The organism is Paenibacillus sp. J5 (assembly GCF_054955055.1).
In genome coordinates, this window is sequence record NZ_JBUEDD010000001.1 from 461374 (window position 1) to 519044 (window position 57671).

The 57671-nt window shown below is 49.3% G+C and carries 38 protein-coding genes and 3 pseudogenes (2 of these 41 only partly in view); 6 read left to right on the forward strand and 35 right to left on the reverse strand.

Translation table 11 applies throughout. From position 1 onward, the window contains the following. The 7 genes from ACY1JZ_RS01830 to sbnA all read right to left on the reverse strand — a co-directional run. Positions 1-646 carry the 5' portion of a FecCD family ABC transporter permease gene (locus ACY1JZ_RS01830; protein WP_462627815.1) on the reverse strand. It extends 359 nt beyond the left edge of the window, so the window shows 646 of its 1005 coding nt (coding positions 1-646); it begins with the start codon at positions 644-646; its stop codon lies off the left edge, out of view. A gap of 144 nt (positions 647-790) precedes the next feature. Further along, positions 791-1798 (reverse strand): ABC transporter substrate-binding protein, encoded by a 1008-nt coding sequence (locus ACY1JZ_RS01835; protein ID WP_462627816.1) that lies wholly within the window; start codon positions 1796-1798, stop codon positions 791-793. Between the two features lie 182 nt (positions 1799-1980). After that, on the reverse strand, positions 1981-3975 hold the full coding sequence (locus ACY1JZ_RS01840) for an IucA/IucC family protein (protein WP_462627817.1): 1995 nt from the start codon (positions 3973-3975) through the stop codon (positions 1981-1983). Next, entirely contained in the window at positions 3972-5807 is a 1836-nt protein-coding gene (locus ACY1JZ_RS01845; RefSeq protein WP_462627818.1) for an IucA/IucC family protein, read from the reverse strand. The genes ACY1JZ_RS01840 and ACY1JZ_RS01845 overlap by 4 nt, the downstream gene beginning before the upstream one ends. 60 nt (positions 5808-5867) lie before the next feature. Next, the gene (locus ACY1JZ_RS01850) at positions 5868-7106 is read right to left on the reverse strand and encodes a type III PLP-dependent enzyme (protein ID WP_462627819.1); all 1239 of its coding nucleotides are present in this window, start codon (positions 7104-7106) and stop codon (positions 5868-5870) included. Then, positions 7097-8116, reverse strand: a complete 1020-nt coding sequence (gene sbnB, locus ACY1JZ_RS01855) for a 2,3-diaminopropionate biosynthesis protein SbnB (RefSeq protein WP_462627820.1) — start codon at positions 8114-8116, stop codon at positions 7097-7099. The genes ACY1JZ_RS01850 and sbnB overlap by 10 nt, the downstream gene beginning before the upstream one ends. Positions 8117-8140: 24 nt before the next feature. Continuing rightward, positions 8141-9154, reverse strand: a complete 1014-nt coding sequence (sbnA, locus tag ACY1JZ_RS01860) for a 2,3-diaminopropionate biosynthesis protein SbnA (RefSeq protein WP_462627821.1) — start codon at positions 9152-9154, stop codon at positions 8141-8143. Between the two features lie 233 nt (positions 9155-9387). Here sbnA and ACY1JZ_RS01865 point away from each other — a divergent pair, with 233 nt between their 5' ends. Both ACY1JZ_RS01865 and ACY1JZ_RS01870 read left to right on the forward strand, forming a co-directional pair. Beyond that, positions 9388-10641: an MFS transporter gene (locus ACY1JZ_RS01865; protein ID WP_462627822.1), complete on the forward strand. Its 1254-nt coding sequence runs from the start codon at positions 9388-9390 to the stop codon at positions 10639-10641. Between the two features lie 21 nt (positions 10642-10662). Next, positions 10663-12525 carry an IucA/IucC family protein gene (locus tag ACY1JZ_RS01870; protein WP_462627823.1) on the forward strand — a complete coding sequence of 621 codons (1863 nt, stop codon included), beginning with the start codon at positions 10663-10665 and terminating at the stop codon, positions 12523-12525. A 199-nt stretch (positions 12526-12724) separates the two neighbouring features. Here the strand turns inward: ACY1JZ_RS01870 and ACY1JZ_RS01875 are convergent, their stop codons facing one another. Next, entirely contained in the window at positions 12725-13225 is a 501-nt protein-coding gene (locus ACY1JZ_RS01875) for a hypothetical protein (RefSeq protein WP_462627824.1), read from the reverse strand. A gap of 75 nt (positions 13226-13300) precedes the next feature. After that, positions 13301-13870 (reverse strand): DUF4879 domain-containing protein, encoded by a 570-nt coding sequence (locus ACY1JZ_RS01880; RefSeq protein ID WP_462627825.1) that lies wholly within the window; start codon positions 13868-13870, stop codon positions 13301-13303. Positions 13871-14398: 528 nt separating this feature from the next. Between ACY1JZ_RS01880 and ACY1JZ_RS01885 the strand changes: the two genes are divergently transcribed. Continuing rightward, positions 14399-14581: a carbon storage regulator gene (locus tag ACY1JZ_RS01885; protein ID WP_462627826.1), complete on the forward strand. Its 183-nt coding sequence runs from the start codon at positions 14399-14401 to the stop codon at positions 14579-14581. A gap of 3 nt (positions 14582-14584) precedes the next feature. Here the strand turns inward: ACY1JZ_RS01885 and ACY1JZ_RS01890 are convergent, their stop codons facing one another. After that, entirely contained in the window at positions 14585-15427 is an 843-nt protein-coding gene (locus ACY1JZ_RS01890; protein ID WP_462627827.1) for a helix-turn-helix domain-containing protein, read from the reverse strand. Between the two features lie 112 nt (positions 15428-15539). Here ACY1JZ_RS01890 and ACY1JZ_RS01895 point away from each other — a divergent pair, with 112 nt between their 5' ends. After that, entirely contained in the window at positions 15540-16568 is a 1029-nt protein-coding gene (locus ACY1JZ_RS01895; RefSeq protein WP_462627828.1) for a C45 family autoproteolytic acyltransferase/hydrolase, read from the forward strand. 29 nt (positions 16569-16597) lie between these two features. Here ACY1JZ_RS01895 and ACY1JZ_RS01900 read toward each other — a convergent pair whose 3' ends face one another. From ACY1JZ_RS01900 to ACY1JZ_RS01930, 7 genes are all read right to left on the reverse strand, one after another. Beyond that, a complete protein-coding gene (locus ACY1JZ_RS01900) occupies positions 16598-17368 on the reverse strand; it encodes a prolipoprotein diacylglyceryl transferase (RefSeq protein WP_462627829.1) in 771 nt (256 codons plus the stop codon). 49 nt (positions 17369-17417) lie between these two features. Continuing rightward, positions 17418-18320, reverse strand: a complete 903-nt coding sequence (locus ACY1JZ_RS01905; RefSeq protein ID WP_462627830.1) for a sensor histidine kinase — start codon at positions 18318-18320, stop codon at positions 17418-17420. Between the two features lie 20 nt (positions 18321-18340). Then, on the reverse strand, positions 18341-19084 hold the full coding sequence (locus ACY1JZ_RS01910) for an ABC transporter permease (protein WP_462627831.1): 744 nt from the start codon (positions 19082-19084) through the stop codon (positions 18341-18343). Next, positions 19077-20003 (reverse strand): ABC transporter ATP-binding protein, encoded by a 927-nt coding sequence (locus tag ACY1JZ_RS01915; RefSeq protein WP_462627832.1) that lies wholly within the window; start codon positions 20001-20003, stop codon positions 19077-19079. The genes ACY1JZ_RS01910 and ACY1JZ_RS01915 overlap by 8 nt, the downstream gene beginning before the upstream one ends. Before the next feature lie 89 nt (positions 20004-20092). Next, a complete protein-coding gene (locus ACY1JZ_RS01920; protein ID WP_462627833.1) occupies positions 20093-20779 on the reverse strand; it encodes a response regulator transcription factor in 687 nt (228 codons plus the stop codon). A gap of 131 nt (positions 20780-20910) precedes the next feature. After that, entirely contained in the window at positions 20911-21615 is a 705-nt protein-coding gene (locus ACY1JZ_RS01925) for a response regulator transcription factor (RefSeq protein ID WP_462627834.1), read from the reverse strand. A 7-nt stretch (positions 21616-21622) separates the two neighbouring features. After that, positions 21623-23770: a sensor histidine kinase gene (locus ACY1JZ_RS01930; protein WP_462627835.1), complete on the reverse strand. Its 2148-nt coding sequence runs from the start codon at positions 23768-23770 to the stop codon at positions 21623-21625. A 210-nt stretch (positions 23771-23980) separates the two neighbouring features. Between ACY1JZ_RS01930 and ACY1JZ_RS01935 the strand changes: the two are divergent. Both ACY1JZ_RS01935 and ACY1JZ_RS01940 read left to right on the forward strand, forming a co-directional pair. Then, a pseudogene (locus ACY1JZ_RS01935) lies at positions 23981-25447 on the forward strand (preprotein translocase subunit SecA); the annotation flags it as partial. Between the two features lie 258 nt (positions 25448-25705). Then, entirely contained in the window at positions 25706-27778 is a 2073-nt protein-coding gene (locus tag ACY1JZ_RS01940) for a sensor histidine kinase (protein WP_462627836.1), read from the forward strand. Here ACY1JZ_RS01940 and ACY1JZ_RS01945 read toward each other — a convergent pair. The 18 genes and pseudogenes from ACY1JZ_RS01945 to ACY1JZ_RS02030 all read right to left on the reverse strand — a co-directional run. After that, positions 27775-28452: a response regulator transcription factor gene (locus ACY1JZ_RS01945; RefSeq protein ID WP_270168483.1), complete on the reverse strand. Its 678-nt coding sequence runs from the start codon at positions 28450-28452 to the stop codon at positions 27775-27777. The two genes, ACY1JZ_RS01940 and ACY1JZ_RS01945, sit on opposite strands and share 4 nt — an antisense overlap. Positions 28453-28582: 130 nt before the next feature. Further along, complete coding sequence (locus ACY1JZ_RS01950) at positions 28583-31474, reverse strand: S-layer homology domain-containing protein (RefSeq protein ID WP_462627837.1); 2892 nt, start codon at positions 31472-31474, stop codon at positions 28583-28585. Further along, entirely contained in the window at positions 31467-34724 is a 3258-nt protein-coding gene (locus ACY1JZ_RS01955; protein ID WP_462627838.1) for a dockerin type I domain-containing protein, read from the reverse strand. The genes ACY1JZ_RS01950 and ACY1JZ_RS01955 overlap by 8 nt, the downstream gene beginning before the upstream one ends. 250 nt (positions 34725-34974) lie before the next feature. After that, on the reverse strand, positions 34975-35556 hold the full coding sequence (locus ACY1JZ_RS01960; protein ID WP_462627960.1) for a GNAT family N-acetyltransferase: 582 nt from the start codon (positions 35554-35556) through the stop codon (positions 34975-34977). 219 nt (positions 35557-35775) lie between these two features. Further along, positions 35776-36525: pseudogene (locus tag ACY1JZ_RS01965) on the reverse strand (aminoglycoside phosphotransferase family protein); the annotation flags it as partial. Further along, positions 36483-37409 carry an AraC family transcriptional regulator gene (locus ACY1JZ_RS01970; RefSeq protein WP_270168477.1) on the reverse strand — a complete coding sequence of 309 codons (927 nt, stop codon included), beginning with the start codon at positions 37407-37409 and terminating at the stop codon, positions 36483-36485. The pseudogene ACY1JZ_RS01965 and the gene ACY1JZ_RS01970, both read right to left, overlap by 43 nt. Beyond that, positions 37406-38284 carry an ADP-ribosylglycohydrolase family protein gene (locus tag ACY1JZ_RS01975; RefSeq protein WP_462627839.1) on the reverse strand — a complete coding sequence of 293 codons (879 nt, stop codon included), beginning with the start codon at positions 38282-38284 and terminating at the stop codon, positions 37406-37408. The genes ACY1JZ_RS01970 and ACY1JZ_RS01975 overlap by 4 nt, the downstream gene beginning before the upstream one ends. 401 nt (positions 38285-38685) lie before the next feature. Then, positions 38686-38931, reverse strand: a pseudogene (locus tag ACY1JZ_RS01980) (DJ-1/PfpI family protein); the annotation flags it as partial. A 109-nt stretch (positions 38932-39040) separates the two neighbouring features. Beyond that, positions 39041-40003 (reverse strand): helix-turn-helix transcriptional regulator, encoded by a 963-nt coding sequence (locus tag ACY1JZ_RS01985; protein ID WP_462627840.1) that lies wholly within the window; start codon positions 40001-40003, stop codon positions 39041-39043. 161 nt (positions 40004-40164) lie between these two features. Continuing rightward, positions 40165-40545, reverse strand: a complete 381-nt coding sequence (locus tag ACY1JZ_RS01990) for a helix-turn-helix domain-containing protein (RefSeq protein WP_462627841.1) — start codon at positions 40543-40545, stop codon at positions 40165-40167. Between the two features lie 6 nt (positions 40546-40551). Further along, on the reverse strand, positions 40552-40953 hold the full coding sequence (tnpA, locus tag ACY1JZ_RS01995; protein WP_462627842.1) for an IS200/IS605 family transposase: 402 nt from the start codon (positions 40951-40953) through the stop codon (positions 40552-40554). Between the two features lie 279 nt (positions 40954-41232). Continuing rightward, on the reverse strand, positions 41233-43638 hold the full coding sequence (locus ACY1JZ_RS02000; protein WP_462627843.1) for an alpha-amylase family glycosyl hydrolase: 2406 nt from the start codon (positions 43636-43638) through the stop codon (positions 41233-41235). Between the two features lie 109 nt (positions 43639-43747). Then, a complete protein-coding gene (locus tag ACY1JZ_RS02005) occupies positions 43748-49576 on the reverse strand; it encodes an S-layer homology domain-containing protein (RefSeq protein WP_462627844.1) in 5829 nt (1942 codons plus the stop codon). A 52-nt stretch (positions 49577-49628) separates the two neighbouring features. Continuing rightward, positions 49629-52016, reverse strand: coding sequence for an alpha-L-rhamnosidase-related protein (locus ACY1JZ_RS02010; protein ID WP_462627845.1), 2388 nt, complete (start codon positions 52014-52016; stop codon positions 49629-49631). 64 nt (positions 52017-52080) lie between these two features. Next, positions 52081-53787 (reverse strand): extracellular solute-binding protein, encoded by a 1707-nt coding sequence (locus tag ACY1JZ_RS02015; RefSeq protein ID WP_462627846.1) that lies wholly within the window; start codon positions 53785-53787, stop codon positions 52081-52083. A gap of 102 nt (positions 53788-53889) precedes the next feature. After that, a complete protein-coding gene (locus tag ACY1JZ_RS02020; protein ID WP_462627847.1) occupies positions 53890-55518 on the reverse strand; it encodes a response regulator transcription factor in 1629 nt (542 codons plus the stop codon). A gap of 4 nt (positions 55519-55522) precedes the next feature. Next, entirely contained in the window at positions 55523-57214 is a 1692-nt protein-coding gene (locus ACY1JZ_RS02025) for a sensor histidine kinase (RefSeq protein ID WP_270168457.1), read from the reverse strand. 81 nt (positions 57215-57295) lie between these two features. After that, on the reverse strand, positions 57296-57671 hold the end of the coding sequence (locus tag ACY1JZ_RS02030) for an MGH1-like glycoside hydrolase domain-containing protein (protein ID WP_270168455.1). It continues 920 nt past the right edge of the window; 376 of the gene's 1296 nt are visible here — the last part of the coding sequence; its start codon lies off the right edge, out of view — the gene reads right to left on this strand; it ends in the stop codon at positions 57296-57298.

Sequence of the window (57671 nt, forward strand, 5' to 3'; positions counted from 1 at the left end):
GGCTACTCAGAATAAAGGCCGCGATTAAACCGGTCATCACATAAGGCAGAACATGAAGCAGCAGCTCCATATCCCTGCCCGTCAATGCGCCTGCAAGCCAGAAGCGCATCGTGTCCAGCGATTGCTCATTCATAATCAGTATTCCCTGCGTCAATGAAGCAAAGAGCAGATTCAACGTAGCCCCGGCAAGCACCAGTCTGACCGGTGACATGGCGGGTCTTCCTGCGGAGCTGAGCACAAACACAAGAACGCCTGCCGCGGCGGCCCCCAGCAGCGAGGACCAGGCGAACAGCTTCAGGGAAGTGGTGCCCAGATAGTAGGATGCCAGCACAGCGGTCAGTGCTGCGCCATAATTAATGCCGAACACCTCTGGTCCTGCCAGGGCATTGCGGCTGATCGCCTGCATCATGCACCCGGCCACGGCAAGCGCACTGCCCACGATAACGGCGATGATCGCTCTTGGCAGCCTTACACTGCGGATAATGAGATGATCGCGCGAGCCATCGAACGAGAAGAATGCATCCATGACCGAACCCCAAGGAAGCTGAACAATACCAAACCTGATACTGCTCAGAAATGCCAGGAGCATCAACCCGCACAGTACGACCAGACCGGCCGCTTGAAATCTCGTGGCCCTCTTCGTCACTTGCCTGCCACCTCCTGTTGAGATAAAGCTGATCATCAGCCATAACGCAGAAAAACGGATCGTCACATCGACGATCCAATCTGCGGATAAGCTATGCGCCCTCTTCCATTTTACACCATATGACCTTCAGCGGTCTTGATCGGTTTATGAAGGATGGACGACGTATAGATCCAGATCATCCAGCACCTTGTTCACGGCCTGAATGCCAAGTCCACTAAGCCAGTACTCCCAATCAACCGGATAGACGGCTTTATTCTGTACTCCCTTCAGCGTTGCCCACAGAGGACTTTTCTCCAGCTTGGCAAAAGCGTCCGGCTCACGGTTAAACCAGAAGATGATGTCCCCGTCCAGCTCGGCAATCTGCTCCTCCGTGACATCCTTGGAGAAACCATCGGCCTGCTGTTCGGCTGGACGTACAATGCCCGCATCCTTCATGATCGTACCCGCAAACGTTCCCGTCAGATAGAGCTGGATTTTGTCCTGACGCGGACGAACCAGCGATACCTCCTTGCCGCTCTGAGCCGCCAGAGCCGACTTCATGTCCGCAGCACGCTGTTCATAAGCGGCCAGCAGCTTCGTTCCCTCTTCCTGTCGGTTGATTGCATCGGCATGAAGCTGCAGGTTTTCCTTCCAGGTGACGCCCAGCGTCTCCACGAATACAGTGGGAGCGATCTGCTTCAACTGCTCATATATGGCATCGTGGGCGTCCTTGTTGCCAATAATCAGATCCGGCTTCAGGGCATCGATGCTCTCCAGATTCGGTTCATTGACAGAGCCGACATTATCAATCCCCTCCGCTCCTTGCAGATAACCCGGGTACGGGTCGCCTGGCGCGAGAATCGATGATGCGCCCACAGGCTTCACGCCCATTGCCAATAGGTTGTCCAGAGCTCCAATGTCCAGAACTACAATTCTGGATGGCTGAGCGGGAACCTCTACCTTACCATAAGCGTCCGTGATCATCCGGGTATCTTCCTTTTTCTCCACCTGTGCCTCTTGCTTGGTGTTTGCAGCTCCCGCATCTCCGGTCGTCGTAGCTCCTGTGCCTGCACCGCCGGAATTTCCGCAGCCCGCGAGCGCCAGCACGAGCACCGTCATTAGTACCCACAGCGCATAGGGTATTCTTCCTTGCTTCTGTCTCTCTGCCTGCATGACTGTACAACCTCCACTTTCCCCTGTTTGACTTATAAATAATACTGATAATCATTATTATTTATGCTAACCTATATTTTCTAGCTTTGTCCATGCATAAATTTTCATATCTCATATACTTTTTCGAAGGTCGCCTCCATTACCTATTGCGATAACGTCAGCAGTCACTAGGCCAAACGCTCTTATCGATGTCCTGCGGCTACACGTGCAAGCGGATTGGGAACCTGCTGGATTCTCAGCTCATCATCCGGATACATTCTCCGCTTCGTCAACTGCTCGATGCCAATCTCCGATTCGAACAGGGAGAACTGGCTATAGCGCTCCTGATGCTGAGGGAATCGCTGCTGATAGCGCTCAATAATCTCACGAACGTGTTGCCAGAAATCCAGCTCCGCAATTCCATAATGCGCCTGCATAAACAAAGCCAGCTCCCCCAGATTAATAAAGAAAAAAGCATCATGCATGAAATCGCGAACCTCTGTCGGTTCACTTGCTACCACAAATGAATTGCGGTTCACTCTGCGGTGGTACTCCGGCACATCCACCAGCTCCGGGCAACGTTCCGGTTCAGCCAGCAGCTCGCTCATGAATCGGATGCCGTCATGGAAATCCTTCAGCGCGATGCGTTCCGGCCTGCCCTCCCGGTGAATGAGCAGCATATTCTGTGCATGAGACTCCAGGGCAATGCCATGGGCGAACAGCCAATGGATGAGCGGCAGCACCGATGTTTCCAGTAGCTGAGAGAGCCATCGCTCCGCTCCATAGGTATGAACCCATGGCGCAATAACCGGATGCCCTGACGGATCCAGCGTAGTCAGCGTGTTGAACGGAATAACCGACTCGCCCGGCTCCAGCAGAGGGAATACACTCTCTCGCCAGATGCAGGACAAGGCGCCGTAGACTTGCGGCCTAAGCGGCTCGGGCAGCTCGCTGTTGTCATACGCCGCGCCGGCGATCTCTCCGAGCATAATGACGCGCAGCTCGTCCCTCAAGTAAACGTCCCGCGTGACGATGCCTTTCAGCCAGTCCGTAATGATCGGGGCATTCTGTACCGTATGCGGGGCAATCACCCTGCTCGTGGACGTATTGACGATACTCAGCGAGAGCTTCAACGAAGGAAGCTCCGGTCGTGAACGATTGGCCAGGGTGCGAATCGACTGTTGAGCGGTATAGATGTGATCGGAGACGCCCAGAGGAATCAGGCTGCCGTTCCTCAGCTCCTCCGCCAGCGTAGCGGTCACGATGGTTCGCCACTGCCAGGGATGAACGGGCAGTAGCACATACGCCGCCGCATCGACGCCAGCAGCTTCAAGGGTATGGACGAGGCGTGTGGCCAGCTCCTCCCCCCATTGCGCCCCATGCCCGCTCTCTCCTGCAATAGAGCCTTCGTATTGGAACGAATGGCGGATACGTACCTTGTCCTTATGGACGGCTATCCATAACGGCCGGATCGCTTCCCCGAATTCCGGTCCATACTCCAGTTGATCCTCCACGCGAAAGCCTATTCGGGATTTGTAGCTCGGATGATAGGGATGCCCCTCGATGGTGGCCTGCTCCCAATCCTCATCCTCCATAAGCTCCGACGTCTGCCGGGAGGCCCGGGCATACCGGGCCAGCGTATCATTGATCAGCGTCTGCTCCAGCTCCCGGGCAAAATGCAGCAGCTTCCCCTCGTCCGCCCCGATTCCCTGACATACCTCCAGCAGGAACAGCGAGAGCGAGGTCGCCTCCTGCTCCTCTTCATCCGCAGAGGTCTGCCCAGCGCCTGCCGCTTCCTCGCCGGGTCTCTTGCCTGCTCTTCGCATCACCGGCTCCTCGTTCAACCGCAGACGTCCAAAGGTCAGATGCCGGCTTCCCTTGCAGATGTAGACAACCCTCTCGCCCGCCGAGCCCTGCCCAGGGATGCGCCATTGAACAGGTCGTCCATGTATCTCATCCGATGAAGCTCCCACTCCCGCTCCCGCTTCCACTTCCACTTCCGCTTCGATTACCCCTTCGTACAGCAGGGACGCCACCAGTTGCCTGAAGATGCGTCTACGCGCGTGCACGTAATGATCTGAAGTTAGCGCCGCGGTGTACAGCATTCGCTGCTGCTCCTGCTGCTGCACTTCAGCCGCCAATTGCCCGCTGTCGGATGCACATGGCTGTGAATGCCGCCACGATGCCGCTGTATTCATATCCTCACTCCTCGTAATTCATCCTGCTGCACCCTCCGGTAGGCGTGCAACGGATTGCTCACCCGATGCACACAATCCGCGGCCACCTCATGAAGACGCCGCCGGGTCAACTGCTCCACCTCGATGACGGGTGCAAATACATCAAACCGTTCATAGCTCGCCCGCTGCTCCGGGAAGCGTTCCTGATAATTCAAGATGACCTCAGCCAGCATACGCCACCATGCCTGCTCGCTCAGGCCGAAGTGCTTCTCCATGAACCATGCGAGCTCCGTCAAATGGATGAACAGCAGCGCATCCAGCAGAAAATCCCTGACTTCTGTCGGGTCTTGCTTCTCAATAAACGAGTTCCGGTTGACTCCCTGATGATTGGCCGGAGGATACTCGATGTCGGGATAGCCCAGCGGATGCGGAATCGCGGGACAGTACCGGACGCCATCGTGGAAATCCTTGAGCGCAATTCGCGTAGGCCAGCCCTCCTTCATGACGAGAATCATATTCTGTGCATGCGATTCCAGCCCGACGCCATGAACATAGAGCAGATGCAGCAGCGGGACGGCTGTCACATGCAGCAGTTGCCGAGCCCAATTCTCCAAGCCGTACCTTTGTACCCACGCTGCAATGACGGGCTGCTCCTGACGGTTTAGCTGGCATAAGGCGTTAAATGGCCAAGCTGTGTCATCCTCAGCCAATCTCGGATGGAGGCTCTCCCGCCATATGGCGCCAAGCGATCCATATAATTGGGTTTCCAGCATATCAGGCAGCTTCTGGTGATGATACGATATGCCCGCCATCTCCTTCAGCACGATCAGACCAAGCTCCCCGCCAAGCAAGGTATCCTCCTCCACGATCCGCCCCAGCCAATCCGAGATGCGCGCCGCGTTTTGAATCGTATGCTGCGCCAGGATCCTTCCCGAGGAGGTATTCACGATATTCATCGGCAGCTTGACATACGGCTTGTGCGGGTGACTCACATTCGTCAGGGTGCGGATGGACTGCTGGGGACGATAGGTGTCCCCTGCCTGCCCAAGATAGACGATCTCGCCTGACACCATCTGATCCAGACAGGCTACGGACACGACACGCTCCCATTGCCACGGATGCACCGGAACGAAGGCATAGCCTTCCGGCTTGACGTGGGGGGCGAGCTCGCGAAGTACCGACTCCAGCCTGTCCATCTCCTGCCTCAGCTCCACCTGCAAAAACTCCGCATAGGCAGGCAGAGAGTCAGAGAGCGACAAGACTACCGCATCGCGGCGAATAGCCAGCCAGACCAGCTTGAATTCGGGGCCGAACTCCGGTCCATACGCCAGATTGTCCTCCAGTGTGAAGCCTATTCTCGATTTGTAGCAAGGATGATACGGATGTCCCTCTATCAGAGCCGTTTCCCACTCGTCATAATCCCGGTTCCCAGGATCAGGACGTTCCCGGGCCCACCTGGCGGATTGGGTGTCCTTCAGCAGCGTCTGCTGAAGCTCCTCCGCAAACCGTAGGAGCAACGTGGTGGAAGCGCCGATCAATGCGGCAATCTCCATTAGAAAGCAGGGGATGGAGTCTGCCTCCTTGCGCCCCTCCCCACTGATTCGCATCACAGGCTGATGCGTCAACCGAATCCGGCCGAAGCTTTCCTTGCGAACAGCCCGGAAAACATACTGTACCTGCCCCCCCTCTTCTGTGCTGCCTTGCAGCGCGTATTCTGCTTCTGCCTGTAGCGCCACGTTAGGCTCCTTAATGATTCCTTCGTACAGCAAGGATTCGATCAACTGCCTGAAAATGCGCCGCCGTACCTGAACCCATTCCTCTGATCTGGTCAGCCGTGCTGCTCCCCCGTTCATACGACACCTCCCTAAATGATGTTCACACATTCGCACCCTGAATGCAGGCGCGTTGGCACGTTACGGCAAGTACACATGCTTGGGATGCGGGTGACTCAAAAAGTCATGATGCGAGATCGCCCAGCCATACGCTCCTGCGTACTGAAATACTAGAATGTCTCCCACTCGAACCTCGTCATCGCCAGAAGCGCCCCCGCTTGCCAGGACGTCCTTAGGCGTACACAGTTGACCGACAACGGTATAGGCTTCCCCCTTCACCCCGGGTCTGTCATAGGCACACGGCCAGTCCTCCATCTGAACGACCTCGAACGGATGACTATGATTCCACGAAACAGGCAGTCTGAAATGATGCGTGCCGCCGCGCACAATCACATAAGCTTGACCATGGTTCACCTTAACATCCAGCACCTCTGTCGCATAATAACCGCTGGACGCCGTCAGATAGCGACCGCATTCCAACAGCAGGGTCGTCTCCGGCAGCAGCTCCCTGCTGAGCACCGCAGCCAATCCATTACTAAAGACAGGCCAGTCGAACTGTTGCTCCAGGTCTGCATAGTTCACCCCGATTCCGCCGCCAGCATTCAAGTACCGCAAGGGAAAGGAATAACGCTGTGCCCACTCCCGGGCAATCCGGCAGTAATATTCCACAAGCTTCACATGCTGCCCCGCGTCCAGATTGTTGGAGAGCGAGTGGAAATGGAAGCCTTCTATCTGAATATGAGGCAGCCGCGCGGCCTGCTCCATCACCTGTGGGAGCGAGGCTTCCTCTATCCCGAATTGGGTTGGACGCCCTCCCATCGCCAGGGTGGCCTGGGGCAGAGGGCCCTTCAGATTGACGCGCAGCAGTACGGACACGACCGTTCCCTTCCCGGCAGCAATCTCATTGAGCTTGTTCAGCTCATGAAGACTTTCCACATGAATGAGCTTCACCCTGTGCTCTATGGCGCCCCGCAGCTCCGCCTCGGTCTTGCCAGGCCCGCCAAAGAGAATCGGAATATCGGTCGACACCCGGCGCACCTTGGCTATTTCACCAAGCGAAGCCACCTCAAAACCATTCACCACCGGGGCGAGTGCCTTCAGCACCTCCTCCTCCGAATTGGCCTTAATGGCATAAAATAACTTGCTTGCGGGCGGCATGGACTGTACACGCTGCCGAACATGCTCCACGAGCGCGTTCATATCGCGGATGTAAGCACAGACCGGATCGGCCTCCTGCCGCTTCAGCTCGCGAACATAAGCCGTGATTTGCTCAAGCTTCAGAGAGGGACTCGCTTGCTTCAGCTCAGATTCTATAGCCATAGCCGCGTGCCCTTCCCTTGCGCGACTGCTCTGTTATACATCTCGGCTGCGCTGGAGATGTCCTCAATCGCCATGCCCATCGGATTCAGCACGATGATTTCGTCCTCATGCTCCCGACCTGGCCTCGCGCCAATCACAATCTCTCCCAGCTCTGCATGGAGCTGCTCGCGGGAGAATTGACCCTCCAGCACCAGTTGGTTAATAATCTTCTTCTCCCGGTTCGATTGCTCCCAGTCATCCACTACAACCTTGTCCGCCCGAATAAACACATCCTTGTGCAGGTCCATAATCGAGATATTGCTCACAAACGTCCCCTTGGACAACCAGGCATACGGAATATGCGGCGCCGATGCCACCGTTGCCGTCACGAGCACCTCCGCCTGACGAACAGCCTGCTCGGCAGACTCGGATACGTGAAGCTCGACCTCGTCGAACAAGGAATGGAGCTCGTCGGCAAGCGCGCGCGCCGCCCCTGTATTCAGGTCGAACAAATGGATGGTCTGAATGGAGTCGAACTGCTCCAGCAGCGAGATGAGCTGCATCCTGGCAATCACTCCGCAGCCAATGACACTGACAGAGCGGAAGCCCTCCTTCGCCAGGTACCGTGCGCCGATGACAGTCACAGCTGCCGTTCGCATGCCGCTAATGATGCTGCCCTCCATGACGGCGATCGGATAATTGCTCTGCGGGTCATTCAATATAATAAGCGCGCTCGCCCGTTCCTTTTGACGCTGATGCGGATTATCATGCTTGCTGCCAATCCACTTCAGTCCGCTGATCGCCACATCCCCGCCCACATAAGCCGGCATCGCTATGATTCGGTCGGCGATATGCCCCGTCGCTTCATTCACTCGGAGATACGGCTTGAGTGGTTGAACAATGTCTCCTCGGGCATGAAGCTCCAGCGCCCGGCTAACCGCTCTGACATAGGGCTCGGATTGGAGTCCTTGCAGATCGATAATATCCTGCTTGCTTAGATACAACAGACTGTGCTCCTCAGCGGTATTCATGGTTCTTAATCTCTCCCCTATCTGTTAATTTGCAATCGTAATTTCTTCCTGGCTTGGCGGCAATTGATTGACCCACTCTTCGTTATATACGCTGTCCAGGTAACGCTCCCCACGATCCGGGAGAATAGTCACCACCTTGGCTGAAGGCGGCAGCGTAGGCACCAGCTTCTCCAATGCAGCTACCAGCGAGCCCGATGAACCGCCCGCGAAGATCCCTTCCCGCTCCAGCAGCTTGCGGCATCCGAGCACCGACTCCCGATCGTCGATATGAATGACCTGGTCGATTTCGGCTGGGTTGAACAGCTCCGGTACCCGATTAGCCCCGATGCCCGGCAGCTCCCGCTGCCTGGATTTCGTGCCGAAAATGACGGAGCCGACTGCATCCACCGCCACGATTCTCGCTCGCGGATTGGCTTCCTTCACCCTCCGGGCTATGCCGAGAATGCTGCCTGTCGTACTGACCGCACACACCAGAACATCGATCTGGCCATTCATTTGTTCGACGATCTCCTGGCCTGCCCCGTGATAATGAGCCTGCCAGTTCAGCGGATTGGCATACTGATTGATCCAGTAGCCCGCCGGGTCGGCGCTTGCCAGCTCCTGGACCCGGCGAATGCGGGATTGCAGATAACTCCCGTGCTCATCCGCTTCAGTTACCATATCTACATGGGCCCCGAGATACGTGATCAGCCTCAGATTCGTTGATGTAATTTTGGGATCGACTACACAGGTGAACTTCAGCCCATACCTCTTGGCTGCAAGCGCGAGGCCGATCCCCAGATTCCCTGAGGTGCTCTCAATCAGATGGGTATGGGGCTTGATTGTTCCATCTCGCAAGCCCTGCTCGATAATATATCTTGCCGGCCGATCCTTCATACTGCCGCCGGGATTCATCATCTCCAGCTTGGCATAGACAGCCGCTCCCTTTGCTCCAAACAACGAATTCAATCGAACCAATGGGGTCTGACCGATACAGTCAAGGATGGAATTGGCAATTTTGAGCGATGGATGATTCCATTGAAGGGCACTTCGTTCCATAATTTCACACCAGCCTTCTGGGTAAATTTTTCACCTGAACCTATTCTGTGATAATGATAATCATTGTTAATATGATGCAGCCCCTATTATGGGTACCCTTTTTTTTCCTGTCAACCGCTAAAAACTTTTGAGAAATTTTGCATGTTTTTGTTGTTGACAATGAGAATCATTATTGATAAGATTTTTTGGAAATTGACTTCTATTTTCCAGATCAAGGTTGGTGAAGCCATCACATGATGTCTCAGACAGCCTGGAACCAGAGCATTCGCATCCTGTCGGGCGGACGTTTTTTATCCAGCGCAGGGCTGACCGGGATCAGCCCTTTTATCCCGTATTACATGGAACAGATGAACGTGGGAACTTCCGCGGAGGTACTGATGTGGACAGGCCTGTCCGTTTCCGCTCCAGCACTGTCCTATGCCCTTCTCACCCCCTTCTGGGGCAAAATCGGCGATCGGTGGAGCCGCAAATGGATGGTCATTCGTGCCTTGGTTGGGCTATCTCTCAGCATGCTTCTGATGGGAGCCGCCCAGACTCCCTTCCAGTTCTTCTTGTTCCGTCTCTGCCAGGGCGCCTTCGGAGGCATATCCGATGCAAGCAGTGCCTTTGTTGGCTCCCATGCGCCGGCACGTCAGCAGGGACGAGCCCTTGGCCAGCTTGAGCGGGCATCGGCTGCCGGGCTGCTGGTAGGCCCGTTGCTGGGAAGCATCTGCGTCCAGACCTGGGGAAGCCGACCTTTGCTATTTATTACCGCGTCCCTGACGATGGGGTTTGCCTTGCTGGCATCCTTTGCACTGGGGGGTGAAGCAACAAAGAAGGTCGCGCCCGTTACCCGGAAGACGGCTGCGAGGCAGACAACGAGCGGGCGAGGCGGTGTGCTCGAAGCCTTCCGCTCGCTTCTCTCGCACGCGCTCACCAGACGGCTGGTCATGGCAGGCATCCTGTTCAAGCTGGTTGATTTTGCAACGTTCACCATGTTTACGCCGTTTATCCGTGAGCTCAACTCTGCTTCCACCGCAGCGCTCGTAGCTGGTTTTCTGCTGGCGATGTCCTCCTTCGGGGAGTTGGTGGGAGCCTCCTGGTGGGGGAAGCGCAATGACCGCCATGCTTCCGAACGCAATCTCAGGCTGGCTGGCCTGCTCTGTGGACTGTGCCTGCTCGCGCACTTGCTTCCGCTTGGCATCGTCTGGCTGGCAGCTATACGTTTTCTGCAAGGATTTTTTTACAGCGCCCTCCTGCAAACCGTCATGCTGAATGTGCTTCAATCCTCGACAGAGCAGGATCGCGGCGTCCGCATCGGCGCCACCAACAGCCTGCTCATGGTCGGTCAACTGACTGGGCCTTCGCTGGGCGTATGGATCGGGGGCCTCTGGAGCATCCCGGCTGTATTTCTTATTATGGGTCTGGTCATGCTTGTCGCCGCCCTGACTGTCCCCCGGGGCTCCGTTCGCGATAGACAGGAGGCCATACGGCTGCCGCTTCAATAAATGGTGAAAGGATGAGTAATGATGAGTAATGAACAAGTGATCGCCACACGATCGGAGCCGCAACGCCAGGAAGGCGCTCCTGCCCTGCTGGCACGTAGGGAGATGCTGAGCCGGATGCTGAACGCCTATCTTCGCGAGACAGGACAGCATAGCCCCGCTGTCAGCCTTCCCCAGCTTCCTGACATTACCCTGGCGATCGATCTCCCTGCGACAGGCCAGAAGCTCTATGGCTCCCTGCTTCACTGCTCCGCAGCCGGGCATCATGTATATGGCGACAAGCTGTACACGTCGGACATCTGGCATCAGCAGCCTAGTGAGTGGCATCCACTCTCCTTCGAGCAGGCAGCCTCCCTGCTGCTGGAGGAGATTTCATCTGCGGAACTGCAGTCTGCAAGTCAGGCGGACAAGAGGGCGGAGCTAGAGCAGATGGTGTATAACAGTCTGACGCATATGACGTCCTACCTTGAGCATGCCATACAGGCTGGGCCGCCTCTGGCTATGAGCTTCAGGTATGCGGAGCAGGCGTTGCTGTGCGGGCATCCGTTTCATCCTACACCCAAAAGCCTCGAAGGCTTCAGCGCCGCAGACTCCCGGGCTTATTCGCCAGAATATGGAGTCGGCTTCAGGCTCCGTTGCTTCGCTGCTGCTCCTGAGCTGGTTATGGAGGATTGGCTGGATGGGACAGACGGCGATGCAGCGGCGCCCTGGGTTCCAGCCGAGATGGCGGAAGCCGCCCATCGCATGCTGACAGCGGAGCGCAAGCATTACCTGCTGCTTCCCTGTCATCCGTGGCAGGCCGCCTATCTGCTCGGTCTGGATGCCGTCCAGCTCTTGCTTCAACAAGAACGGCTGATCGATCTGGGAAGCATCGGCCCATATGTATACCCGACTTCCTCCGTGAGGACGGTGTGGAATCCTAGGGAGGGGTGCTTCTATAAGCTTTCCCTGCACATCCGCATCACCAACTTCATTCGTGAGAACACCGAGGAGCAGTTGCTCCGCACACTGGATGCCTCCAGGATCGTCGCCGCCGTCCAGGATATGGGAACGACCCATTCATTTCAGATCCTGCTGGAGAAGGGGTATCGGACACTGCAAGCTCCAGGTGCGAACCCGGCTACTCAGGCTCAGCTTATCTCCGGATTTTCCATGATTGTACGCGAGGCGCCCGAAGCATGTAGCTCCACTGGGGGCGCGCCTTATGTCGTAGCTTCATTAATGGAGGTGCTTCCCGGCGAGGCCGAGCCGCTGCTGTTCCGGGCGGTTCGCGAGAGCTTGCAGGGGCGCTCAGACAAGGAAGATGGGGATGGGCAGATGGATTGGCTGGCATGGTTCCGTCAGTATGTGGAGCTATCTATGGTTCCGATCCTGCAATGGTATGCGGCATTCGGGATTAGCCTGGAGGCCCATGTACAGAACGCCATGCTGTCTCTGCTCGATGGCATGCCGGCTGTATTCTTCGTTCGCGATCTGGAGGGCATCAGCGTGGATCGCTCTCTGGCAGAGGAGCAGGGATGGGTGGGCAGCATCGTTCAGGACGACAGCCCTGTCCTGTATGCAGAGGAGCAGGCGCGCCACCGATTGAAATATTATTTCTTCGTCAATCATCTGAGTCATGTGGTGCAGCGGCTAGCCTATTATACCTCCCGATCCGAGCAGCCCTTCTGGGGCATCCTACGGGAGACACTGATAAGGCTTCGTGAGGAGACCCTGCTCAAGCCCCGTGAGCAGACCCGCAAGGCGGATCGTCTCCTATCGATAGTTAGCGATCTGTTAGATACGCCCACCCTGCCGGCCAAGGCCAATCTGCTCAGTCGATTTCATCAACGCGGAGAGACGCCATTATATGTCGATATTCCTAATCCGATCCGTATGACGAATTAAACCGGCAAGTGTTGCGGCCAACAGCATCGAAGGACGGGCCCCTACCTAATGTACCCGTCCTTGCTGTTCCCGGTGCACTATGCTGCTCCAGCTTGGCGGCTGCTCCCGCTCTCCAATGTTTTTCCGCGGAACAAGCGTAGACGGCTAGAAAAGGCGCGGGGTGTATACCCCGCGCCTGATCCTGCTCCAATCGTGTCCGTCAATCCAGATGCGCTAAAAAGGACGCTAAAAAATGCTTCTCTGATTCCAACTGGGCAGAGCCCTTAGCGCCTGTTAATGGATTATTGGCGCGTTCCAAGGCCGCACGGATTAGAGTCCTGGCAGATTCTTTGTCTGCAAACACATTGTCCATGCGCATACGAGCCTCCTTAGCCCCATAACGAAGCATCAGGCTGTATTCCATCTCCATGTATCTCGCCAACAAGGAGGAGCCTACAATTTTGCCATCCGCATCGGTTAAGGGATTGAACCCGCTGCTTTTTTCCTCTGTTGCATTCCATGCATCCCGGACTTCCTGCGATGCATTCCTCAAGGCTGCCTGAGCCAATGTATTCGCACCATGGTTAGTAGCCGAAGGAGCTGACCTATCAAATTTAGGTACGGTCGAATTGGTATCCGAAGCAGATGAGCCTCTGGCCTTCATCCCCGTATGCCTTAGGTTAAAGCCAGAACCAGAATAGCCAATTCCTCCAATATTCATGTTACATCCTTTCTATGCATAGCGTGCATCATCGTAGAATGTGTTGCAATGTTCCTCGCATAAGGCACCTAGTAGTTAACGAACATTAATCCAGGCGGTCCACTGTGTTGGAATATTAATAGAGTAGACCGTACCAACAAATTGCCCTCCTGTGCTCGGGGCTTCATAAAGCCAGGAATGAGCCCAGGCATCTATCGTGCGATCACCATCCAGATCAATGCCCTCTGTCCAGTTGTTCGTCATTGCACTGCCAGCGAGTGTACCGAAGTGAGAGCTATCATAGCCGATCTGGAACGTAATACACTGAATCCAATTCCCTCCGTGATCATAGGTAGTGGAGAGCGGGTTGTTATTGAAGCCGTAGATCTCTTGTCCGCCATTAGGAGAGACGACTGCGTATACATTAATATGAGAAACCTTAGGGGCAGGTGCCCGTAGAATAGACTCCCCCGTAGTATTAGCCTTCTGCGATTCAAATTCAGCCTTAGCCGCCTCCACAGCTTCAAGGAACGCCTTGGAATGAATAACTTCTTCCTTAGTCAACGGAGTAGCTTGCGTCGCACCACCTTCTGCGAAGACAGCCACATGAAACGAAAGAGCTAGAACAAGAACAAGGGCAAAACTAGCCAATTTTTTCATAGCCATTCCTTCCACCTTTCTTGTTATGGGTATCCGATTACCAAGAACATGCGTTACGACAACATAAATCCGCCTGCAACTTAAAGTCAATTCCCCTCCTCTCCGTAGATGATGGTTCTTCCTCTCTTGCAGCAATAAGGAGGGAGAACGCGACAGGCTAGAAGGCTCTATGAAGTAGAAAGTCTATGTAAATTGAATGCCTGCTAATGGAGATTAGAACCTGTGCACAAGCTCGCGCGGGGGATAGCCACCACTATTGATGCAATAGCAGTTCCCCCTCGGCTACTCGCATTGAAAACTTGCGAACATGCTACAGCATAAAAATGCTCTGGAATAGATTTATAATTTATTCCATTTATATAAATATATAGTAAACTAGCTTATCAGTAGAAGTCAAGTTCTTCGTGAACCCCATGATTCTCGAATGCCAACTTAAAGTTTTCTTTGAGTTTCAATTATAAGCGAATCTACCATGATAATATACAAGGAAGAAGAACGATGAACAATCACAGCCGCTAAAAAGGAGAGATTCTGATGCTGGTCGTTGGAAGAAAACCCGGACAATACGTAGTAATCAACGAAAAAATCATCATCAAGGTAATTAAAAGTGAGGGGGGACACTTACGCTTGGCTATTGAAGCCCCAGAGGATATCTCTATTGTTCGCGGAGAAGTGCTTAGCGGCAGGACTCGCCGTAACCCATCTTACGGCGAATGATCTTTACCCCTCATAGAGCGGAATATAAATTTTTATATCGGCCTGCTTAGCCTCCTCTGCTCGCCCGCTATAGTACTCAAAATCAAAACCGCCAGCCAGCGTAACCTTGTGCTTAACCAGCCAGGTTCCGTAAATATAGCGGTACGTAAGGGGCAATGCTTCTACGTCCCCTTTGTGCCAGAACACCTGGAATTTCCCAGACCTGATTCGTAGTGTTACTTGATCGTCTGCAGCCCTGATCACGTCCTGTTCTACCGCGGCTGTATAGGTAAAGGAAGCGTCCCCCTCCATGACGAAAGGATATTGAATGATTCCATATCTTGAAGCGCTCGAATCCAGGCATACCTGATCTAATCGATTCCAGCATTCATAGATGTTACTCACCGAGCTATCCGTTGATTGGTAACCGCGAATTTCCAATCCGTTCAGTTGAACCTGTTCTATATTTTCAGGTTCCAGATGTTGAAGATGGATCAGATAATCTTCCCTTAGCTTCTCCTTAAACAGATTGGGCGGTACAAACGAAGATTTCTGCTTCCAGTGGTGCGGATTAACGGAAAACCGTGCTTTGAATGCCCTACTGAAGGCCTCATGCGACTCGAACCCGAACTGATAGGAAACATCCACTACTCGAAGCTGTCCTTCGCGCAGGAGCTTCCCTGCCTCCGTCAATTTGCGGGCAATCACATATTGGCCGACCGTCTGAGCCGTCACCTGATGGAACAGTCTTTGAAAATGGTAGCTGGAGTATCCAACATGTTTTGCAATATCTGCAACTCTTACTTTATGAGTAAGATGGTTCTCGATATACTGCACGGCTGACATGATCGCATCTATATACTCCATAGTGATTCCTCCATCTGACATGCCTGATTCCTATATCATAGCATTATTTATCAAGAAAATAGATTACTCTCCTTATATGATGAAGACATCATGATAAAGGGGAGTGTTGAAGATGTACCACCCGCGCCTGCAAGGCAGTCACTATGAGATGGGAAATCATTATGGAAATCTACTGTATAAGAATGGAGTCCGGTTCGACGGGCTCCTCGCGCTTGACGAGAACCAGCTTCGATCTGGACTTGAGTCGGAGGCAATCTGTGCGTCCGTCTACCCTGAAATAACCGAGGAAATTCGCGGAATGGCTGACGGCTTGCGGATATCCTATGACACCTTTGCTGCTTTTTTGCTTCAGCTCGGGTCCTTTGGAGAGGCCTATGGATGTACTTGCTTCTGCTTCCAGGCGGGAGAAGATATCATCTTTGCCCGTAATCATGACATGTTCACACAGTTTAAAAGTACCACTGAGAGCTGCTTGTACCGACCAGCATCCGGGTATACATTCGTTGGTCAAGGCGATGCCCTCATTGGGAAGGAAGACGGGTTGAACGAACACGGGCTTGCTGTCGGAATGACCTTCGTCGCATCTGGAAAGACCCAGCCGGGATTAAACTTCCTTATGGTTGTACGTTATTTGTTAGAGAAAGCCCGAAACGTTCAAGAAGGTATTCACCTGCTGCAGGAGCTGCCGTTAAGCACGGCGCAAAACATCATTCTTGCCGATCGAAGTGGAGCTATGGCGGTGGTAGAATGTTGTGCTCAAGGCATCGTAGTTCGCAAACCCGAACCTGGCCAGCCGTTTATTGTCGCTACAAATCAATTTATAGATTCTCGTATGACGGCACTGGATGAACGTCCTGAACCAGACTGGTACGCAACCCAAACGCGACATCATACTGTTCAACATGCACTCGCAGAGCGGTTGGCACAAGCTCAAGATCCATTGCAATTTGCGCAGGATATTCTGTCAGGCAGATGCGGATTTGTTTGTCAGTATAACAAGGCGCTTCAATTTGATACCCTCTGGTCTTTGGTCGTCCAACCGAACGACCTGACTATTCTCCGGGCGGAAGGCAACCCGAAGAAAGCAAGGTTTCATGAAGATACACGATTACACTGGGCTTTACGCCACAGGAATATCTAAGACCGATAAATCCCGGCGGCAATTTCTGTTTATACATTTTTGCCGGTCAACCGGTTCTGGTATCTGGAGAGGAAAACAAGGAGACTGGTCGCTAGAACAACCATCAGTGCGATGAATTGTGAGGTCGAAAGCACTCCGACTTGGCCTCGAATAATATCCCCTCTATAAAACTCAATAACAAATCTGCCCAGACTGTAAAGGATGAGATAGGCGGCGGCAACGAGTCCGTCTTTATTCACTCTTTTGGCCAAAAGAATCAAAACAAGGCAAAGACCAAAGCTAAACACACTCTCCATGATTTGTGTAGGTACTAGTGGGACATCATTCGGAGCAATCTCGGAGTGGTGAAATGTAATACCAAACCAGCCGTGTGCTTCTTCGCCATAACAGCAGCCTGCGAGCAGACAGCCAATTCTTCCAAACCCTTGCGCTAACGCAAGAGAGGGGACAAATAGGTCCAGGTGCTTCAGGAAATTTATTTTCTTCATCCTGCAATAAATTAAACCAGCCCCGATTCCGCCGATAATTCCGCCGTAAACAACAAACCCGTTAGAAAGGTTCAGAAGGCTACCCGGATTACTCATAATATGTTGGATATCGGTCATCCAATACAATAGCTTTGCCCCAGCAAACCCACCTACCAGGCCCCAAGCGGTCAGAGAGAAAACATGAGACATTTCGAACTGGCGTTTGGTGGCTCGGTAATCAACGAGCCGGTAAGCAAATAGAATACCAAGCGCGATCATTAATCCATACCCATAAATGACTACTGACCCGATCTTGAACAGCTCATTATACATAGTTTATTCCCCCTTGAATCGATTTCATTATCGACTGTGACTTTTGGCATCATAGTTCCCGTTCCCCCCACTCCAAATAAACGGTAAACAGAGGTTCATGATATTCTGCACGGACGTCATAGCCCATTTGCTGCATCAATCCCTTCACGACCGCCAGCCCCAATCCGGTGTTGCGCTTCGTCCGCGCCCGATTTGCGGTGAAGCTTCGTTGAAACAAATGCGGGAGATCTTCCTTCAACAAGGTTGATGTTTCATTGGAAATCATCGTCACAAGCTTTCCATCCTTTACTCCCTGAAACAAATGTAAGAAACGTTGTCCGTGATTCAGAACATTTTGCAGTACATTCAAATAAATGCGCATCACACTGTCCTCGTCCGCGATCACAAAGCAATTCTCATCCGCAAGCTCAAGAACAACCTCGAAGCCTGCTGCAGATATTTCATAATAATGATCAGCCAATGCTCGCTTCAACAGAACCTGCAGATCAATTTTTTGTGGCACTAAGAGATAATCTCCAGCTTCAATTAGGGATAATTCATAAAAACTGCTAATGAGTGAACGCAAGGCTTTTGTACGCTTCTCGACAACAAGCAAATATTCCTCAGCTTGTTCAGTAGAAATAGGTTTCTCTTGCAATAGCTCGATATAACCGAGTATTGAAGTCAGTGGAGTACGCAAATCATGTGAGATGTTGGCAATCTGCTTGCGAATTTGTACCTCCTTCCTCTCATGGAGGATTCGTTCAGCCTGTTGAACAGATATCATATGGTTCACTTCGACCAATAGCGCTTCTAACTGCTTGTCAGGCGAATGAAGGTGAATGCGTCGGTTAGTATGTCGATCCTTTAGAACTTGTTTGATTTGATCCGTCGCCAATTTCACGGATCTGCGGAGTAGCCAATAGAGCGTAGCAAAAAGGATCGTCGCACTCGCCAGCACAAACGTTACCATTTTATCACGCCCCCTGAGTCTTATTTGAACTCTTTCACCATTACCCGCCTGGTGCTGACCAGCAAAGCAAGGAGTACATAAGATGCTCCAATGATCCAGCAGAGCAGCAGTCCATTGGGCTTCATCCAAAATAAATCATTTGCCGCAGCATAAGGAAACAACGGTAATGTCTCCACAACCTCTTTTAAAGCGGGTATCCTATTCACAAACATGAAATACAGTTCAGGCAGGACAATCATAATAACAACATAGGACACCAGATGAAGCAACGACTTTTCCGTCAAAAAACAAAGACAATGTGAAACCGTCAAAGCGGCGAGTAGCAGCGGCAATACACCAAAGATTGAATGTGTAAAATCCAGGAAATAAGACACTCCGGTATTGGGCAATATTAGAAATACACTCGCTGTAAGTGAACTATACGTTATCGTCCAAGAAACGATGAATAATAACAGCTCTATGATCCATTTTCCATAGAAAAAAGTGCTGCGGGATATGCCATAGGCAACCGTATTCTTGAATGTTCCATCTGTAAATTCATCAGATACCAGCAAACTGACCAAAATTGGAACAATAAAAAAAGGCAAACTCCACATACTCAAAGCAGCCTTAAAGGTAACCTCCGTATTCGCATATAACTCGCCTCCCGTAGATGCTGTCAATAATGTTATGAAGAGCGGCCCGAGTATGCAGAGTGCCAGAAAGACAAAAACCGCCTTTTTGCGAACAAGTCGGTAGAGCTCGCTTCTCAAATAATTAGGCATCCTTTGTCCCTCCCACTAAGGATATAAAATAATCCTCGAGATTCGTTCCTCGCGTTTCCATTTTAGAGAGCCGAATATTGTTCTCCACCAGTATTCGATTGAATTCACCCGACATTTCTAATAAATTATAAATATGGATAGACTTATCCGGTTGAATGCTGTAGTGAATGTGTGGGAAATGTCTTTCCAGTAGAGCTGCTGCCGCGGCTTCACGATCTACGACTAGCCTGAGATATTGTTCGCAGCTTTCCTCAAGTTGCCGGGCTGTCACCGTTTTGATCAATTTCCCGTGATCGATAAATACAAACACAGATGCCAGACTCTGAAGCTCAGACAACACATGACCGGAAATAAGCATTGTAATATTTTTCTCGCGGTTTAAGGTCAACAACAATTCTCGAATTTCCACAATACCAAGCGGGTCAAGGCCGTTAATCGGTTCATCTAAGACAAGAAAATCAGGGTGATTCATTAGCGCAAGCGCAAGTCCCAACCGTTGCTTCATCCCTAAGGAAAAATCCTTGAACTTTTTGCCGCCAGTATTGGCCAAACCCACATCTTTCAAAGCTTCATACACACTTTCTTTACCGGGAATTCCACGTTGTATCCTGTAGTACTCCAGATTTTGCTTAGCTGTCATATCACGGTAGAAGCAAGGTGTCTCCACGACTGCGCCCATCCGCTTTCTTCCCTGTTGCAGTCCATCAGGAGTTGACATCGAAAACAGTTGCAGTTCCCCACTTGTAGGGAGACATTGACCTGTAATTAGCTTCAACAGTGTTGTTTTACCGGCACCGTTTTTGCCTACCAGCCCAAGAATCTCTCCCTTGGCTATAGACAAAGTAGTGGGATAAAGAGCAGTAAAGGTCCCGTACTTTTTCATCAATGATTTTGCGGCCATAATGTCGTTCTTTTGCATAATGATGTTCACCTCGTACTTCCACTCTACCTAATCAACCAGCCAAAAATCCTTAACAAAGCATAAATAAACATAAAGAATTCGTAAAGTCAGATCAATTTAAACCCAATCCCCCACACCGTTTCGATATAGGTTTGATTCGGATTATATTTAGAGAGCTTACTTCTCAGGTTGCTCATATGAACGTTAATCGTATTATCTTCGATCGCATACTTGTCATGCCACACAGCTTGATACAGATCCTCTCTGGTAAACACTTTACCGGGGGATCGTACCAACATAGCCAACAATTCAAATTCTTTGGAAGTGAGCGATACGGGCTTACCCGCTACTTGTACTGTTCTTGAATACATATCCATAATAATGTCCTGATGAACCAATCGTTCAGACGTTTCCTCAGAAGTAATGAACTTTTTATAGCGCCGCAGTTGCGCCTCAACCCGTGCCAGGATCTCTTCTTTATCAAAAGGTTTCGTTATATAATCATCGGCCCCCCCTTTAAGCATGTTGATTTTGTCCTTCATGCTCGCCTTGGCTGAGATGACGATAATTGGCACATACGAGTGGCTACGGAGTTGTATTAATAATTCTTCTCCGGACATGCCTGGCAGCATCAGATCTAGCAGTATCAAATCATAACTCCGCATGGATGAAAGCAGCCTTGCTTCACTTCCAGAAAACGCCGATTCTGTTCGATACCCCTTTTGGCCAAGGACGGTGCATAGCAATCGATTAATGTCTGCATCATCCTCAACTACCAATATGCTGAATGACATGGTTTCCCCTCTTTCCAGAAATATAGATATTTGCGATACGGTTCGGCTCACTAAACATAAAGCAGCCTGCTTCAAGCCCTTCTAGCTGTAGGGTGTTAGCGGCACACATTGTAACACTAGCCATCTGAACGCTATATCCGCCCCTGTGACGTATTTCGGGCAACCAGCATATATCCTTGCCCCCGAACCGTAATGATTCTCTCTGGATGGGTCAGGTCGACCTCGATTTTTTTGCGTAGATTGCTGATGTGTACAGCCACCGTTCTCGTATCCTCCAAGCTCTCCATTCCCCAGATAAGCTGAAATAACGTCTCGACACTGACGACACGATTCACGTTTTGAGCCATATAGGATAACAGACTGAACTCTTTCTTGGATAGGAAGACGGTTTTACTATCGATGTTGACGGACTGTGCATAGAAATCCAGCGTCAGCCCCGGTAACTCCAGCAGTTGTTCCCTTCTGCCCGCCGACATCCGACGAAGATGAGCCTTGATCTTGGCCATAAGCACGCCAGGACTGAACGGCTTGGTTATATAATCGTCGCCGCCATAGGCTAGTGCGCTGATCTTCACCTCGTCCTCCTCGCGGCTGCTCAGAAATAAGATCGGCGCATTCGTGTAGCTACGCGCATTCCTGCACCAATCTATGCCATTCTCATTCGCCAGCAGTACATCCAGTACAATCAGATCCGGCTCGAACGACCTCAGCAGCTTCATCGCTTCGGTTCCGCTATGACTGCAGGAGGCTATGAAGCCCTCCCGCTCGCAATATACCTGAACAATCTCGCATATATGGGGATCGTCATCGACGATCATTATTTTGTGAGCATCCACGCACCTATCACCTTCCCTCGTCTACAGTACAAGGCAGGGATATATAGAATATCGCCCCCGTCTTGCCGTCGCTCTCCGCTCGAACCGTCCCTCCATGTGCGTGCACAATTTCCCTGCATATCGCCAGCCCAAGCCCGCTGCCCTCGATTCCCTGCTCCGCTCCCGGTTGATAATATTTATAATTGCGATCGAAGATTTGCTCGAGCTGATCTGGAGGGATACCGATGCCAGAATCTTGTACGCTAATGATCGCATATCGGGAATGATTCACCTCATCTACAGCTAACGCGATGCGCACCCGCCCACCCCCGGCGGTAAACTTCATTGCGTTCGACACCAGATTAAACAAAGCTTGCTCGAATCGTTGCACATCCAGCTCCACAACAGCCAGATGATTTTGCTGAGTATTTGCCTCCCCCGTATCCAGCGTGAATTCCAACCCTGCATCACGCACCACCAGCTCATATTGTTCAAAAAAACTACGCAAAAAGTGACTCACATAAACCGGCTCCATTCGGAACGAGACCTGCCCCGTCTCCAAATGCGACAAGAAGGACAGCTCCTCAATCATGCGATTAATCCTGATCGTGTTATCACGGATATACTGCAGATACTGTTCATTACGTTCCGGCTTGACCCGATCCTGCACAGCTTCCACATAGCCAAGCATGCTGGACAGCGGCATACGCAGATCATGTGTAATATAGGCCAGGAGCTTCTTCCTTCCTTGCTCGGAGTGAAGCAACTGGTCATAGGAAGTACGCAGATCATCATGAGCCAGGGATAAGGCCCGTGTGCGTTCCTGCACGGTTCGTTCCAGATTCATATTCATTTCGCTCAGCCTGTGGTTAGCCTCCTGCAGCTCACGTGTAATTCGCTCCTCGTTCGATGCCGCCCTCGTAAATCTCGAGGAAAGCAGAATCATCTGTGCGATCGTGAACACCAACAGACCAAGCGAAGAGGTATTACCGATCGGTGACCATCCGCTGTAGTATAAGAAATCGTTAATGACCGTAACTAAAGCAACCATCGACACCAGCAGGAAGAGCGGCGCTTCCTCCCTTCTCCGCACAGCAGCTAGAACCAGCCCGACCATGAGATACACCATATGCAGAACAATCATCACACCGATGATCAGTAACAATTGGGTATATATAAGTGCAGGGGTCACCGCAACAACGATACAGAATGCGCCGGTTACGATGCGTGAGCCAAGCAGAAACCAACGCGACACATAACGGGGAAAGATGCAATCCGAGTACATCGTGATGATGTAAGCACTGCTGCAAAGAATCAGGTACTCAATCTTGAACTGCAAGCCCCATGGAAAAGCAGGCCACAACTGTGTAGCCAAGTGCTCGCCGACCAATAAGGATCGGATACCAAGCAACAGGGTGATCAAACCAAAATACAATGTAGCCCTGTCTTTGCGACGAAGGATGAACAACATCAGGTGATACACGCCTATCACCAGCAGGCTTGCGGTGATGAACATTTCGGCGGCGATCTTCAGATTGGTCTGGACCGTTAGCACATCACTGCCGCCCAGCTCGATAGATTTGGTGATGCCGCCTCGCTTATGATGGAAGTTGGCTACTTGCATCACCAGCTCCACCCTATCCTGCTCGGGTTGAAAGAACACGAGCTTGGTGGCCAGTTGCGGGGTCATGCTGCTCTTGTTGGGCCCAACTGTGCCCACCTCTGCCAGCCGCTCACCATTCACCCATAATGTATATGCATGAAAGATAGTCGGCAGCCGCAGAGCAAGCCGCTCGTGTCGATCCTGCTCGCTAAGCTGGATGAGTAGCCGAAACGTTGCATAGCCTGTACCTTTCAGTTGCTGACCCTCTAACTGATCTCCTAACCAGGAGCCCGGGATGCTGATCCAACGGTCGATGCTCCCCTCCCTTGCCGAACGAAGCTGTATGTCCTCCGGTGACAGCAGCTCCTGCCAGTAGAACGCCCACTCTCCATTTAACGGGAGCGGATTCTCACTGATATGAGCCTGCGTTAGATCCAGTATACCCTTCTCACTTTTGAACTGAGGAGCGTCCGGTACAGGGATGACGGCATAGCTTGCAGCCAGACCAACTACAATTGCAACCGCTATATATAGCAGGATAGTATGAGAGCCGAATCGACGTATACCTTTCATGTTAAAAAATCGACCCCTATCTATAAGATGCGCGAAACATACGTGAACTACTTAATCATATCATCATTCACGGAAAAATGTGCCCTGCAACATTACGTTGCTCTCTGATTAGCGCGAGGTTTGATAGAACTGCCGCCCTAACTGACAAAAGAGGCTCCCAGCCGTATAATGGTTTCATATATTCTTATTATGAAGGGGAGAGAGATTCGTATGAAGGTTGCCGTTAAGTTCATTCAACATTTCAAGGATCGCGAAGCACGGCTCCGGCTGAATGGCTATCGGGACAAAGCCCGGCTCATCTTGCAACGGAAGCTGGATACATGGGATGAGAAGCTCCTGCAAGCGGAATCTCGCCGACTGCAAAATAAAGCCAAAGCGGGCACATCCCTGGACGATCTGCTCATCGATGCCTATGCCCTGGTTTGCGAGACAGCAAAGAGAGTACTGGGGTTACAGCCCTACGATGTTCAGATTATGGCTGCCATCGCCCTGCATGAGGGATTCCTGATTGAGCAGCATACTGGCGAAGGAAAAACGCTCTCCGCCGTCCTGCCCGCTTATCTGCATGCATTAACCGGAAAAGGTGTTCATGTGTTGACTTTTAATGATTATTTGGCAAAAAGGGATGCCGATTGGATGGGGCCGATCTATACGTTCCTCGGCTTAACGGTAGACGCAGTGCAAGCGGACATGAGCTTGCCACGGAAACGGGCAGCGTATGCCGCGGATATTACCTATGTTACAGCCAAAGAGGCGGGATTCGATTATTTACGCGATACCATTGCACTGGATAAAGCCGATACCGTGCACCGTCCCTTCCATTACGTTATCGTCGACGAAGCGGATTCCCTGCTTCTCGACGAGGCGCGTGTGCCACTAGTCATCGCCGGCGAAGCTAGCTCCTCCGGCAACGACGTCAGTCACCTTGCAGCCATAGTCCGGCAGCTCCAAGAGGAGGAGCATTACGACTTCGATGCGTTCAAGCGGAACGTTTATCTAAGCGAAGCCGGCTCGGCAAGGGCCGAATCACTGCTGGGATGCGACAATCTGTACGAAGACCATAATAGCGCGTTGTTAATGTCGTTAAACTGTGCGCTGCATGCGGAATTATTATTGAGAAGGGACGTCGATTACATCGTCCGGGACGATAACATCGAGCTGATTGACGAATATACCGGTCGTGTGGCGGAGAACAGGCATTTGCCAGAGGGGCTGCAAGCCGCGCTTTACGCCAAGGAGGGGCTGCCCTTGAAAACCGGCGGGAAGGTTCTCGGCACCATTACCCTTCAGCATTTCCTTAGCCTATATCCCAAGATTTGCGGCATGACAGCTACCGCACGCGTATCTGCAATCGAATTCGAGGACATCTATGGTCTGGAAGTCGTGCCTATTCCACCACACCGGACAAACCTGCGAATTGACCATCCACACCGGATTTATACCCATAAGGAAGCGAAATTCAAGGCGCTTGTACAAGAAATTTTGACCGTCCATACAACGGGGCGTCCCATTCTTATCGGTACGTCAAGTGTCGAAGAATCTGATATGCTTGCGAAGGGGTTATCGGCTGCCGGCGTCCCTTGCCAAATTTTGAATGCAAAAAACGATGCTGAAGAGGCCGAGATCATTGCCAAAGCGGGGGGAATTGGCGCCGTGACGGTGTCGACGAATATGGCGTTCAAATGATCCGGCAATGTGGAAAAAGTTCGGACTGGAGAACCCTCCCTCCACTTGGACTTATATCATCAACGACCACTATCAGCCTTACTTGCTGAACCGCGGATCATGGACCCCAGGCACAATGCTTGCTTATTTGCTTCGTAGATTAGCAAAACCGATATTCGGGTTGTCAAAATATTAAAAGGTGACCCCTTGATTCTGTGCTATACTGTTCGCAGGACATAAGACTTTAGTCGCATGAGGGGGAACATAGAGATGGGCAGCCGCATGTTGGGGGCAGCGATGATGCTGTTGATGCTGGGGCTTGCGATCATGGCCGCTGCGCCGCTGGCAACGTCGACCATCGACGCCGCGCAGAGACAGCACCTTCCCGATCCAGGCGTACTCGATCTGCTTGATGCCGATCGTGGCAAGGACGGCGGTATCGTGCCGCTGGACGGCGAATGGGAGTTTTATCGCGAGAGGCTGCTGGAGCCTGGCGATCCGCGGCTGGGCGGGCTGGACATGATGCCGATCCGCGTACCCGCCTCATGGAGCGCAGAACCGGATAATGGCCTGCTGGAGACGGGGCGCGGTCACGGAACCTATCGGCTGCTTTTCCGCATTCCTCCCGAAGAAGTAGGGACAAGCCGGGGGCTGTTTATTCGCTCGATCGGAAGCGCATACAGGGTCTGGATCGATGGCGCGGAGAAAAGCGGCTTGGGCACTGTAGGCATCAACAATCAGCAGGAGACCCCTCAGGCGCACATCAATCTGATTTATTTTCAGCCCAAACAAGAGCATATTGAACTCCTTCTTCAGGTATCGAACTATTCCTTCCGCGAAGGGGGCATCCGTAGGGAAATATTATATGGCGGCATCGAGGCCTTGACGCCTTATATCGTGAGAGAACTGTTGTACGACATTTTTATTATCGGCGGGTTTTTGTTTATCGGCGCCTATCATCTCGTCATCTGCGCCATCCGCAAACGAGACCCGGCTACATTATACCTGGGACTTGTCACGGTAGCCGTGGCGGTCAGGACGCTGCTGCTGAACGGATATTTATCGAAGCTGCTGCTCGGCATCGACAGTTGGGAGCTGCTTGTCAAGCTGGAGTATTTTGTGGAGCTGCTCGCTTACATCCTACTGGTTCTATTGATGAAGCATCTCTATCCTCGCGAGGTGCATCGGGCGATGCTTTATTTATCGTATTTGACCACCGCCGGGCTTGCCCTGTACGTGCTTATGCATCCGGCCGATACCTATACCTCAACGCTGCTGCAACAGACCGCGGTCAAAGCGGCCATTTTGCTTTATTTTGTGTTCTACGTGGGCATCAAGGCCATGCTGCGCCGGCGCGAGGGAGCGCTGATTCATTTGTTCGGCTTGCTCGTGCTCACCATTGCGATTATCAACGATACCTTCTATTATATGGGCTGGGCAGATACCTTCGAAGCAACGAATTATGCGGTGGTCCTCTTCTTGCTGGCGCAGACGGTTATCGTCGCATATCGATATTCGCTTCTGTCAAGCCGCAACGACGCCTTGGTGAGTGAACTGGCGGGGGTCAACATCAAGCTGGAGGAAAAGGTACGGGCGAGGACGGAGGACCTGCGAAGCAAAAACGAGCAACTGGCGGAAAGCAAGTCGACCCGCACGAAGATGCTTGTCCATATCGCACATGATCTAGGCTCGCCGGTGGTTGGCATCCGCAGATATTTGCAGCTGATGGCAGAGGGCAAGCAGGGAACGGGACATCCAGCCATTATGGCGAAGCTGGTTGCCCAGATTGCCTATATCGAACGGCTGATTCAGGACTTGTTCGAATTGTCCAAGCTGGAGTCAGGGGAGCTGCCCTTCCACATGGAACGCATTACGGCTAACGTGCTGATGGACGATATACGCAGAAGATTCGAGCCGGAGCTGGAGCAGGAAAGCTACGTGCTGCAAGTGCATGGCAGTCGGCACGCGGAGATCAGCGAAGCTTCGGTAGTCGTTGACCGCTTCCGCATCCTGCAAGCACTGCAGAATTATGTAGGCAATGCAGTGAAGTTCAGTCGAGGGATCAGCGAGACGATCACGATCAACGGCACGATTCGTCGCGACGTCAACGGCCGGCCAGCGCTCATGATCGAGGTTGCAGACTACGGACGGGGCATCCCGGAGGAGGAGCTCCCCCATGTGTTCCGCCGATTCTACACCAATCGTCAAGGCAACGATCAAGGCAGCGGGCTCGGGCTGGCTATCGTACAAGAAATCGCGCGGCGGCACGGAGGAGAGGTCGGCGTATCGAGCGGGGAAGGCGGCAGCGTCTTCTATCTCGCTCTGCCGTTGGACGAGAGCTAACCATGCAGCCCTCTGCCCGCCATCGCTTCCAGATAATCAACAGCCTCCTTGCGGCCTCGGACAGACAGCTTCTCGTAGATGGTCGTCAAATAATTTTTGATCGTACCCTCGCTAAAATGCATCGATTCGGCAATCTCTTTGTTGGGCAGGCGATTCAGCAGTTGAAGCATAATCGTCTGCTCGGTTTTATTAAATTGCGGGCTGCGCTCAAAAAAACGAAAGATGCCGCTCCGCTTGATGCAATTGTCGTTCGTCAGCACATAACGGGCGATGCTGGCGGCAATATCCGCAGGGAGCAAATACCGTCCCTTCGCCGCTTCCCGTACTCTGCTCGCCAGTTGGTCGGAATCGAGCCCTTTGAGCAAATAGCCGTTTGCCCCGTAGGCCAGTGCCCTGAAGATAAATTCTTCCTCGCTGAACGTAGTGAGGATCAGAATCGGCAAATCGGCATGCAGCTTCCGAATTTCCTGAATGCAGGTCAGTCCGTCCATCACCGGCATTTGCAAATCCAGCAATACGATGTCCGGTCTGCAGCGGCGTATGAGTCGAAGCGCCTCTTCCCCATCCGATGCCGTTCCCGCCACGCGCAGATCCGTTTCCCCATTCAATACAAGCTCCAGTCCGATTCGAACCAATTCGTCGTCATCGGCAATGATGATGTCAAGCGGTTTCATGGCATGAAGTCTCCTTTTGCCAATAGTCTATATAACTATCATTCTAGCATATTCGACAAATTGTGACCAAGCGAAGTATACACAAACGAACCCCGCTTCGTCTCATGGACAAATCGGGGTTCGTGCTGCGTTATGCGCTAAAATCTTCGTTAATCAATCCGGCGCTCATAAGCAGCCGTCGAATCAAAGTAGCGGCCTCAGCTCTAGTTATGTTATCGCCGGGCGCGAGTTCGCCATGGCTTCTGCCTTGAAGGATTCCCGCAGCCGCAATGTCCGCTATTCCCTGCCATGCCCAAGGCGATACACTCGCGGAATCCGGGAACGCGCCCACAATCTCCGCCGCATCGCGAGGCCCGCTTGCGCTCTGAAGGCCTGTGATGCTCAAGGCGCGCGCTAATATCACGATTGCCTGTTCACACGTGATCCTGGCGTTCGGACGGAAGGAACCGTCTTCGAATCCATCGATCCATCCGTATTCGGATGCCGCTTGAATCGCGCCGCTGTACCATGCAGCAGCGTCAACATCTCCGAAGCTGCCCGCACCGCTCCCCGGCTTCAGACCGAGTCCGCGTACCATAATCGCCACGAATTCGGCTCGGGTAATCGCGCGATCCGGTTCAAAGCGATCGGCGCTTGCGCCTTCGATGATCATCCGCGAAGCCATATCGTTAATCGCATCCTTGGCCCAATGTCCGGCCACATCCACGAATTTCATCGGATGCCACACGACCGAATACAGACTGTTCGTCAGGCTATTGATCCTCGCGTAATACGTGCCATCGATACGGACAATGTTTGTCGGCACATGGCGGAGCGTTCCATCCTCCTCCACAACAACGCCCGTTGTAATGCGCGAAGGGTCAACTCCATCCGGAATCCGTATCGTGCGTTCCACATACGCGCCGAATGTCGTTACCTCCACCGCCCTGCCGCCGTACACCGCATGAACGGCAAAGCTTACCGGCGGCGCAACGATGGCGAGTCCCTTCTTCGTCATCGCTTGCTCCGCCTCTCGAAGCGTCTCGCCTGCGGAAGCGGCGATCTCGATGCGAATCTTGATGTCCTGCAATGCCTGGTTGACACCGAAGCTCTGCGAGAGCTGATCGATGTTGAGCAAGCCGGCTGGAAGCTTATACACCGAATTTTCGGTGCGAAGCTCGACAACCGCTTGCTTCCCTTCCATGCTCTTCACCATACGTCCATTCAGCTCGCCGATCACGACATCGCTTCTTGCAGCTACTGGCAGCGCAATGACGGCTCGCTCGCCTTCTTCATCCAGGCGCTGTCTCAATTTGGCTTCGTCAACGACGATGGTCGTCACCTGCCGGCCGCCGATCCGCTCCGTGCTTGCTGTCCCCGCACGTTCCGCTCTGCCGTTGACCAGCACGTCCACACCTTCAGTCGCCGTCCCCTCATCCTCTGAACCGCCAGTTGAAGGGTTCGGCTCAGGAGCCAGGGCAGGACTAGGATAGTAACTTGGATATGGACTCGGATCGGGCTTGGACTCCGCTGGAGCCACCGCCGCCGATCTTGAACTTTCGACGGATGCTCCCGTCAAGGTCCCCGTCGCCGCTACCGGTGTAACTTCGAAGCTGATGTGCTTGCCGACATCGTCCGCTTGCAGCGTATACGTCTTCATCGTCGCTCCTGGAATTTCCGTCCTGCCCGTGCCTGCAGTATCGTCGGAGCGATACCAATTGAACGTACTCGCGCCTTCCTGATCCCCTTCAGCATCCGAATAGCTATAGCTGCCCGTCAGCGTCTGTCCAATCTGGAGCGTGCCGGTGACGATCACGTTGGCGGCAACAGGCGCCGTCTGTACGCTGTCTTTGAGCCACCGAGCATACAAGATGATAGGCCCCGTTACCGTATCGACCTCAAAGTCCCATGCCGCTCCGCCAGTCGCTTCCTTATACCAGCCGAGAAATGTTGAGCCCGCTAATGTCGGCGGGGTCGGAGCGCTGATCTTCGCTCCGTCGTTTACCGGATCAAGCGCGGCTACCTCACTTCCTCCTTGCGAATCGAAGGTTACCGTATACGTATCATACGGCGCCGGGGTGATCGTCATCTCCCCCGAAACCAGCGTTTTATCCATCTCAAGGCCGGAGACGTTGGTCAGCGAAAAGAACCTTGTATCGTTCTTATCCGTCAAGTCCAGCGTCTGGACTCCGGCGGAAGCTGTCGATTGGATGGCAAGCGAGATCGTAAACAGCGTATTGCCCGTCACAATCGGCGACTCGCCGCCATCGCTGTCCACCCATGCCACCCTCAGCCAGCCCTTCTTGCTATCGAAGTTCCAATCGAGATAGTCGCCTGATTCGCTGACGACTCCCGTTACTTCCATCACCGCAGGATCGATATCGATTTGCATTTCATATGCCGCGATGCCTCCCGAGACGCTGGCCGCCTTTACGGGTACCTGCACGGTCGTCCCTGCTACTGCAGCTACGCTGCCGATGACGATGTCTGCGGACGCTACCGCGGCGGTGATGTTGACCCCGCCTGGCGTTGCGATCGCTTCGCCGGGGTCGTCCCCTTCGAACAGCAGCCCCAGATGCTCCGGTACAACGACCGCCGCCGCTCCAGACGCCGCGGCGTCTTTGACTTTGAATTGGAGCGCAAACAGCTCCCTTTTATCGAGCAGCACGTTGCTTGTCAGCTTCGCGCTCACCTTGACCCTGTCGGCTCCTTGCAGACTATAGTCGAAGCTTTCAAAGTTCTCCTCATCCATCTCGATCCGGTTCGCAACCTCGTGATTGTCTACCAGCTCCATAACCGCTGCATCGTATTGCAGCGTAATGTCGTATGCCCAGACCATAGTTTCCGGCGTCGCATATACGGAGATACTCACCGTGTCACCGGGGGCACCCTCCACGCTTTCCACTTCAATCATGCCGCTATACGGAGGCTGCGGAGCCGCTGCTGCCTGACCCGCGAATGGGCCAACCATCAGGCTCAGAACCAACCAGATGGACAGCATTCTGGCATAGACGAAATCCATGCTTACACTGCGCTTAGCCATTCGTTTGGCCTCCCTTCCCTACACACAATGACAATATCATCTGCACATCGACCCAGTCCCAATTGTTGTCGCCATTCATATCCACCGCCGCCTTCTGCTCCGCAGTCAGCGACGCTGAGTTCTTGATGAATTTGGTGAGCAGCAATGCATCCGCGTTGGTTACTTTCCCATCGCCATTGGCATCTCCCATTAATAGATAATGAGCTGTATAGGTTACAGCCCCGGTCACTGCTGCAGCCGCCACCTCTTCGCTGCTCAGCTTGGTCGCGCCGCCGTCCTTGCTCCATCCGACAAACGCGTAGCCTTCATTCGCCATCACGACCGGAACCGCTGACGGATACGATCCTGCCGGAACCTCTTCGCTTGCTTCGCCGTCAAGTACGCCGTATTGACCCGCATCGTATGTGACCTGATAACCACCGGCGGCTGGTTTGACCGTCTGTGTAATCGTAAAGCTGACCGCTTCCGCCAGATCCGCTGTCACCGTAACGGTAGCCGTATAGGTACCCGCAGCGAGCCCGTCTCTTGGCTTGATCGTCAGCGGTGTCATCGGTTTAAATTTCTTCAAGGTGCCAAGGGTCGGCTGCGTCAACTCAAAATCCGCTGCATGATTGCCGCCTAATTCCGCCTTCACATTGGTTAATACACCCGTCCCGGTTTTCTTAATTGCAATCGAAGTCGCCGGCTGCTCGCCCGGTAGATAACGCTCGCTTAACTCCGGCAGCTCGACATCCTGGATGGCTCCAATCGTATATACCGGCGCTGTATCTGAGTGATGGTTTGCCATAACTGCCGTTAGATTCCCTCGCGGCCCACTTCTCACGAGGAAGCCGAAATAGAGGACGTCATCGACCCAGAGCATTTTCGAGTACTCTCCATCGGGAGCAATATCCGTGAATCCCGGCGTTTCGATCGGCGACCATACGCCATCCTGGAGCTTCATAATCGTCGCGCGATTGTTATCGTTCCGTTCAGGAGAAGCCATATACAGTGCCTCTCCATGTACAACGAGACGATGGGCGCCGGTTAAGCTCATGCTTTGCTCCTGCTCCAGCTCCATCCATTTCCCTTCTGCAGCATCGTATTTAAAAACGACATATTGAGATGAGACGACCATATCGATATACAACGTATCGTCATCGCCGATCGCAAACTCCATATAATATGGATTCAGGTTTGCAGGCGGATTCCCGACATTGCGCCACGTATTTCCGTCCAGCTTCATCACTCTTGCTTCAAAGGACGTTCCGACAAGTAAGTTAAAGCCGATATAGGGTGTACCCGCGCTATCGAGCTCCAGTTGAATAAACCTCGCTCCGCTTGACATGGGATTGTTCGAGGCAGCCTGGACCCAGTCGGTGCCGTTAAACTTCATCACATGCCCGCGCCCGCCTGCTCCCGTCTCCGAATAGGATACATAGGGGACATCTCCCGCACCGATGACGAAGGATAAATAGTAGGGGTAACCACTCGCCGTAAAACCCGCTTTGCCGACCGTCTCCCAGGTGGTTCCGTTAAACTTCATCACCGTGGTTCTTTTGCCGTTCCCTTCATCCGAAAACGCGACATACGGCGTGTCGTGGCTATCAAATGCTATAGCCATCACACTTTTAACAGCATGATCGCTAAAACCGCTGCCGCCCACGGGAAGCCAGGAGCTACTTGCCTGGTCATAACGTCGGAGCGTCGCTTTCCCGCCATGATCATCATCTGTATAAGCTGCATAAAGCTTGCCCTTGCTGTCAGCCGCAATGTCACCGAACCATCCATTCATGTCCATGTCGTCAATATAGTGGAATTGGGACGATGACCACGCCAGAACCGCCTCGTCCAGCGCCCATTGCATCTGCTCCAACGTATCGAAGCCTTCATAAGCGCGATTGAAGGAGAAGGTTTGTACCGCCGCGGCTCGATCCTTCGGGCCTAATGCCTGGTAGGCCGACATGTCCAGACCCAGGTCAGGGTTATTCAATGCTTCGGCCAACACCGCTATGGGATAGGCCGTATTCACACGCGCGATCGGGCTCCGTTCCACAATGGCGGCGTCCATAGCAGCCTGCACGTCTGCAAGACTGGCAAAGCCCTGATCCGGACGGGACGACCATACGCTATTTCCCACAGCCTGCTTATCTTTGAGCTTGCTCCAATTGGCGTAATCCCCGAGCGCCAAGCCTATCTCCGCGCTCTCCATCAAGTCGCGCATCGTCTCCGCATCCGCTGCCTGATTCAAGGCCTCAATCGGACGGGGCCCTATGTCGGCATTGGCATAAATATTTTTGCCGTTCACCCAGACGATGGTATTCCCGAAGCTGTCGACACTGCTTTTGGCTACATCCGAAGTCGTCACCGATGTACCGGAGGATGAGGACAGGTCATAGCTGAACACCTGATTTTTTCCGCTGCGATTATCAAGCCATACAACCTTGCCGTCGTCCATGACGGGCGCGCTCTGATTGTTGTCGCGGGGATCAAGGAAGCGCCCGCTATCGTCTGCCAAATCGTACAAATAAATATTGGAGTAGCTTGATCCCGTCCGTCTGTCCATCCAGACCAGCTTGTCCTCGTAGATAGACAGATTGGGCTGAGATACCGCCTTGTTGGCGTCAGGCGCAATCGGGACCGCGATTCCGTTGCTCCCTATCGTATACAGGTAGAACGACATTGCAGCCGGATTGGGTCTGTACTCATGCCATACCACTCGGTTGCCCGAGACGGAGTAGCCGTTCTGAACCGAGGTGTCCGTATCACTGATCGTGTTGATTTTTTCGGATAGTCGGCTGACCGTGTCGTAGAGATAGATTCCCTTGCCGATACCGTACACAATGTACAGCCGCTCGCTACCTGCGAGCAGTGGCTTGACCTCGTACACCGAGTCCGTATGGGTAATCCGTGTTTCTTCCTGGCTCATGATATCGTAGAGGAAAATATCAGTCGTTCCATCACGATTTTCAGCCCACACGACATGATTACCGCGAATTTCCGGTGAATTTGCTTTGCCGCTCGTCGTGAGCTGGCGCTTTTGTTTCGATGCCGTATCGTACATGTACACATTGCTGCCGACTGTATACACGATATGGCCTCCGTCGATTTTCGGAGAAGAGGTGAATTCCTTGGCGCCATAGGTAAGGGGATATTCCCCCACCGTCGATATGGCTACAACTCGCGTCCCCCCCAGGCTCGACAGGATGGGAAGCGTTAACAACAGTGCCACCGCGCATAACGCTATTTTCTTCTTCATGCCTCGCATCATTTCCGGTACGCTCCTTTTTTGAAGTCAAATTTCACAGGCTTATTTCTAAACTGTAAAGGAGCCACCTGTCGAAAACCAGTGACGTTTAGTCACCACTTTTTCCCCATAAGAAAGCTCCCCTTCAAGCAGCGGCTTATGTTGCAAACCTGTCTACTCAAAAGGGAGCCCATGAAAACCTAAACCAAACTATTCCTGTCGCTGAAGATCATGAAGTACATGGATAAGTGGAATCCGTCCAGTTTGATGCGGCCTAGTTACGTTCACGGTTTATATACTCTTCTCTTAACATACTATACATCTCTAAATCGATAATTCCCTTACCTGCCCATAATGTTGCTTGTCGTAGCGTTCCTTCCTTGATGAAGCCATTCTTCAAGAGTACCTTTTTGGAATGCTCATTTGGAGGCATCACTTCAGCCTGAATTCGGTTTATATTGACATCCATGAACAAGAAATGAAGCAATATCCTTAGAGCCTCGCTAGCAATTCCTTTTCCCCAATGCGATTCCGCCAAAAAGTAGCCGATCGTCACCATATTTACCTTTTGATTCAAATCAAAAGCTTCAATGATTCCAAGCAGCCGATTAGGTTCAGCCTGCGCGAAGATCCCCCACTTGACCCTTGACCTTTTACTATAATCTCGCTCGAAATGCCCGATCATGTTCTTTACCGTATCTTTATTGTGTTTGGGGATAATACCGCAGTATTCAAAGACCGTGTCATTGTCATAGATTTCAAATACTTCGTTGATATGATGATCTTCAATCTTTTTCAATATCAGTTCATCAGACTTGAGAATAGGAAATTGATCGAAAATGGCTTCTACGTTCATTCCGTCACCACCCCATGCTTTCTTTTGTCTTGAGACATCTTTGAACTCCCGCTCCTTCAGGAATCGATTGTTTCGGAATAGGCCCTTTACTTTCTCCATGGTATTCGACCCTTGGGGCACCCCACCGTTTCTATGAAGCAATAACCAGCGGAGACAAGCTAACGCCTCAAAAACCTCAAGCTCTTCCTGCTCAATGGGATTCTCGGATAAATAAGCGGAACGAAACTCATTCCTATGCCGATCCGAAGTGTAGATTTGGAGCAGTATCAGTGACCACGCAAAATCATATCTGGGATCGCCTAATTGTCCGTTCGTCCAATCTATTATGGTGTATCGGTTCTTGTCCTCCACTACGTTTCCTAGATGAAAATCACCATGAATGATACAATTCTGCTGTATTGAGGCTTTTCGCACAAGGGAGGATACAGTATCCAACAGGTCAGCATGTTCTCCGACCCCTGGGAAAAAGTAATCCATGAAATCGTGCTTTGGAAGCTGTAGGCTTCCAATCTCTTCAACGCGAATTTGATGTATTTTTGATAAGATGCTCGCAATTTCAGTCAGTTTCTTGTCATTCAGCTTCAGAACGGGCGTACCTCCAAAACGGGTCAACAACACCTGATCTCCATTAGAATGTATCCCCCATCCAACCGGCTTAGAGACGGATACTCCTCGCTCGAACAGGACTTTCAATAAGCGGAATTGAAATCGAATATCAGGCTTGGACGTTTTATTCCATACCTTCAATACAAAGCTCTCTTGATCTGAGCTTATCCTCATGACCTCAGCTTCCATTCCATGACTCATTGATTGCGTGGTCAAGGCGGCTTCTTGATTGAATAGATCATTCATGCTTTCATCTGTTTCTATCCATTCCACATTCCTTATCGGGCTTCTCAATATCCGTCTTCCTCCCATAGGATGAGTTATATTCTCTGCTTGATCGGGATGTATAGATCGACTTTGCATTTCCCTTCCTTATCGCTGGATGGATCATTCATGCAGAATTCGAGGCATGGTCTATCGTCAGCATCATACTCACTATTCGGCAACCACAAACCGAATACGCTTTGATAGGCGAGAACGAATTTATCGATGGTGTCGTAGTATGGATAGACAGCATACATTCCGCCAGACAGTGTTTTAAATTCCACGTGCGTCTTATGTTGCTCGTGTCTTTCAAATCCATATGGCAATGTAACACAAGCATCGTAACGACAAGCCCATTCTTCTACAAGATGGCCATCATCCAAGGATATTCCTATAAAATAATGATGTTTTGGAGTAAGTCCTTGTTGGATCGCCCAACGCCCCAGCTTCTCCCATGCCACACGAGTGTCCATATAACTCCCAACATGTCGAACATACGCCACTTCATATTCCGGCAGTTCCTTGATGGTTATCATTTTCTCCCAAGCCCTGCTTAACAGATGATTTCTCCCATCTCTATTGTATTCCACAGAAGAAGCTAACTCTTCTTGCTTCTTGCTGAAATGTACAGAGAAATTGCTATTTTTCTTTAGGCTATTTCTAACCTCGCTTGGGGTCTTGCCATAGTGCTCCTTAAAGAGAGCATTAAAGCTGGATACGGATTCAAATCCGCATTGATTTGATATGTCCAAGACCGTCTTGTTGGCTTCAGCCAACAAATATACAGCCTGCTGTAGACGCTCTTGATTCACAAATGCGATCGGGGGCACACCTTCAATCGATGTAAATATTCTTGAAAAATGATATTTTGAAAAACCAGAAACATCCGCCAACCTATCAAGGCTGAGTTTTTGATGACTATTTTGCCTAATATAAGTCGTTACTCGATCCATTCTATCTTTGTAATATTTAAATGAATTCATACCAGCCTGTTACGCAGCTCGATGATCTGTTCTGACAACGAATCAAGGGTATTCTTAATAAGGATTACACTGGAATATCGCTCAGGTATACCCTCATATCCATAGTGGACGCCAGCCAGACCTCCTGCTATTGCCCCAATGGTATCCGAATCTCCTCCCAGGTTAGCTGCTCGCTCAACAACCTCTGAGAAGGAATCGCTTGTTAGCAAGATGTGGAGAACGTGACGAAACGTATGAACGACATAACCACTCGGTTCACAGTCCGGAATTCCATTCAAAATATCCTTGTATTCCGTGCTTATGATCTCTCTGTGGACGGCCTCCGTCAGCTTCTCACCATCCAGGAGTCTCCAAACCATCCGATTGTATATCTCGCAAGCCTGATTGCAACGTTCATCATAATGAGTCATTTTCGATTGTAAGCGTGATATTTGTTCAATATTGGAAAGATTCGGGTAGATTAAACCCACCGGGAGACAGCGCATAAGGGAACCGTTACCTGCACTTTGACCTAAATCCAAGTGGGCTAAATATGCGGCCTCAAACCAGTTTCCTTGATAGCTGCTTAGAACTCTTCTAATGATATTCCCGATATCCTTGGGGTCTGAGCTGTACCACTCGAGGAACTTCTCCCCGATGGCCTGCTTCGGGTTGTGAGAATCTCTTAGAATTCCCTCTGCCACACACAGGGTCATCATGGTATCATCCGTTACTTCCCCTGGAGTAAGCTCCCACACTCCGCCACCCACAATTTCGGTGAGATACCCATATTTCTTTTGAATTTCCTGGCTGGACATAAACTCCGTCGTCCCGCCTAATGCATCGCCTACTGCTACTCCATACAGGCCGCCCTTGATTTTGTTAATCAGACTCATAGCATCTCCCTCCTGAATCAGTTAAAGTGATCAAGCTTGGGGTCGATCTCCAGCATCCTCTTGGTAAATTCATTGAATCACTGTGACCAACGACGTAATCTTTCTCCGAAATGCCGCGGCAAAAGCTCTTGTCCAAGAATGACCTCGTAAACCTGTTGAAGCTCTGACAGTCGTCGTTATCTTCACTGTCGAGGCTCCGTCATCCTGACCACCTGTTGTTTATATTTTGTTAATAACACTTTGTTAATATCTAATTGTTATTATATAGCTCTACACACCGTTGTCAATGCGCGAGGAAGGAAAAAACCCGATTTCTAGTCATTAGATTGAATGCATTAATTCGTAGAAATATTGACTATCTCGGCAATGTTTAATATAGGCACGTGTATCGATTCTGTTCATGTATTCCCGCCAGGTAGAATCAGGGCGTCTCCGCTTCTCATGCTGCACTCCTCCACTTTAATGTCAGGCATGATTTTCAATCCGCCCATTGTAGTGACTGGAGTCTTATCAAGCCCAACGGTGACTATCTTTGCTGGAGGCAGCCCCTGTCTGAAGTATCTGCCAGAGTTCAGCTCCGCGGCCAAATATCCTATCTCCCAATCGGACATCGTATCCAACACATAAAGATATACGGTATGATTCAATTCCAAGTGCTCCTCATATAGTGATTAGGTACCAGCAACCATTCCTCTTGAATGAGTGGTTATCCTTATAATAAAACAGCTTCACTGACAACTGCTGTCAGTGAAGCTGTTAACCTTGATAATATTCCATTAACTCTGAAGCAACCGCCACCAGTTTATTCTTCAGATGCTGTGGCTCTATCACTTGAATGGATTTCCCATAGGGAAAAATGATATTCGGAATATGTGTATACAGTAATTCTTCCTCAAGTAAAAAAATGGCTTGCGTTGATGTCCGCTCTTGCAGATGATGCTCCAGAAACCAATGTAGGCATAAATCGTCCAACGCCTCTGCCTTGCCGCCAATAATAAGAGAAATGAATCTGGATTTGCCTCCTGCATCTGGCAATAGATTGTTCATGAAAAAAGTCCGCGCTAAAAAATCATCGGGACGCCTAAATGAGAAGGTCGTGCGTGAGACGCTCAGCATTCGTTCTACTCGAAAGCTGCGGAGCTCATTCCGCAGGTGGCAAAATGCAATTGTATACCACTTATTGTTCCAATTCACTACGCCATAGGGGTCTATTACCCTATTGGAGGACTGCTCCTCATGACGGTTTCGATAAGCAATTTCTACTGACCATTCATTTGCTACAGCGTGCTCCAATTGCTGCAATATCGGCTGAACAGAGGGGTATCCCCTGCGGTTTATGACCTCAAATCCGGCTAAATGATAGTTTAGCAGGCTTTCCTGCTCCTGATTCGAATACATTTTCAACTTGGAGGCTGCACTCTCTAATGCCTCACTCAGAGGATAACCGGCTTCTTTTGCAAATTGGGCAGCATGAAGCAGCGTCTTTTTTTCATCCATGCTAAATAGCAGAGGAGCTGTAATAAAATTGCGCAGCAAGCTATACCCGCCATTGTGCCCTGTGTCGGATATGATCGGGACGCCACTGGCGCATAGTGCATCCATGTACCGATACACGGTTCTGATATGTATCTCCAGCTTCTCCGATATTTGCTTTGCAGTCCATTTCTCTCCCGAATTCAACATCCATAGAATGGTTAGCATATGATCATTTTTTGACATAACGTAACCCTCACCTTTGATTACCACTGTACTTTACGTCACTTGTAGCTGGTTAGGTGAACTACCAAGCACCTAAGAGGTGGCGGCTTCTTGGTCAATAGAGCTACTGCTCCAAGTTTACCCAAGCTTACAGGTTAGTTCCTAACCCAGAAGATGCAGTATTACATTGCTAGTTTCAGAAGGTTTTGAGCAGCATTTACGTCTCTGTCATGATGCACATGACATGCTGGACACGTCCATTCTCGCAAGGCAAGATGTTTCACCTCTGCATTTTTGTAACCATTACGAAAGAAGTTCTTATAGGCCTTGTCTAAGTTCAGTTGAGCATTAGCAAGTGCAAGGCTATCCACTTCTTTCAGCCAATCGAATTCCTTTTTGTATGGACCAGGTGTATTCTTGAGCATCGTTTCCGTTTTTTGGTAATGGTCAATCTTGTCTGCAAGCATCCGATTGTAGATGAATCGAACACAACCGAAGGCTTTTGCAAAGTAAAGCTGCTGCTGGCTATTCGGATAAATGCGATACTTGAAGGCTTTCAGCAATACGATTCATCCTTTCATGCCTTGGTCTTCGATGTACTTCTTGATTACGTCTATTGGAGCTCCACCCGTTGTGAGCAGACAATAGGAACGTGACCAAAAATGCTCTTTCCAAAGTGACTCTCGGATGATAGGGAATTCCTTTTTGATAAGCCTGGAGGATGCACTTTTGTAAGCGTTGAGAAACTTGGAAATGTTCGTATTGGGATGCGCCTTCATGAGAACGTGAACATGATCCTGGTCATGATTCCATTCCTGAAGCGTGATTTTGTAGGGTAGTTGAATGGACTCAAATATCTCTTTCAGACGTTCGGATATTTCAGCGGTAATGACTTTCTTACGATATTTGATGACTAGAATCAAGTGATAGTTCAATGAGAATACTGAGTGGTTATTGGAGTCTAATTTCATCGATTCTACTACCTTTCCTACTATACGACTGAATCATTTTATTATAGTATCTTAGGCGGTAGGAGTCAATGTAGATCAGGCCGTTGCCATTCATCCCCCACTTTAGAAGGTGGGGGAACTCTGACAACTAGCGGTTAAATAAGATGACTCCTGACGAATACAGAAGTCATCTCCTAGCAGCTTAAGGCTATGTTAACCGTTTTTATACAGTGTCCATAAATGGGGGTACAGCTCTCAACTAAGAGATTGAGCGGTTTTCAAGCCTGCCTTAACGTTTACTTATTTATATGCTACCGCGATTTCATTCAATTGAAAGCGATAAACCGGGTCATTCGCTCCCATGTAGCTAAGCTTGGTAGCCCTCACTCTGATCTTCGTCGCCCATTGTGTTCCAAATGTGAATACCTGTTGATTATAGCCTGGACTTGTCCAATTGGTTTGTGTTACTAGTGGAAGCCAAGTCGTTCCATTCCAAACTTCAATAACGAAATCCACTGGAAACCCGCCCCCTGCCAAATCCTTTCTAGGGGTCAAATACACCGTGTTGAAGTATTTGTTCGTTGGTCCCCAATTCACTTCTGCCCACTCTGTATGATTAGCGTCCGAATATCCAACAGACGACCAGCCCGAATCTGTGTTCCCATCATTTAATTGATTGGTGAAGAACCCATAGCTCTGTATGCTGGTTGATGTGGTCGCTACAGCCCCGGCAGCTAAGTTTGTTGCTCTAGTCCCTAGACCTTCGATCTTTAACGCTCTCATATCGTTGCCGGCAACAGAAACCGTATAATTATGCAGGCTACTTTCAGCTACATCGGTTGTAACCTCATCCGTCATCAGGTCTGTAACTTTATAAGTGGGGTATCGGTCCATATTCATATCCTGCAACGGAATGTTAAGAACCACATTCTTATTGGCTCCTGTGAAATCATCAGAAAAGTTCGTTGCGCCTGTTATTGAGATATTGTCAAAATGCGCATGCATTCCGCCGGTTACGAGTCCGACATAACCATTTGAAAAGGTGCTGTCATTGTAATCCATTACTGGTGTTGCATTGCCTTCTACATAAACCTTGATGTTTGAATCTGATGCTACAATTTTCAGATGACGGAACTGCCGTGGAGATACCCCAGGGTTTGGTGTTGCTTCCACGAGTACTGTACCGCCGCCTGCCGATCCTTTGTAGAGTATTAAACTACCGCTTGACCTCCAGAGTACGCTATAACCACTCTGATCATAACCATCTGCAGCATTCGTCTTTCTAAACTGTACCCCGGCCCAGTTTTGGTCACTTTGATCCGGATCGCCTGCGTTCCTTATATCCAGGTCTATGGTCATATTGTTCCAGGTCCTGCCGGTTATTACATTGTTGTGTCCAAACTGTGTATCTTCTCTTTGTGACAATTCTCCATGCTCGACTGTCCACGACCCTGAATTACTGGTCCAATTACCTGCTTCCCCATTATTTCCCACTATAACTGCTGCCGTTCCACTGTTATTATACCTTGCATATGCGGGTGTAGTCTGATACGACCCGCTGTTATTTACCTTGACGATATTACTCTGCCTGTGATCGTCTGGGAATGTTGTGAACAGGGTAGGATTCGCTTTTCTTACAGCAATCATTTTCTTCACGTCATTATAGAAAATGAGATTTGCACCGGTTTTTTGCGACCAATCTATCGTATTGAAGTATAACACGTAATTAGATGGTGACAGATCGATAGGATTATTAAACTCCTCGCCTGCCATGAATATGGGTATAAATGGAGAGAACAACAATTCATACCCCATTCTCAGCCTGCTTAATCGCGCTCCATATGCATAGGAATCATGGGTGCTCAAAGCGTAGGTATACCACTTTTCGGCTCCGCCATTGGTTAGGCTGATGCCGTTTTTCACGACATCGACGATATCGTTCTCATAGAGAAAATCCTTCGATCCTTGTGTAACATGGGTGCTTCCCACATCAACTTGAGCAAAATCATAGACATGATTTCTTGTATTCTTGAATTCAGAAATCATCACTATGGGATATCCCTCATTATTGAGTTCAGTCCTTATCCGGTCAAATACGCTATACCCTGAGATTTCAGGTTCAAGATCACCCCTGAAACCATCTACACCGTGGACTTTCACCCATGTTTTGCACATGTTTACCCACCAGTCAATAAACCCTTGATTGGTCCAATCAAAATCTGCCATGTCCCATGTACCTATAATGTTGCCTTGCGCATCCTTCTTAAACCAATCGGGATGATTAGCTACAAGACTACTATCAAACGTGACCCCATGAGGGACAATATCAAGAATAACTTTTATTCCCTGTGCGTGTGCCTCTGTCACAAAAGCCTCGAAATCACTCACAGTACCAAAAGCGCTGCTTACCTGATCCGGCTCCTTTACGCTATACGTGACATCATAATCAGAGGTATACGAAGATATAGGATTCAACCAAATTGCAGTTATCCCAAGATCCTTTAAATCAACCAGCTTGGCTTTCGCGGCGTTGAAGGTGCCTTGCGGCGTGAATGTTTTCATTCTTAATTCATAAATAATTAAATCTTTTGTCCATGCTGGGGAATTGGTCGGTGTTGAATTTGCTGATACGGCCAAAGGTACTGTAGTCAGAAACGGCACTGCAAGTAAGGATGTCAATAGTTGCTTATACAATCTTTTTCCCATTTAAAACTCTCCCTTCCGATTTCTCCTCACTGTAGAGCGCTTGCTGACATTAGACGCCAGAGCAGCTCCCTTGAGCAGTTTTATCGATATACGATTTCAATCTTGGAGTTTAGGCGAAATGCTTGATAATACGCAATACAAGGGCTGATGCTTCGGCGCGATTCATTAGCTTGTCTGGCAGTAGCTCGCCGTCACCGTTGCCTTTCAGGATGCCCTCCTTAATAAGTAAAACAAATGCACCTCTTGCCCAATCAGCAATCTGATCCTCATCCTTGAATGTAGATAGAAGAACGTCCTCCTCCTGTTGCGTCCATTCTGTCTGCTGATCTCCAAGCACGAAACGGATTGCATTCGCAGCCATAACGATTCCTTGCTCACGAGTTAATCCTTGGTCACCTTTGAACGAACCGTTATGAAAGCCTGAAACGATGCCGGCTTCGTATGCCAGCTCAATCGGCATACTCTCCCAGGACCCAGCTTCCACATCGTTGAATGAACTCGCTTTTACTCCCGACTGCATTAATCCAAGTCCACGGATCATTAACGCCGTATACTCTTTTCTTTTAATTTCACGCTTGGGCTCAAAGTTTGTATCGCTTACACCCAAGACAACAAGTCTCGAGGCAAGCTCCTCCACTTCTCCTTTTCCCCAATGCCCGTTCATATCGTTGAACTGCTTGGCATATGAGATTACTCCGTACCCGTCATGCGGTGCGAAATTATGAAGTAGAGCGTAAACCTTGCCATCAACCTCTTCAATAGATGTTGGAATCGGATACACATCTCCGCTCGGATAAACAGCCACTCCTGTTGCAGCCATCCTCTCGTCATCTGTTAAGCCCAACAGAATATCAAGATGGTTGCCTGATTTGAAGATCGCGTCGATGGATTGATCGTTGAAGCTAAAGCTCACCTTTACAGTGAATGTATTTGCTCTCCAGACATATCCCTTGTTCGATAGAGATTTTTTCACTTTATCCATGTTCTCAGGAGTCCATTGCTCCAGCTTGATCTGCATCTTTACATCAGACATGGCTGCTCCATTCAACAAGGCTGCTATCTTCTCCAGATCAAAGCTTCCCGCTTTTATTGGAACAATATAATCGGTTGTCTGAATATTCAGGAGGCCCGAGCTTTCGTCCATCTGCTTCAAGTCAGATGCTGTTAATCCTTCAATGATTGTTCTGTTTTCATTAGCCAGCCTGACATTAACAATCGAATGCTCCTTCTGCGCAAATTGACGCAATATCTGATTGGCATGGAGCCTCACCTGCAATGTCGGCTTATTATCCACATTCCTCAGCTCTTCAGAAGCATACGATCCTGTCTCAGATCCAGTCTCTTCACTGCTGACGCTTGTTTCCGGCACAATAACCGTTCCCCCATTATAAGGAGGTGAAGGTTTGAACTGAATCACCGGTACAACTGTTTCGGAGCTCCGCTCTCCGAGGTCGTTGGCTCCAGTGACAAGGAATTGATATTTGCCTGCCGTAGCGAATGATACTGGAATTCGAAATTCGGTTTCACTTTCTGATCGTTTCCCTTCAGCCACTAACGTATCCGAATCGTCTAACCATCCATTGCCATTGCGATCGTTCCACAACTGAACGCGCGCACCGGGAGCAGCATTGCCCGATATGTTATACGTCGAGGCTTGAGTCGATACAGGTTCGACGGGAGTCGTAACCACTGGCGCCGACATAACCGGCTCTCTCAGATGCAAACCCACGTAGAAATAAGGAATGTCCGCTTCCTTAATGGAGAATTGAGGCAGTCTCTTAAGACTCGTCCAACGATAAGGGTCCGCAGCCTGACCGGTGTTCATCCCTTGCGGACGAACCTCGACAATCATCTGCGACCTGTGCGGTCCCATATCCGCCGTGACGATTGCCACTCCCGGCTTCATTCCTCGTATTCCTCCAGATGCATTTACCGAAATGACTTCAGATTGCTCGGTGCTCCATGTCACCGGCAGGGATGGAGACCGATAAAAGCCGCTGTCTGTCAACTCCCTCACCGACAATGTGCTTTCTTCATCGATTTTCAGGACCGAATACGCTTGATCTGCAACAATTGCCGCAGGTTTAATGGCAACTGGATTACTTACACGGAATTGCAGCTCGACCAAACCAACCTCAAGCACACTCCCGTCTGCTTTTTGAACATAAATATCGGTAGTTGGCAACGTTTGTCCGCGAAAAGCAGAAACGTCGATTTCAAAGGTCGTAAGCTCTCCATCATAGTCAATAGAGTAGGAATTATAGAATGGACTCTGACCATTCGACGTTTTGTGCCAGGTACGCATATAGAAAACAGCGTTCTTCTGCTCATTCACTTCATCTTTTGTAAATCCAACTTTACCGATCAAATGCACCTGTGAAGCATCGGGGATTTTCAAGTTAAGGCGTCCATTTATCCCTGTTCCATCCGCGCTGCCGCTAAATATAATCGGTCTATTATAGGAATGTCCATCCTCCATTATTACTGATTCAGGTTGGATCGCTGATCCGTAGGCTGTAGGGGTTCCGAATTCAAAACTTTCATAAGTAGGTTCAATTGACCATTCCCCCTCCTCTGCATAAGTGGAAAGCAAATCTTGGTAGTCATAATCGTCATCGATTACATGCACATAAGCACGGGCCACGGCCTCATTTGTTGCCAAGGTGATCGTTGCCGTTCCATAACCCAAAGCTTCAATTTGTCCCTGTTCATCAATAGCAACTAAATCAGGACGATCTGTGTAAAAATAGGCGCCCGCACCTGGTGTCCAGTCTTCACGACTGCCATCGCTGTAAGTTTGCAATACAGACAGCTTTTCTGTGGCTCCAAGTTTCACAAATGTGTTGGCCGATGCAAAAGTTAATCCGTTTGTTCGTTTTTCTGCCTCTTCATCATCATAGACGAACTTAAATTCAACCAGATCTACTTTGGCGGATTCAACGTCTGTTGCGGATTTATGTCTTACGTTAACATCTAGGCGAATATACTGTCCCACATATGGTGAAAGGTCTGCTTCAATGGAAGTTCCGTTTCCGTTGACTGCCAAATCCTTCTGTACTACAAATAAATTGTTAGCCGTGCCCGCTCTATAAGATTCCAATATAACGGAGTTGTACGTTCCTTCCGGCGTTCCGGCAGGATATTTCAAGGTAGCAATGACTTTAACTCCCGCTTTATTCGGAACCAGAACAGAACCAACTGCACTCCCCACTTGTTCACTGGATTGAAGCGGTTCATAGCGATACACCCCGTGATACGTCTCTCCATCCTCAGATTCAACCTCTGCCATGAGGTTGGCAGTCCCATATTCATTCCCTGTCCCAAGCTCAAACGGATGCCAACCATTCCTATTCGACCATGTACTCCATGTTGCAGTATCCAACAAAGTCAGCAACGACTGTACATACGGCTGCTTCACAGTAATTTCCATCGTGGCACTAATAGCCCCTACAGTGGCCGTAATAACCGTTTGACCTGGAGCGAGGGTGGACAATTGACCATTCCCGTCTATAACAGCGACGCTTTCGTCGCTACTTGACCACTGTGGAATCGAATCCATCTCGTCTTTATAGAAGTAAAAACCTTCGGGTGTAATCCCCGTCACATCCAATGTGATATGACCCCCGGTTATCAGCTCCAGTTGTCTATTCTCATCAGATTCCAGCTTCTGATGTTGCAGCGTCTCGCCTGATAAACGAATCACCAGATGATCCAATATTGTATCCTTGTTGCCGCCGCCCAGCTGCAAATCATCAGCATTCCCATTATAGAAAACAAAAGTCTGCGGCCCTGTCGATGACACTTCCAAACTGCCATCCGCATTCGGAACAACGACGCGATTATTCGTTATATCGTATTTTGGTTGCGCATCTCGGAAATATATGCGATCTGTAACCGCATTAGGGAAAGTGACCACGGTAAATGATTCATTCGCATTCACCTGTTTGCCGCTATGAGAGTATACATGCACATCTGCTTGTTCAGCTAAATTGCGATAAAACTGAACAGACGAAATCGAAGGCGAACCCAGCCAAACGTTGCTCCCACCCGAATGTTCTTTATATGCGGCAGTAACATACAGGCCCGAACGGCCCAATACCGTGACCCCTTCCGACTCATCTGCCACAAATAGCGGTATCGCCGATGCAGATCCGCCCAGACTCGTACCCGGAGCTATACCATGCAGCAACGGCTCGGACGCTGCATCAACAGCTCCTATTGTAAAGGCTTGAGAGCCGGCTTCCGTTAATGAAAGACCTGTTACTTCTTCCATATGTGACGCTTGACGGGAATCTGTTCCGTTTTGATCTCTTTTCCAATAACCTGCTGCGTATAACCACACCAACGTCTTGTTTGTTGGATCCCATTGTGTTAATTGGGTTCTTTGGTTATCATCCAATGCATACGCATTCGCGAAAATATAAAGCTTGTAATCATCCGCTCTCCCTTCCAGTACGTCAGACAGAAGAATAATGTCGTAAGGGGCTCCCGTCTGCGAAAGCTCATTTCGAACAAGTCGCAATCTTTCGTTCACGTGTGAGCCGGACGAGGATTGGATCATCTGAGAGAATTCATCCACCACCAGCGCAATTTCCGCTCCGGATTGACGCGGAAGCTGAATGGATGCTTCTGCCAACTGATTCATCTTGTGAATCTCATTCATCATCCGAGCATTGTTGAATCCGCCGTAGCCGGCATCATCATACCAATGCTGACCGTATGATTTGGTAAGCGACAAACCGAAGTTTCTCCAGAGCAAAGCCAACGATCCCTCTACACTATTGGTCAAAGGGGGCGCTCCATGCGTATCGGTTCCCATATGCGTCGCATAATCGTCTTCAGCCACATAGAGCTTGCCGTGCAGCTTGGCTGAATCCATTGCTCCATGGACGCTTGAGAATCCTTGCTCCAGATCGCGATTCGTATAGTCCATCGGTGAGTATATGAGATCAATATCCGGGCTATTTAACAATGTATTAATATCGAGTTCACCTGATAACGGACCGTATTGACCGAAGGCGAGCGTATAGCCGCTATAAATGGCGACCAGCTTATTGCCGTTAACTTCATCTTTGACAACACTGGACAGAGCTGTGGCAAATCGGGATATTTGGCCGTTCTGATATTCCACATAGTCAACAGCGGCGCGATGCTCGGATGGATTCAGAAAAGGCGTGCCAGTAACCTTGGCTGGAATTTCAACGGTTTCGAAGGTCGCCTTCTCATCTCCCCAGGCTTCTCTAAGCTTGCTTATATCGGAGGAATAAGCCGCTTTCAACCAATGCCGGAAATTAGACAGATTCCCCAGACTGCGATCAAAGTCTCGATTGCTCCATGTATCTACATTGAACCATTCCCCTGTGCTTCCGGCACTCAGCGTATAACCGAGAATACGGTCCCCTACAGGACTTGCCTCGTAACGACGAATTTGTTCTCTTAAAAACAGCTCTGCGCGATTCTTCCACTCATCCGATCCATAGGAATTTGCTCCCCAAGAAGCCCCGGTATCTACGTTAACCTCCTTGCTGTTGGCGCGTGAGAAACCATAAGGCGTATCCGATCCGATCCATAGAATCGGAAGGAAATAGGCGTCAGGATCTTCTTGTACGATCCTCTCCATTTCCGGCAGCCATACCTCAAGCGTTGGATAGCCTGTTGAATGGCGGGGCTGATAAATGTGAATGCCGGCGTTAGCAGCGGACTCCGTCGACCTCGGATACCAGCCCCACTGAAACCATCCAATTAACGGACGGGGTTCTCCATTCACATGCAGGGTCGGAATCCCATCTACACTCTCAACCGTTGCTGTCTCCACCGGCTCGAATACGTCTGAGCCGGATGTGACTTGCAATTCATTTGCCTTGACCATTGGTGGAAAGACGGTAATCAATGAAATGAATAGACTCAAGCAAAGCCACCCCGATAAGAAACGTTTCATTTTTTCTCCTCCAGTGTATAAAGTAATCGTTCTCAAGTCGATGCTGCTCAAGCTATGTCAAGGGACATAGAAAATGAAGGTTTTTTCCCGCTCGAACGATATGCAGGGTGTGATCCGGAAGGGTTATTTCGAACTGAGCATCAATTCGTGATGAAACGGTTAATGCAAATTGATTCTGTTCATTGATTTCCCAGGATATACGTACAATTCCATTTCGAACAGCTACTTCTCCCGCCGCGCGCTTAAGATGACCGGGCTGCGGAGCTATTCTAATACGGGTTGAGCCTGGAGATGCAGGCTTCACGCCCAATATATTCGCAGTAAATTCATAGATCGGCACAGCGCCCCAAGCATGACAATCGCTTCGTTGACTTACCGGATCCTCAACCCATGACGTCAGCCCAAGTGCAGCCAAATCTCTCCACGTATCCCACAGCGAGAAGGATCGGTCATAGGCACCGGTCTCCTCCAATGCCCGGAACAAGAAGAAGGACATCGCGTAAGATACCTTGGCTAGTGAATGATCCGATAGCACGCGCTCCATTAATTGTGCGGCAGCTTCTCCCTGAACAGCTCCTGCCAGAACCGCCCAGATCTGCGCATGCTGACTATACAGCTCTACCTGCGGACCATCGCGATACAGCCCCGAGTTTTCGGAGTAACTTGTCCTATTGACTGCTTGAAGCAATGCCTCAGCACGCACTCTGTATTCATCTCCGGTATCTCTTCGACCTGATGCGTCTTGCAATTCGGATGCCAGCTTCAAAACTGCGGCATACATCAAATTGTAAATGGTTATACTGCCATACTTCGAAGCCGTTGGAACCCCCCGCTCCTCCCTCCATTCGTCAACCCAATCGACGAACGACCAATATTGTGACGGCATTTCGCCCAGAAGGCCATTCGTTTCCAGCCTCTGATTGAACCATTCCAGAACGCCATCGATGGTTGGCAAATACGTTCTAACGAGAGACAAATCCCCGAAGTACTGATAATGATCGTGCACCATCATGATCCAATGTAATGAAAAACCCGGAATTACTTGAGGTAATACTGACGGATATCTGCTCTGCAGCATGCCGTTAGGCAGCCTAGAGCTATGAAAGTCAAAAATCGCTTTTCGCGCCAATCGGTCATCGCCGCTTAATTGGTAGGTGAATAAGGCCTGAAGCCTGGTGTCCATGGCATACTGCAGTTGCTCATAATAAGGACAATCCTCATAGGTTTCATGCATGCAACGCTTTAGAGTGTTAATGCTAATGTTCCACAATGGCTGCAAGCTGTCATCGGAGCTAGAGAAACTAGACCTTATTTCTAATGGATAACCGGTTTCTTTGTAAGAAATGGATTGGACGGTCAGCTCCTCCTCAGCCGTTTCGATTTCCAATAAAAGATAACGAAAGGTTCTAAACAAGAACGGTTCGTAAATTTCAGGATAATCAGCTGAGCCAAATCCGCCGGTTTCGTACAGATCATATTCCCCAAACAACTCACCTGTCGCATCATTTCTTAGTTCCTTCACGCGAACTCCGGTAACCGGGTCTCTTTTTTCGTAGCATTCGGCGTAGAGCAGCTTCACCTTCGCCTTTTTTCCATGGATCAACACCAGCACTGGATAACCGGTTGTCAATTCGCCGGCATCAAATTCAATTTTAAAGATTTGGTTCGGCCCAATGGTAAATGGCTTTTCAATATAGGTCGAACCTTCCGGCGCATTAACGATTCGCCCATTTATTTTGGTCGCCTGTTTATACGTACAATCCTTTTCATAGAGCTGCGGGATATTGCGCGGTGTTAGATTCCACGGCATTAACTGTCCATAGTTGACATCTTCATTATCGCTAACCTTTACGCCCCGCTCCCAATCCGAATCATCATATTCGATTGTATTCCAGCCATATGCGAGCTTTTGACCATCCACTCGTTCCAGTCCGCCTAGATACCCTGTCTCCATATAGGATACTTCGTAGGTGATCGCCGTTTCTTGAAGACATAACCAGCTGTCATCTGTATGCAGCTTTATGATTGAATTGCTTTCGCTGTCCAGAACTTCGCCTGATAGCAGAAATCCTCCGCTGCTCGCCCTCCAGACAGATACCGGCCCTCCCTTACCCACAACAAATGGATTCAAAGCATCATAATGAATGACTTTGGCAGCTATAACATTTCGACCTTTGCACAGATACGGGGTGCAATCTACTTCTTCGTAATAATGGGTATGATTGTCCCCCTTGCTGGGGCCTTGCGATACCTTGTAGCCATTCACATATAACCGATATCTGCTATCTGCAGAAACCTTAATGTGCAATACCAGATCTTCTGTATGGTCCAGCACAAAGCTTTTGCGAAAATAGATGTGTTCATGCTGCCGATTTTCTTTTAATAATTGTTTATCATGTATCCAAATCCATTGTGCGTCTCCAACATTTGCACGAGACATCGCTCACACTCTCCTCAACACCAGTCATAAAAAAGGAAGGATTTCTCCTTCCTTTATTTAACACTTATTGTTTGGCCCACTCGTTTACTTCTTTTGTAATTTGCTCTCCGCCAATTTTATTCCATTGTTCAACGAAGGAGTCAAAAGCATCTACAGGTTCATTACCAAGAATAATTTTTGTAAATACTTCTTGCTCCAATTGCTTCAGTGTCGCTTGCTTATCGACCATTGTTGCCGTCGGTGCTCCAAAGAATTTGGTTGTTTTCTCACGTTTTTGTTTAATGTATGCATTTTCGATTACAGCAAAGGAGCCATTTTCGCCAAATATTTTTGCCAATCCAAAGCCAGTATTGTCGCCGTTTTTGTATTTAACGATATTGTCGTAATAAATGCGCTCCTCCGAATTGAGAGATGAAGGATCATTAGTTTCCACCGCGGCAGATACATTATGGTAAGCAACAATATTCTTCATAGGATCTCCGCCTGGGAAGACGGCAGCATATTTCCAAACCTCGACCGGACTTCCATCAATATCTCTATTGAATAGCTCCGGATCAGAATTGGCTTCATATTTCTTCTCGAGAATGATATTCAGCAGTTTAATGGCAGCCTCCGGGTGTTTATAGCCCTTCTTCACCACATAGTAAGAACCTGTTGAGAATCCGACTTGTGCGCTGGCAGGCGTCGCATCTGCAGAAAGCACAGCAAGCTGTTTCCAATCTGCATCAGGCTGATTATTTTTCAAATCCTGAAGCGGCCAGTTTGATGTCCATTGCGGTCCGTACATAATACCGATTTTGCCCGCGGCTATCGATTCTGCCACCTTGCCAAGATCATTGACTCCAAATTCTTTATCCAGAATACCTTCTTTATAAAGTTGAGCAAGCTTTGCCAATGCGTTCTTCATCTCAGGCTGCGTGCTTCCGTATACAATTTCGCCTTGTTCATTTTCAATCCAATGTTGCGGGTAAGCGTGGTAGCCATTAAAGAAGCCTTCAAGACTGGCAGGATTGCCGATTGCAACAATATCCTTAAACGCTGCGATACCGTATGTGTCTTTGGTGTTATTGCCATCTGGGTCCTGTTCCACGAAAGCTTTCGCCACCGCCAGCAGTTCTTCAATATTCGTCGGCTCTTTAAGCGACAACTTCTCTAACCAGTCTGTTCTGATCCATAACAGAGGAACGCCGTCATACGGGCTTCCTGTCTCCGGAATTCCATACAGCTTACCGCCAAATGTAGCGGAACTCAGTGAATCCCCACCATCGCTGGATAGTTGTTTTTTTGTGTATTCGCTTGCAAATTGGTCGTACACTGTTGTTAGATCCTCAAGCATATCCGCCTCTACCAGGGTTTTAAGCTGGGAAGCATCCACACGCAATAGATCCGGAATATCACCGCTTGCAATTGAGGTGTTAATTTTGGCTGCGCCGCTATCTCCGCCATTAACAACCCAGGTATTTTTCACATTAATATTAAGTTCATCACGATAGATATCATACCAGAAGTTGTTATCAATCGATTTCCCTTGATCAAACTTCCAACTGGAGTCATAAATAATTCTTCCTGTTGTCAGTTCGATCGGCTCACTATATTTGGTGAGCGGACCATTCTCCTTATTGCTTTTAGTTTCATTGGCTGCGGCTGTACTCGTCTGTGCTGGACTGTTGTTGTCTGAGCCATTGTTTGTTCCAGTGCAAGCGCTTAACAATGTGACAGACAATACTGTTGCCAAGAGAACACTTGGAACTGCTATCTTTCTTTTAATCAACTTAACTTCCCCTTTCAAGATAAGCATTTTAAAAGAGCATTTACTCTTGTCTATATCATAACTTTCAAGTTAATGCCCAACTACGCGAAAGTATTGTCAATGTTATATTCTGTTGTTTTCTTTGTACTCCTGAGGGGTTATTCCCACTCTTTTTTTGAAGAACCTAGAGAAGTAGGGAATATTATCAAACCCCAACGATAATGCAATTTCATATATTTTTAACGTCCCTTCCTCTAAAAGTTGCTTGGCTTTCACAACCTTTAGTTCCGTTATCTTATCAGATAAGTGGTATCCTCTCTCGGAAAAGTACATTCTGGATAAATAGGAGGAGCTCAAATGAACCTGCTTGGCCAAATTCGTCAACGAGAGATCGCCATGGAGATGTGATTCAATATAAGCATCCACCTTCTCGGATATCTCAAACTTCTGATCCTCTCCCTTTTGCTTGACAATCTCTATGATGGCTCGAAATAATTCTTGACAATATTTTTCCCAAGCTTCTAAATTCTCAACCTGATTATAATTAACGAGTAAATCCAGGTTCAGTTTTTCTGTGACCTCCGAACGAATATTTTTCTCATTCATATAGCGGATAATGGCTAATGATAATGTACAGAATGCCTCCATCTGCAGCCCATAATCTACAAATACCGATCTCGCATAATTTCCAAAAAATTGGGCAACTTCACTTTGCAGTGCTTCTCCGTCTATAGCTTCCAGACTAGTCAGTATTTTTCGAATGGATTGATTCAGATCCGCCGCTGTCAGCTGCGTCTGTGATTTGTCCATGGCATGTTCAGAATGCGCGATGATAATCTCTTGCTCCATCCCAATTCCTTTTTTCAATACAGCTGCCATATGTTCGTAGCTGTTAGACAACTCGTCCCAGCCTATTACATGGGGTGAAATAATAAATGAAATTTTCAGGCGAAGCAAGTCATGTATCGCTTGCTGCAAAACATCGATGATTTCGCTAATTTGAATAAACAATTTCTGATCGACAAACTCGCTTGAGACAGATTGAAAAATCCAAATGAGATACCTTTCATGGGTGCAAGTCAACATTTTAATATCTGATGTTAAAAATTCCTCAATCATATTATTAATAGCGAATTCCATCAACAATCGATCCCTAACGATGTATCCATCCGGCCAATAGTCTACTCTCCCAAGCAGTAGCAGTACAGGCTCCTTCGCAGTCATTTGCAATCGAAGACTTGAGAACTGTTCATCTAGTCGCGCTAAAGCATAAGGCTCCTTCCTGAGGATTTGCTCCACCAAATCATGAATGAGCAGCGGCTTCGCTTGCTGGAGCTGAAGCTCTGCCCTTCGCGCCAATTCCACAGTATTTGACTCATCCCGAATTTGCTTAACAACAGTTAAAACCTTCTCCAATAATTGCTCATCCTCAATTGGTTTCAGCATATATTCCGCTACTTGCTGCTGCAACGCAAAATGCATATATTCATAATCAGAATATCCGGTTAAAAAGATTACTTTACAACGTTTCCACTGTTGCTTGACACGGTTAACCAACTCAATCCCCGTCATACCGGGCATTTGAATATCCGTAATCAAAAGATCGATACGATTTTGTTCAAAAATCTCCATGGCTTGTTTAGCGGATAACGCCTTCCATACCCTTGCTTCCAACCCGCTTCTTTCACTCAGCAGTTGAGAAACACCATTCGCAATAAACGGCTCGTCATCGACAACCAGTATATGCAGCATTTAACTAATCCTTTCTCTGTAACGTAATATTCACACAAAGCCCGCCGCCTTCATTGTTTTGAAGCATTAATCCATTTTGATCACCAAGTATCAATTGAATTCTGCGATGTACATTCCAGATTCCGTCTCCGTTCCCTTCATCTATGTTGGCCATTTTTCTTAAATCCCATTGATCAAGCTCCTCCTGCTTCAATCCAATACCGTTATCACTAATTGAAATATGAACTTCCTTTTTACTTGCGGTCACTTCAACCTCGATCGTACCATCTTCATAAGTATTTCGGTGCCCATGCTGATAGGCATTTTCAATCAAGGGCTGAATAATAAGCCTTGGCACTTGCCAATCTTCAATCTCACCTTCAACATGAAACCGACATCGAATTCGTTCTCCGAATCTGATTTGTTGTATAGCCGCATAAGTTTTTGCGTGTTCAATTTCTTGCTTTAAGGAAATTAAATCTCCTGAGGTTCGCGTCAAAAATTTAAAGTAATCGCCGAGGTGCTTCGACATTTCCGTGACGCCCTCGTAATTTTCCTCCTGCGACATGCGATAAAGCACATACAAGCTGTTATATAGAAAATGAGGATTGATTTGCGATTGCAAATGCTTTAGTTCCATTCTTTGATTGTGAATTTTTTTTTCATAATTTTGCTTAATTAACTGATCAATCTGGCCCAACATATGATCGAACTGAAAATACATATAAGAAAACTCGTCACTCTCGTCATGATTAATCATTAATTGAAAATTACCATCCTCTACTTTTCTAAATAACCGTAGCAAGCGTTTCATCGGCCGATGCACTAGCCGATAGATAAAGTAGGAAAACATGACAATGGAGAGGACAGCGACTGCGCCTAAGATCCAATACCATCTATTCAGAAGCTCCACCGGAGTCCAGATGGATCTTTCATTAAAAATGGTGATGATGCTCCACCCTAACAAGGAGGAGTGCTGCTTATGGATGATATAGTTACCGAAATGAAGCTCACTGCTATTTGTGACTTGAATCTGCTGCCTCCATTCCTCGTTTACAGATACAGCGTCATTCGTATTGATCAGTAAATTCCCGCTATCATCCATTAACCAGGTTGTGCTCACTGTGTTATTATCGAGCAAGCTCATGTCTTTATGAAATTGATCCAGATCAAATTCAATAGCCATTACAATATAGGGCTTTTTAATTGTGGGATAAGCAAGGGGAAGCCATACGCGATTCCCATCGGGCACAACAAACATGCCTTGATTCATTGCCGCTACAATTTTACTGTACTCTGACTGTTCAAGCGGAATAATCCCATCCTTTGAGGAAAAGGTCTGATTAATGGTGGTCATCATTACAGAGGTCGATTTCACATACTTGCTTGATGAATTGATCAACTGAACTTTAGTATTCAGTCGGTTGACTGTGCTTGTCCATTCGTAGCTTGTAAAATATTCATTTCTAAAGTTTAATGCAAGCAAATCAATATCATTAATAAAATATTTTTGAAGCTGATGAATTCTCTCGATTTCCGATTCAAGAGAATTTAACATATAATCGGTTTTCTGTTGCATGGTATCCGATATTTGTGTTTTAACGAGTTTTGCTGCTACATCATTTATAATGATGCTTAATATGAAAATAGGAATAATAACAATGCATAGTGAAAGCAATACCTTTGTATAAATACTTTTAAAATGAAATACCCGCATATTTTGTCCCCCATCTATAATTGGCTGAGATAGGCAAAAAGACACCGGAAATCGGCGTCTAATTCACAAATTTATAGGTGACTACGGTAATAAAGCTGCAGGAGAAGGATAGCCATCTATTTCATTCATCATATTAAGGGCCAGCAAATTCCAATTAAAGAACCCCTTATTTATAATGCCTGCCCCGGTTTCTGGATTATAATATTCATGCAAGTCCTGGTTGGTTTTTATATCGTTTGATAGTAGATTAACGGCCTTCTCCATCAATTCATTGGCTTCATTACGATAACCGTAACGTATTAAAGACTCAAAAATAACATATTGGGTAACGAGCCAGATTGGCCCTAACCAATTGGAGGGATTTCCTGTCGCTACGAGTGTGTACATTTTTTCATGCTTGGACAGGCTCCGAACGCCGTTTGCACTCCAGAAGGTTTCTTCATTTCGAATATGTCTC

Bases quoted from the DNA above. Each gene is read 5' to 3' on its own strand.
- ACY1JZ_RS01835 (WP_462627816.1), bottom strand. From the start codon at position 1,798: ATGCAGGCAGAGAGACAGAAGCAAGGAAGAATACCCTATGCGCTGTGG.
- ACY1JZ_RS01840 (WP_462627817.1), bottom strand. From the start codon at position 3,975: ATGAATACAGCGGCATCGTGGCGGCATTCACAGCCATGTGCATCCGAC.
- ACY1JZ_RS01845 (WP_462627818.1), bottom strand. From the start codon at position 5,807: ATGAACGGGGGAGCAGCACGGCTGACCAGATCAGAGGAATGGGTTCAG.
- ACY1JZ_RS01850 (WP_462627819.1), bottom strand. From the start codon at position 7,106: ATGGCTATAGAATCTGAGCTGAAGCAAGCGAGTCCCTCTCTGAAGCTT.
- sbnB (WP_462627820.1), bottom strand. From the start codon at position 8,116: ATGAATACCGCTGAGGAGCACAGTCTGTTGTATCTAAGCAAGCAGGAT.
- sbnA (WP_462627821.1), bottom strand. From the start codon at position 9,154: ATGGAACGAAGTGCCCTTCAATGGAATCATCCATCGCTCAAAATTGCC.
- ACY1JZ_RS01865 (WP_462627822.1), top strand. From the start codon at position 9,388: ATGATGTCTCAGACAGCCTGGAACCAGAGCATTCGCATCCTGTCGGGC.
- ACY1JZ_RS01870 (WP_462627823.1), top strand. From the start codon at position 10,663: ATGAGTAATGAACAAGTGATCGCCACACGATCGGAGCCGCAACGCCAG.
- ACY1JZ_RS01875 (WP_462627824.1), bottom strand. From the start codon at position 13,225: ATGAATATTGGAGGAATTGGCTATTCTGGTTCTGGCTTTAACCTAAGG.
- ACY1JZ_RS01880 (WP_462627825.1), bottom strand. From the start codon at position 13,870: ATGGCTATGAAAAAATTGGCTAGTTTTGCCCTTGTTCTTGTTCTAGCT.
- ACY1JZ_RS01885 (WP_462627826.1), top strand. From the start codon at position 14,399: ATGCTGGTCGTTGGAAGAAAACCCGGACAATACGTAGTAATCAACGAA.
- ACY1JZ_RS01890 (WP_462627827.1), bottom strand. From the start codon at position 15,427: ATGGAGTATATAGATGCGATCATGTCAGCCGTGCAGTATATCGAGAAC.
- ACY1JZ_RS01895 (WP_462627828.1), top strand. From the start codon at position 15,540: ATGTACCACCCGCGCCTGCAAGGCAGTCACTATGAGATGGGAAATCAT.
- ACY1JZ_RS01900 (WP_462627829.1), bottom strand. From the start codon at position 17,368: ATGTATAATGAGCTGTTCAAGATCGGGTCAGTAGTCATTTATGGGTAT.
- ACY1JZ_RS01905 (WP_462627830.1), bottom strand. From the start codon at position 18,320: ATGGTAACGTTTGTGCTGGCGAGTGCGACGATCCTTTTTGCTACGCTC.
- ACY1JZ_RS01910 (WP_462627831.1), bottom strand. From the start codon at position 19,084: ATGCCTAATTATTTGAGAAGCGAGCTCTACCGACTTGTTCGCAAAAAG.
- ACY1JZ_RS01915 (WP_462627832.1), bottom strand. From the start codon at position 20,003: ATGCAAAAGAACGACATTATGGCCGCAAAATCATTGATGAAAAAGTAC.
- ACY1JZ_RS01920 (WP_462627833.1), bottom strand. From the start codon at position 20,779: ATGTCATTCAGCATATTGGTAGTTGAGGATGATGCAGACATTAATCGA.
- ACY1JZ_RS01930 (WP_462627835.1), bottom strand. From the start codon at position 23,770: ATGAAAGGTATACGTCGATTCGGCTCTCATACTATCCTGCTATATATA.
- ACY1JZ_RS01940 (WP_462627836.1), top strand. From the start codon at position 25,706: ATGGGCAGCCGCATGTTGGGGGCAGCGATGATGCTGTTGATGCTGGGG.
- ACY1JZ_RS01945 (WP_270168483.1), bottom strand. From the start codon at position 28,452: ATGAAACCGCTTGACATCATCATTGCCGATGACGACGAATTGGTTCGA.
- ACY1JZ_RS01950 (WP_462627837.1), bottom strand. From the start codon at position 31,474: ATGGCTAAGCGCAGTGTAAGCATGGATTTCGTCTATGCCAGAATGCTG.
- ACY1JZ_RS01955 (WP_462627838.1), bottom strand. From the start codon at position 34,724: ATGATGCGAGGCATGAAGAAGAAAATAGCGTTATGCGCGGTGGCACTG.
- ACY1JZ_RS01960 (WP_462627960.1), bottom strand. From the start codon at position 35,556: ATGAACGTAGAAGCCATTTTCGATCAATTTCCTATTCTCAAGTCTGAT.
- ACY1JZ_RS01970 (WP_270168477.1), bottom strand. From the start codon at position 37,409: ATGAATTCATTTAAATATTACAAAGATAGAATGGATCGAGTAACGACT.
- ACY1JZ_RS01975 (WP_462627839.1), bottom strand. From the start codon at position 38,284: ATGAGTCTGATTAACAAAATCAAGGGCGGCCTGTATGGAGTAGCAGTA.
- ACY1JZ_RS01985 (WP_462627840.1), bottom strand. From the start codon at position 40,003: ATGTCAAAAAATGATCATATGCTAACCATTCTATGGATGTTGAATTCG.
- tnpA (WP_462627842.1), bottom strand. From the start codon at position 40,953: ATGAAATTAGACTCCAATAACCACTCAGTATTCTCATTGAACTATCAC.
- ACY1JZ_RS02000 (WP_462627843.1), bottom strand. From the start codon at position 43,638: ATGGGAAAAAGATTGTATAAGCAACTATTGACATCCTTACTTGCAGTG.
- ACY1JZ_RS02005 (WP_462627844.1), bottom strand. From the start codon at position 49,576: ATGAAACGTTTCTTATCGGGGTGGCTTTGCTTGAGTCTATTCATTTCA.
- ACY1JZ_RS02010 (WP_462627845.1), bottom strand. From the start codon at position 52,016: ATGTCTCGTGCAAATGTTGGAGACGCACAATGGATTTGGATACATGAT.
- ACY1JZ_RS02020 (WP_462627847.1), bottom strand. From the start codon at position 55,518: ATGCTGCATATACTGGTTGTCGATGACGAGCCGTTTATTGCGAATGGT.
- ACY1JZ_RS02025 (WP_270168457.1), bottom strand. From the start codon at position 57,214: ATGCGGGTATTTCATTTTAAAAGTATTTATACAAAGGTATTGCTTTCA.